The 48,999-nt window shown below is 68.7% G+C and carries 39 protein-coding genes, 1 tRNA gene and 1 other RNA gene; 25 read left to right on the forward strand and 16 right to left on the reverse strand.

Annotation, left to right across the window (positions count from 1 at the left end; translation table 11 throughout):
* The first annotated feature begins 232 nt into the window (after positions 1-232).
* Together DSX2_RS03660 and DSX2_RS03665 are read left to right on the forward strand one after the other, a co-directional pair.
* Positions 233-571 (forward strand): helix-turn-helix transcriptional regulator, encoded by a 339-nt coding sequence (locus DSX2_RS03660; RefSeq protein WP_020879691.1) that lies wholly within the window; start codon positions 233-235, stop codon positions 569-571.
* On the forward strand, positions 561-1,853 hold the full coding sequence (locus tag DSX2_RS03665; RefSeq protein ID WP_020879692.1) for a type II toxin-antitoxin system HipA family toxin: 1,293 nt from the start codon (positions 561-563) through the stop codon (positions 1,851-1,853). Before DSX2_RS03660 ends, DSX2_RS03665 begins: the two co-directional genes overlap by 11 nt.
* 253 nt (positions 1,854-2,106) lie before the next feature.
* Here the strand turns inward: DSX2_RS03665 and DSX2_RS03670 are convergent, their stop codons facing one another.
* Together DSX2_RS03670 and DSX2_RS03675 are read right to left on the reverse strand one after the other, a co-directional pair.
* On the reverse strand, positions 2,107-3,942 hold the full coding sequence (locus tag DSX2_RS03670; RefSeq protein ID WP_020879693.1) for a site-specific integrase: 1,836 nt from the start codon (positions 3,940-3,942) through the stop codon (positions 2,107-2,109).
* Positions 3,943-4,102: 160 nt separating this feature from the next.
* A tRNA-Leu gene (locus DSX2_RS03675) sits at positions 4,103-4,189 on the reverse strand.
* 149 nt (positions 4,190-4,338) lie between these two features.
* Between DSX2_RS03675 and DSX2_RS03680 the strand changes: the two genes are divergently transcribed.
* The 14 genes from DSX2_RS03680 (at position 4,339) to DSX2_RS03735 (ending at position 20,238) form a co-directional block, all read left to right on the forward strand.
* The gene (locus DSX2_RS03680; protein ID WP_020879694.1) at positions 4,339-5,289 is read left to right on the forward strand and encodes a bifunctional riboflavin kinase/FAD synthetase; all 951 of its coding nucleotides are present in this window, start codon (positions 4,339-4,341) and stop codon (positions 5,287-5,289) included.
* Between the two features lie 13 nt (positions 5,290-5,302).
* On the forward strand, positions 5,303-7,120 hold the full coding sequence (locus tag DSX2_RS03685) for a chloride channel protein (RefSeq protein WP_020879695.1): 1,818 nt from the start codon (positions 5,303-5,305) through the stop codon (positions 7,118-7,120).
* A 351-nt stretch (positions 7,121-7,471) separates the two neighbouring features.
* Entirely contained in the window at positions 7,472-9,016 is a 1,545-nt protein-coding gene (locus DSX2_RS03690; protein WP_020879696.1) for a sigma-54-dependent Fis family transcriptional regulator, read from the forward strand.
* Positions 9,017-9,219: 203 nt separating this feature from the next.
* On the forward strand, positions 9,220-10,080 hold the full coding sequence (locus tag DSX2_RS03695) for a substrate-binding domain-containing protein (protein ID WP_020879697.1): 861 nt from the start codon (positions 9,220-9,222) through the stop codon (positions 10,078-10,080).
* Positions 10,073-10,870 carry a 4Fe-4S binding protein gene (locus DSX2_RS03700; protein ID WP_020879698.1) on the forward strand — a complete coding sequence of 266 codons (798 nt, stop codon included), beginning with the start codon at positions 10,073-10,075 and terminating at the stop codon, positions 10,868-10,870. The genes DSX2_RS03695 and DSX2_RS03700 overlap by 8 nt, the downstream gene beginning before the upstream one ends.
* Positions 10,871-11,235: 365 nt before the next feature.
* Complete coding sequence (gene glmU / locus DSX2_RS03705; protein WP_020879699.1) at positions 11,236-12,609, forward strand: bifunctional UDP-N-acetylglucosamine diphosphorylase/glucosamine-1-phosphate N-acetyltransferase GlmU; 1,374 nt, start codon at positions 11,236-11,238, stop codon at positions 12,607-12,609.
* A gap of 51 nt (positions 12,610-12,660) precedes the next feature.
* On the forward strand, positions 12,661-12,837 hold the full coding sequence (locus tag DSX2_RS18510; protein ID WP_172640003.1) for a hypothetical protein: 177 nt from the start codon (positions 12,661-12,663) through the stop codon (positions 12,835-12,837).
* 12 nt (positions 12,838-12,849) lie between these two features.
* Entirely contained in the window at positions 12,850-13,101 is a 252-nt protein-coding gene (locus DSX2_RS03710) for a cell division protein ZapA (protein ID WP_020879701.1), read from the forward strand.
* A gap of 27 nt (positions 13,102-13,128) precedes the next feature.
* A non-coding RNA gene (gene ssrS / locus DSX2_RS17910) (6S RNA) lies at positions 13,129-13,310 on the forward strand.
* A 300-nt stretch (positions 13,311-13,610) separates the two neighbouring features.
* Positions 13,611-15,176 (forward strand): ribonuclease Y, encoded by a 1,566-nt coding sequence (gene rny, locus DSX2_RS03715; protein ID WP_020879702.1) that lies wholly within the window; start codon positions 13,611-13,613, stop codon positions 15,174-15,176.
* A 209-nt stretch (positions 15,177-15,385) separates the two neighbouring features.
* A complete protein-coding gene (locus DSX2_RS03720; protein WP_020879703.1) occupies positions 15,386-16,189 on the forward strand; it encodes an ABC transporter substrate-binding protein in 804 nt (267 codons plus the stop codon).
* A 1-nt stretch (position 16,190) separates the two neighbouring features.
* Entirely contained in the window at positions 16,191-17,870 is a 1,680-nt protein-coding gene (locus tag DSX2_RS17420) for a sensor histidine kinase (protein WP_020879704.1), read from the forward strand.
* A gap of 128 nt (positions 17,871-17,998) precedes the next feature.
* Entirely contained in the window at positions 17,999-19,615 is a 1,617-nt protein-coding gene (locus tag DSX2_RS03730; protein WP_020879705.1) for a glycosyltransferase family 39 protein, read from the forward strand.
* 191 nt (positions 19,616-19,806) lie between these two features.
* Entirely contained in the window at positions 19,807-20,238 is a 432-nt protein-coding gene (locus DSX2_RS03735) for a hypothetical protein (RefSeq protein ID WP_020879706.1), read from the forward strand.
* An 85-nt stretch (positions 20,239-20,323) separates the two neighbouring features.
* On the opposite strand, the gene metK is transcribed toward DSX2_RS03735, so the two are convergent.
* The 6 genes from metK to fliJ form a co-directional block, all read right to left on the reverse strand.
* A complete protein-coding gene (gene metK / locus DSX2_RS03740) occupies positions 20,324-21,493 on the reverse strand; it encodes a methionine adenosyltransferase (RefSeq protein ID WP_020879707.1) in 1,170 nt (389 codons plus the stop codon).
* 61 nt (positions 21,494-21,554) lie between these two features.
* On the reverse strand, positions 21,555-21,905 hold the full coding sequence (gene panD / locus DSX2_RS03745; RefSeq protein ID WP_020879708.1) for an aspartate 1-decarboxylase: 351 nt from the start codon (positions 21,903-21,905) through the stop codon (positions 21,555-21,557).
* Positions 21,906-21,914: 9 nt separating this feature from the next.
* Positions 21,915-22,766, reverse strand: coding sequence for a pantoate--beta-alanine ligase (panC, locus tag DSX2_RS03750; RefSeq protein WP_020879709.1), 852 nt, complete (start codon positions 22,764-22,766; stop codon positions 21,915-21,917).
* 141 nt (positions 22,767-22,907) lie between these two features.
* Complete coding sequence (gene truA, locus DSX2_RS03755) at positions 22,908-23,774, reverse strand: tRNA pseudouridine(38-40) synthase TruA (RefSeq protein WP_020879710.1); 867 nt, start codon at positions 23,772-23,774, stop codon at positions 22,908-22,910.
* Between the two features lie 57 nt (positions 23,775-23,831).
* Entirely contained in the window at positions 23,832-24,434 is a 603-nt protein-coding gene (locus DSX2_RS18680) for a MotE family protein (protein WP_020879711.1), read from the reverse strand.
* Positions 24,435-24,462: 28 nt separating this feature from the next.
* On the reverse strand, positions 24,463-24,906 hold the full coding sequence (gene fliJ, locus DSX2_RS03765) for a flagellar export protein FliJ (RefSeq protein ID WP_020879712.1): 444 nt from the start codon (positions 24,904-24,906) through the stop codon (positions 24,463-24,465).
* 75 nt (positions 24,907-24,981) lie between these two features.
* Here fliJ and DSX2_RS17425 point away from each other — a divergent pair, with 75 nt between their 5' ends.
* The gene (locus DSX2_RS17425) at positions 24,982-27,942 is read left to right on the forward strand and encodes a PAS domain S-box protein (RefSeq protein ID WP_020879713.1); all 2,961 of its coding nucleotides are present in this window, start codon (positions 24,982-24,984) and stop codon (positions 27,940-27,942) included.
* Between the two features lie 30 nt (positions 27,943-27,972).
* On the opposite strand, the gene DSX2_RS03775 is transcribed toward DSX2_RS17425, so the two are convergent.
* From DSX2_RS03775 to DSX2_RS03795, 5 genes are all read right to left on the reverse strand, one after another.
* Positions 27,973-28,710 (reverse strand): adenosylcobinamide-GDP ribazoletransferase, encoded by a 738-nt coding sequence (locus DSX2_RS03775; RefSeq protein ID WP_020879714.1) that lies wholly within the window; start codon positions 28,708-28,710, stop codon positions 27,973-27,975.
* 1 nt (position 28,711) lies between these two features.
* A complete protein-coding gene (locus tag DSX2_RS03780) occupies positions 28,712-29,239 on the reverse strand; it encodes a hypothetical protein (RefSeq protein WP_020879715.1) in 528 nt (175 codons plus the stop codon).
* A complete protein-coding gene (locus DSX2_RS03785; protein ID WP_020879716.1) occupies positions 29,239-30,036 on the reverse strand; it encodes an S-adenosyl-l-methionine hydroxide adenosyltransferase family protein in 798 nt (265 codons plus the stop codon). Before DSX2_RS03785 ends, DSX2_RS03780 begins: the two co-directional genes overlap by 1 nt.
* A gap of 9 nt (positions 30,037-30,045) precedes the next feature.
* Positions 30,046-30,909 carry a YitT family protein gene (locus DSX2_RS03790; RefSeq protein ID WP_020879717.1) on the reverse strand — a complete coding sequence of 288 codons (864 nt, stop codon included), beginning with the start codon at positions 30,907-30,909 and terminating at the stop codon, positions 30,046-30,048.
* Positions 30,910-31,014: 105 nt separating this feature from the next.
* Positions 31,015-32,709: a DUF342 domain-containing protein gene (locus DSX2_RS03795; RefSeq protein ID WP_020879718.1), complete on the reverse strand. Its 1,695-nt coding sequence runs from the start codon at positions 32,707-32,709 to the stop codon at positions 31,015-31,017.
* A 378-nt stretch (positions 32,710-33,087) separates the two neighbouring features.
* On the opposite strand from DSX2_RS03795, the gene DSX2_RS03800 reads away from it, so the two are divergent.
* The 7 genes from DSX2_RS03800 (at position 33,088) to DSX2_RS17430 (ending at position 41,639) form a co-directional block, all read left to right on the forward strand.
* On the forward strand, positions 33,088-34,773 hold the full coding sequence (locus DSX2_RS03800) for a YcaO-like family protein (protein WP_020879719.1): 1,686 nt from the start codon (positions 33,088-33,090) through the stop codon (positions 34,771-34,773).
* Between the two features lie 209 nt (positions 34,774-34,982).
* On the forward strand, positions 34,983-35,729 hold the full coding sequence (locus DSX2_RS03805) for a class I SAM-dependent methyltransferase (protein ID WP_020879720.1): 747 nt from the start codon (positions 34,983-34,985) through the stop codon (positions 35,727-35,729).
* 87 nt (positions 35,730-35,816) lie between these two features.
* Positions 35,817-37,271 (forward strand): FAD-binding protein, encoded by a 1,455-nt coding sequence (locus DSX2_RS03810; RefSeq protein ID WP_020879721.1) that lies wholly within the window; start codon positions 35,817-35,819, stop codon positions 37,269-37,271.
* Positions 37,272-37,287: 16 nt separating this feature from the next.
* Positions 37,288-37,902, forward strand: coding sequence for a winged helix-turn-helix transcriptional regulator (locus tag DSX2_RS03815; RefSeq protein WP_020879722.1), 615 nt, complete (start codon positions 37,288-37,290; stop codon positions 37,900-37,902).
* A gap of 2 nt (positions 37,903-37,904) precedes the next feature.
* The gene (locus DSX2_RS03820) at positions 37,905-39,002 is read left to right on the forward strand and encodes an N-acetylneuraminate synthase family protein (RefSeq protein ID WP_020879723.1); all 1,098 of its coding nucleotides are present in this window, start codon (positions 37,905-37,907) and stop codon (positions 39,000-39,002) included.
* 18 nt (positions 39,003-39,020) lie between these two features.
* Positions 39,021-39,980 (forward strand): glycosyltransferase family 4 protein, encoded by a 960-nt coding sequence (locus tag DSX2_RS03825; protein WP_020879724.1) that lies wholly within the window; start codon positions 39,021-39,023, stop codon positions 39,978-39,980.
* Between the two features lie 168 nt (positions 39,981-40,148).
* On the forward strand, positions 40,149-41,639 hold the full coding sequence (locus tag DSX2_RS17430) for a PAS domain-containing sensor histidine kinase (protein ID WP_020879725.1): 1,491 nt from the start codon (positions 40,149-40,151) through the stop codon (positions 41,637-41,639).
* Between the two features lie 12 nt (positions 41,640-41,651).
* Here DSX2_RS17430 and DSX2_RS03835 read toward each other — a convergent pair whose 3' ends face one another.
* The 3 genes from DSX2_RS03835 to DSX2_RS03845 all read right to left on the reverse strand — a co-directional run bounded on the left by DSX2_RS03835 (position 41,652) and on the right by DSX2_RS03845 (position 45,542).
* Entirely contained in the window at positions 41,652-42,848 is a 1,197-nt protein-coding gene (locus DSX2_RS03835) for a glycosyltransferase family 2 protein (RefSeq protein ID WP_020879726.1), read from the reverse strand.
* Positions 42,841-44,136: a hypothetical protein gene (locus DSX2_RS03840; RefSeq protein ID WP_020879727.1), complete on the reverse strand. Its 1,296-nt coding sequence runs from the start codon at positions 44,134-44,136 to the stop codon at positions 42,841-42,843. The genes DSX2_RS03835 and DSX2_RS03840 overlap by 8 nt, the downstream gene beginning before the upstream one ends.
* A 137-nt stretch (positions 44,137-44,273) precedes the next feature.
* Positions 44,274-45,542, reverse strand: a complete 1,269-nt coding sequence (locus DSX2_RS03845) for a BPL-N domain-containing protein (protein ID WP_020879728.1) — start codon at positions 45,540-45,542, stop codon at positions 44,274-44,276.
* 709 nt (positions 45,543-46,251) lie between these two features.
* Between DSX2_RS03845 and DSX2_RS03850 the strand changes: the two genes are divergently transcribed.
* Positions 46,252-48,897, forward strand: a complete 2,646-nt coding sequence (locus tag DSX2_RS03850; RefSeq protein ID WP_020879729.1) for a valine--tRNA ligase — start codon at positions 46,252-46,254, stop codon at positions 48,895-48,897.
* Positions 48,898-48,999: the final 102 nt, after the last annotated feature.

Genomic DNA, 48,999 nt, shown 5'->3' on the forward strand with positions numbered 1-48,999 from the left:
GGGCCGCGCTTCCTTTGTCTTCGCACCGCCTGCAGGGAGGTACGGTGCACCCGCGCCCAGGCCTGTCGCCCCCTGGCGACTTCTCCACCAACCAAGAATGATCCATAAAACGATCATTATATAGCCAAATGTTCTTTTTATGGAACATCCATGGACACCATGGCTGGTTTCTGCCACCCTCTCCATGGGGCGGGCATGGCTTGCCCGCCAATGGAACACGCAGGAGGGGCAGATGCCCAAGCCAACGACCAGGACATATTCGCGCTACGCCCGCGAGGCGGCGACGCTGCTCGGGCTGATGATCCACAACGCGCGCGTCGAGCGCGGACAGACGATCGCGGAGGTCGCCGAGCGGGCCGGTGTCACGCGCGGTCTCGTCGGCAGGATCGAGAAGGGTGACATGGGCTGCTCCATCGGCCTCGTGTTCGAGGTCGCCGCGATCGTCGGCGTCCGCCTGTTCGATGCGGAGCCGGAGACCCTGACCAGGCATCTCGCGCTCGCGCGCGACAGGCTGGCCCTGCTCCCCAAGGCCGTGCGCCACGGCGCGAAGGCGGTGAAAGATGACTTCTAGCCCTGTCCGCGACGAGGCCTATGTCTGGATCTGGCTGCCCGGGGCGACCGCACCCGTGGTCGCGGGGCGCGTATTCCGCGACAGCCACGATGGCGGCGGGCTGGCCTTCAACTACGGCCGCAGCTACCTGGAGAGGCCGGATGCAATCCCCATCTACGAGCCCGAGCTGCCGCTCGAGCGCGGCGCCATTCTGCCGGGAGCGGGCCTGACCATGGCCGGATGCCTGCGCGACGCGTCGCCCGATGCCTGGGGACGGCGCGTGATCATCAACCGCATCCTGGGTCTGAAGGGGCGGGACGCGGATACCGGGACGCTGGACGAGCTGACGTACCTGCTCGAATCCGGTTCGGACCGCATCGGGGCGCTGGATTTCCAGGCTTCGCCCACCGACTACCTCCCCCGCGCGGCGCAGTCGGCAACCCTGGAGGAGCTGCTCACGGCGGCGGAAAAGGTCGATGCCGGGCTGCCGCTGACCCCGGACCTGGACCAGGCCCTTTTCCACGGCAGCTCCATCGGCGGCGCGCGGCCCAAGGGCATGCTCGAGGACGGAGAGCGGAAGCTGATCGCCAAGTTCTCCTCGGCGAACGACACTTACAACGTGGTGAAGGCGGAATACGTCGCCATGCGCCTCGCAGCGCTGGTCGGGCTCACGGCCGCGCCTGTCGGGCTGGTGCGGGCCGCGGGCAAGGATGTGCTGCTGATCGAGCGTTTCGACCGCGAGAAGACGGATGACGGGTGGCGGCGCAAGGCCATGGTCTCCGCCCTCACGCTCTTCGGCCTGGACGAGATGATGGCGCGCTACGCGAGCTATGCCGACCTGGCGGAAATCATTCGGCAGCGTTTCCAGTCGCCCAGGGACACCCTGCGCGAAATGTTTGGCCGCTTGGTCTTCAACGTGCTCTGCGGCAACACGGACGACCATGCCCGCAACCACGCCGCATTCTGGGACGGCAGGGCCCTGTCCCTCACCCCGGCCTACGACATCTGCCCCCAGAACCGAACGGGCAACGAGGCGAGTCAGGCCATGGAGATCGCGAACGGCAAGCGGCTGAGCACCCTGGCGACCTGTCTGGAGGCGGCGGCCGACTTCCTGCTCGAGACGAGCGCCGCGATGGCGCTCATCGCGCAGCAGATCAAGACGATTCGCAGCAGCTGGGACGCGGTGTGCGACGACGCGGCGCTCAGCCCGGTCGGCCGGGATCTGCTGGGCCGGCGCATCTTCCTCAACCCGTTCATCTTCGAGGGCGCTCCGGACAGCTTGCGCGGCGCCACCGCTGGATAAGCACGGGCCCGGCGCGAGCCGAGGGGGGGGGCGGGCTGCGCCCGCGTCTTCCTAGAGAGGGGGCATTCCGTGCCATAGCCCCCTCTGCCGCCTTCGGCGGCATTCACCCCATTGGCGAGTGCTCGTCACTTCGCTGCGCTGCGTTCCGAGCACGGCGGGGTAGAAAGATTCAGAACAGCTTAATTGAACCAATTGGTTGGATAGGATAAACTAACTAGTTAGTTTACTACCTCAACCTAACTAGTTTGTTTAACTACTCCCTGTTCTCCCTGGCCTTCTTCCCCTTCTTGCCCTCCTTGGCTTCTTTGGTCGTGACCCCGGTCCCGTACTTGGAGCCCTTGAGGTGCGAGAGGTCCAGGCCGTAGTCGATCTTCTCGACGACGTCCCGGAGCAGCACGGCCGGGGGATAGGTCTTGGCGTAGACGCGGTCGGCGGTGCTCTCCTTGGCGTGGCCCGTGACTTCGGAATAGTCTTCCCTAGGGATGCGCTGCTGCTTGAAGAGGTTGATGACCGTGTGCCGGAAGGCGTGCAGGTCGAACTTGTCCGAGGTCAGGCCGACGCTCTTGCGGAAGCGGCCGAACCACTTGCTGGCGTCGTGGCTGTAGCGCTCGCGAATCTTCTTCAGCTCGGGAAACAGGCGCTCGTTCCCGGCGGCAGCCACGGACGCGCGGTAGTCGAGGAAGCCGAGATCCCGCAGCACCGGGTGGATGGGCACGAGCCGGATGGAGCTGCCGTTCTTGACGTGCTTGTCCCTGTTCCCGGCGGCGTCAGGGTTCTCGTTGATGTCCAGGACCCAGACCCCGTCCGCTTCCCGCACGTCGGCGACGTAGAGCTGGCAGAGCTCCTCGAGCCGCGCCCCGGTGAAGGCGCAGAGCAGCGGGATCCAGAACATGTAGGCGTGCTTGAAGCTGTCGCCCGTGTAGCCCTTGGCGCCGAAAAGAAGCGCCAGCCCTTCCGGCGTGTACACATCCCTGGCGGAATCCGGCCGCGCGTGCTTCTGCTTGACCTTCATCCCCTTGGCGTAGTTCTCGGTCATGTGGCCGTGCGTCTTGCACCACTCGCAGAAGCTCGCGACGTTGGTCATGATGTTGTTGAAGGTCGTCTTCGAGATGCGCGCGGCCGGCTCCATCGCCAGGATCTCGGCCACGCTCTTGTCACGGTATGCCTTGGCCTTCTTCCGGTTGGGCGGCAGCCTGAGCAGCGTGCTCTTGAAGGTGCGCATGGCTTCGTAGTCGATGCTGCCCACGGGCACGTCGCCCAGGATGTCGACCAGGTTGGACAGGGTGGACTGGATGTCGAAGCGGGAGCGCTCGGTCCAGGCCCCGGCCGCGACCTGCAGGTCGCCGTATTCGGCGATGACCGTCGAGAGCGGCGGCGTGGGCTTGGGCGCGGGCGTCGCGGGCAGGACGGGAGACGCGGGCGCGGGCCCGAAATCCACCCCGAAGGCAGTGAGGGACTCGTCGGGCTTGGGCGGGTAGACGGTCTTCTCGTAGTTGAAGTCGCCCTGGCTGCGGTGCATGCAGATCGTGTAGTAGTCGATGAAGTGCTTGGCGATCTCATGCGCGAGCATCCGCCGCTTGGCCGGATCCTCCGGGAAGTCGACCCCGACGTCCTCCTCGCAGAAGACCCTGGCCACGCCTTCGAGCCGATCGTAGTCCCGCTTGGCCAGAATCCATTTGAAATACGCGATGCGCTTCTCGGTGTCCCCGGGCAGGTAGTCCAGCTCCCTGGGATAGTCCGGCACGTGGTCCGCGAAGCGCTGCATCTCGTTCTGCTCGAGCGCTTCCCGGAAGATGATGTCGACGAACTTCCTGACGTCCTCCAGATCCTCGTTCACCAAGCGCCCCTCCCTGGTCATGCGTGCGAGCATGCGAAAGATGTCGTGCGCGGCAAGGGCGAGTCGCTTGGCCCGAAGCCGCGCCTCTCCAGCATAGCCCGTGCCCAGGCTGCGCCGCAACTCGCTGCAGCCGAGCAATCCGCGGTGCTCGCGCGGCACGGCGCAGCGAAAGTAGTAGGTGTTTCCCTTGAGCAGGAGATGGCTGGTGCCCCGTGCGGAAGTGCTCGCGGCTCTGGACGTGGTTCTGGACATGGCGCTGGCCCCAAAGGGTTCGAAGGGTTTTTTGACCCAGTCGTTGACCCCATGTTTGACCCTGTCCGCGCGCCGCCGCTTGTCCGGAACCCTTGCCCGCCGTGGGGATGGCGGAAAAAGAAAAAGGGTTCCAGCAGTTAGCTGGAACCCTTTGACTTTCTGGTGCCGAAGGGGAGACTCGAACTCCCACGGCCTTGCGACCACTAGACCCTGAACCTAGCGTGTCTACCAATTCCACCACTTCGGCTTGGGGAAGCGCTTTCTAGCCGATTATTTCGCCGGCGGTCAAGAGGTTTTTCGCAAAATAATTTCATACCGGAGCAAGTTCCCTTGCGCTCGCCTTTTCTTTGCGGTAGCCAAGCCCTGCCGCTGCCGCGGCCGGGACAGCAAAAAACCATGATCGTCGCCACGGATATCGCCGAGCTCGAGGGCACTCTTTCCGCCTCCTGCGTGACCATCGGAAACTTCGACGGGGTCCACAAGGGGCACCAGGAGCTCATCCAGCGCGTGGTGCAGCACGGCCAGAAGCACGCCATGCTCTCCGTGGTCGTGACCTTCGAGCCGCACCCCCTGCGCGTGCTCACCGGCAAGAAGACCCCGCCCTTCATCACCCTGCTCGAACAGAAGCTCGATCTCATCTCCGAGCTCGGCGTGGAATGCTGCCTGGTGCTGCCCTTCTCCCGGGCCCTGGCCGAGCTGCCGCCCGAGGAGTTCGTGCGCCGCTACCTGGTGCAGGGGCTGTGCATGCGCCACCTCTACATCGGCTACGACTACGCCTTCGGCAAGGGGCGCGCGGGCAACTACGACCTGCTGCGGCGCATGGGCGAGGACTGCGGCTTCGGCGTGGAACGGCTCGACCCCGTGATCATCGGCAGCGCCGTGGTCAGCTCCACGCGCATCCGCGACCTGGTCCAGGCCGGGGACGTCTGGGACGTGCCGCCGCTGCTCGGCCGCTTCTTCCAGTTCGCAGGCGAGGTGATCCACGGCGCGGGCCGCGGCTCCCGCCTGCTCGGCTTCCCCACGGCCAACCTGCGGCCCATAGACGAGCTGCTGCCCAAGCGCGGCATCTACGCGGTCTGGGCCGAGATCCTGGGCAGCGACGAGGCGCCTTTCGCCGCCGTGGCCAACGTGGGGCACAACCCCACCTTCGGCGAGCATCCCCTGAGCGTGGAGGTCCACATCATGGACCTCGACCGCGACCTCTACGGCTCCGCCCTGCGCATCCACTTCGTGCAGCGGCTGCGCGACGAGATGAAATTCGACGGTCCCGGCCCCCTGGTCGCCCGTATAAAGGAGGATATCCGCCTGGCACGGCAGATCCTGGCCGCACCAGGCGCGGAGCTCTAGGCTCCAGCACACCATGGCAGCACTCTACTCCGTCACAAGCTTGCGCAAGTTCATGCGCCTGTACCGCAGCCTTCCCGCCGTGCGCTGGCTCGCGCTCGGCGTCGTCGTGGGCTTCTTCGCAGGCCTGGCCGCGGCCGCCTTTTACCTCGGCGTCGAATACCTGAGCCACCTCTTCCTGACCACCTGGGCCGGATTCCACCTGCCCGCTCCGGCCGGGGAAGGCCTCTTCGACTCCGACATCGCGACCACGGTGGAGCGCCACTGGCTCGTGCCCTGCATGCTCACGGGCGTCGGCCTGCTCACGGGCTTCCTCATCCAGCGCTTCATCCCGGACTCGATCAATTCCGGCACGGACGGCACGGACTCCATGATCAAGTCCTTCCACCGCGAGCTCGGCGTGATCAAGCCCATCGTGCCGCTGATCAAGGGGCTGATGGCCATCCTGACCATCGCCTGCGGCGGCTCGGCAGGCCAGGAAGGCCCGATCTCGCAGGTGGGCGCCGGTCTCGGCTCGTGGATCTCGGACAAGCTCGGCCTGACCACGCGCGAGCGGCGCATCCTGCTGCTGGCGGGCGCGGCCGGAGGCCTGGGCGCCATCTTCCGCGCCCCCCTGGGCGGCGCGCTCACGGCCATCGAAGTCATCTACCGCGAGGACTTCGAGGCCGAGGCCATCCTGCCCGCGGTCATCTCGAGCGTGGTGGCCTACTCGGTCTTCGCCATATTCTTCGGCACGACCCCGATCCTCTCCGTGCCCCCCTTCCATTTCCACAGCATCACGGAGCTCTTCTTCTCCGCCCTGCTGGCCGTGGCCTGCGCCGGGGCGGGCTGGCTCTACGTGCGGGCCTTCTACGCCATCAAGTACTCCTTCTTCGCCCGCATCCGCGCCAAGATCGGCATCACCTGGACCTGCGCCCTGGGCGGCCTGCTCATGGGCATCTTCGGCATGCTCTTCCCCCAGGTGCTGGCCGGCGGCTACGGCTGGCTGCAGCAGGCCATCTCGGGCAACCTGCCGCTGCTGCTCATGCTGGCCATCATCTTCGGCAAGATCCTGGCCACCTCGCTGACCATCGGCTCGGGGCTCTCGGGCGGCATGTTCGCTCCCGCGCTCTTCGTGGGCGGCATGACCGGCGGCCTGGTCGGCCACCTCTCCAAGGCCTTCTTCCCCAACGCCGTGCAGAACCCCGGCGCCTTCGTGCTCGTGGGCATGGCGGCCTTCTTCTCGGGCATCGCCAACGCGCCCATCGGCCCCATCGTCATGGTCTGCGAGATCACCCAGGGCTACGGGCTGCTCGCTCCCCTGCTGCTGGCCTCCATGGTCACCCTGGTCATCGGCCGCAAGGTGAGCCTGTACGAGAACCAGGTGGAGAACAAGTTCGAGTCACCGGCGCACACGGGCGACGCCACCATCAACGTCCTCGAGCGGCTGCAGGTGAAGGAGTTCCTGCGCCGCGGCCGGACCACGGTGCTGGACGAGCGCATGACGCTGAAGACCCTGACCCAGGTCATCAGCGACACCAACGAACTGAACTTCCCGGTGCGCGGCGAGGACGACGTCATCACCGGCGTGCTGCCGCTGCAGGACGTGCGCCGCGTGCTCTACGAGGACGCCCTCTTCGAGCTGGTCGTGGTGCGCGACCTGATGCGCAAGCCCGCGACGCTCCTGCCCAACGACGACCTCTACACGGCGCTGCTCAAGTTCGTGGACACGGACTACAGCCAGATCCCGGTGATCAACCCCGAGGACCACACCGAGGTGCTCGGGCTCCTGAACAGGGCGGACGTCTTCCAGGCATACTCGCACGCCATCCGCACCCTGAAGGAAGAACACTAGCCCGGAGCGCGGGCCAAAAGGCCTTCACCGCGACGGGCCGGACTCCGCAAGGGGTCCGGCCCGTCCGTTTTTTTCCCGTCCCGGGCGCGAGGCGACGGCCTACCCCGCGATGCGGGCCGCTTTATGCTTATTTTGTCAAATATACCCTGTAGCGGCAGACGCGAAATATACTATTTTGCAAATTGGTAAAGCTTTCGGAAAGGTAACATTTTCATTTTCCTGTTCCATCCCGCCTCGATGACAAAGAATAAATCCTTATATCACAGATAATTATTCTATAGCCTGGGGGATCGCCCCGTTCCGCGCCCGGCAAGGCACGCTCCTTGCTTTGCCTCGGAATTGGAGAATTTCATGAAATCCCAGGTCGGCGCACTCGAACTCAAAGTCCTCTGCGAAATAGCCCGGATCATCGGACAGGCCCATGATCTCGACCGCACGCTGGAAAGCGTGCTGCGCATCCTGTCCGAGACCCTGTCCATGAAGCGGGCAACCCTGACCCTGCTCGACGAGACGGGCCAGCTCTCCATCCGCGCCTCCTACGGCCTCACGGCCGAAGAGCGGCAGCGCGGCGTCTACCGTCTGGACGAGGGCGTCACCGGCCACATCTTCCAGACCGCCAAGCCCTTCATCGTGCCCGACGTCTCCAAGGAGCCGCTGTTCCTGGACAAGACGCGCTCGCGCTCGCTCGAGCGCGGCCGCATCTCCTTCATCGGCGTGCCCATCCGCATCAAGGGGCAGCCCGCGGGCGTGCTCAACGTGGACCGCCTGTTCGAGGACGAGGTCTCCTTCGAGGAGGACGTCAACTTCCTCTCCGTGGTCTCCACCCTCATCTCCCAGTTCATCCAGCTGAGCCGCCATTTCGAGGAACGCGAGCTGACCCTGAAGAAGGAGATCTCGCTGCTGCGCTCCAAGCTCTCGGCCAGCTACCAGCGCTTCTTCATCGTGGGCAAGAGCCAGCCCATGGAGCGCGTGCGCCAGATGATCGAGAAGGTCTCGCCCACCAAGGCCACGGTCCTGCTGCTCGGCGAGTCCGGCACGGGCAAGACCCTCACCGCGCGCATCATCCACGAGCTCTCCGAGCGCCACGCCCAGCCCTTCATCAAGGTCAACTGCGCGGCCCTGCCCGAGACGCTCCTCGAATCCGAGCTCTTCGGCCACGAGAAGGGCGCCTTCACGGGCGCCACGGCCCCCAAGCCCGGCCGCTTCGAGGAGGCGGACGGCGGCACCATCTTCCTCGACGAGATCGGCGAGCTGACCCTGGCCGTGCAGTCGAAGCTGCTGCGCGTCATCCAGGAGAAGGAGTTCGAGCGGCTCGGCGCCACCAAGACGCGCCGCGTGGACGTGCGCATCATCGCGGCCACGAACAAGGACCTGGCCGAGGAGGTCAGGCGCGGCCAGTTCCGCGAGGACCTCTTCTACCGCCTGAACGTCTTTCCCATCCGCGTGCCCGCCCTGCGCGAGCGGCCCGAGGACATCCCGGCGCTGCTCAACCACTTCCTGGAGACCATGGAGAAGGAATACTCCCGCCGCCTGGTCTTCACGCCCAAGGCGCTGGACTCCCTCATGCGCTACGACTGGCCCGGCAACGTGCGCGAGATGGAGAACCTGGTGGAGCGGCTGTCCATCATGGTCGAGGGCGAGCAGATCGACGTGGAGGACATCCCCTCGCAGTTCTTCATCGGCGCGCGGCCCCCGGCCTCGCCCGAGGAGCACGCGAGCCTCGTGGACATCGAGAAGCGCGAGGTCCTCTCCGCGCTCGAGCGCCATCGCTGGATCCAGTCCCGCGCGGCCAAGGAGCTCGGCATCACGCTGCGCCAGATGGGCTACCGCATCAAGAAGTTCAGCCTGGAAGCCCTGGTCCAGGAGCGCCGCTCCAGGATTCGCGGCGACAAGTAGCCGCGCGCTGTTCCATAGCCTTCTTCTATAGTTTTCAGGACTTCAATCCTATCTTTCTATTTCGGATTTCCCGCACGCCTGGGTATCGTGCGCAAATTAGACACTTTCCAGGCAAAAACCGCCAGGAACGGCAGCGTGCTGCCGTGGGCGGTCCGTCCGCGCGCGGCCGGGTCCCTCCCGGTCAGCCGCACAAGGAGACAACCATGAGCGAGAAGCAAGGCGGGGGCCTCAGCAGGCGCGCCTTCCTCACCGGCGGCGCGGCGGCCGCAGCGGCCCTGGCCGTGCGGGCGGCGGGGGAGCCGGGCGGCCCCTATGCGGGGCAGGGCCTGCAGGTCTGGTCCTGCGGCGGCCTGGCCGAGGGCTTCATGCCCGCCAACGCGGCCTACGAGGCCGAGAGCGGCTGCGCGGTCAGCTACACCGGCGCCTTCGCCGCGGCGCTCGGCAAGTCGCTCCTGGGCGGGGCCACCACCGAGGTCTTCGCCCCGCGCGTGCTCGACCTCGCCCGCAAGCTCAAGTCCGTGGGCAAGATGCTCCACTACCAGCCCCTGTGCTTCACGAGCTACGTGCTGGTCACGCCGAAGGGCAATCCGGCGGGCATCGGGTCGGTCCACGACCTCGCGCGGCCGGGCCTTCGCACCATGCTCTCGCCCGACTCCTCGCCTCCGGGCGGCGCGGCCTCCATGGCGCTGCTCAAGAAGGCCGGGGTCGTTGAGGGCGCCAAGAAGAACGCCATATTCCTCGGCTCCTGCGTGCAGCACGACGTGTCCGAGGTGGCCGCTGGGCGGGCCGACGCCGCCGTCGTCGAGAAGCGCATCACGCGGCTGCCGCGCTACCGGGACGCCTTCGAGATCATTCCCATCCCCGAGGAATATTTCCCGGCCCCGCCCGTGCCCTTCTCCATCGGGGTCATGAAGTTCGCCAAGAACCGCGAGCTGGCCGAGGACTTCGTCCGCTTCATCACCTCGGAGGCGGGCCAGTCCCACTTCGAGGCGGCCGGGTTCGTGCCCGCGCTCTCCGACGAGGGCAGGCGTCTGGCGAAGAAATACGGAGCGTACGATGGCTAGCGCCGCCCGGACCCTGCAATGGAAGCGGCGGATCATCCAGGCCGCCTCGCTCTTCGTCATCGGCGAGTTCTCCTACTTCGGCATCTTCCGCTGCCCCTTCGCCGTGCCCTACGTGAGCTGCCCCAACTGCCCCGTGGTGCAGTGCCCGGGCCGCAAGCTGTGGCTCACGGCCTGGATCGGCATCCTGGCCTCGGCGCTGTTCTTCGGCCGGGCGTTCTGCGGCTACGCCTGCCCCGGCGGCATGGTCGCGGAGCTCTTCGACCGCGTCTCGCCCTTCACCAGGAGCATCGGCCGCCGCGTGTCCAAGGGTTTCGACCGCGTCCTGCGCAACGCCAAGTACGTGGCCGCGGCCGCGGCGCTCTACCTCTTCCTCGGCCTGCACAACCCGCGCTGGGCCGTGCCCATCCGCACCGGCGAGTTCTTCCAGGCCACGGCGCTCACCTTCCACCACGCCTTCACGCCCTGGCTCTTCCGCACCGGGACCGTGCTCGGCGCCCTGGCGCTCGGGCTCCTCGTGCCCTACTTCTGGTGCCGCTACCTCTGCCCCACGGGCGGCATCCTGGACGTCTTCGGCCGCTTCGCCCCGGCCCGCCACCGCATGACCGCGGACTGCACGGACTGCGGCAAGTGCGAAAGATCCTGCGGCATGGCGACGCGGCCCTCCGAGCCCAACTGCACGAACTGCGGCGCCTGCGTCTCCGACTGCCCGGCGAACGCCATCCGCTTCGGCCTCGGCGGCGGCGGCGGAACATCCGCGGACGAGGAGAACGCGCCGGAAAAACAGGCCTAGTGTCGCGTCCATGAAAAAGTCGATACGCCAGGCAGTGGTCGTACGCGACACGTGAACCGGGCGAATGCACGGTTCCGCCGCCAGCGGCAGCCGTTAGGCGAGCGCGCTTGGGCGCGAGTCTTACGGATGCCGACAGCAGCGCCGTCGGCGGCGTAAGCAAGCCGAAAACCACGTTTTCGGCGCAGCGATCTTCCGCAAAATACGGCCTTGCGTATTTTGCGGACGTCACACTAGACACGCGGCGCAAAAACCCCGAAGACGGGCCGGGCCAGGGACGCACCCTGCCCGGCCGGGGGCCGCCCCGTCTTTCCAATTCCGTCATGCCGTGCTACACGGCGGGCACGATACCGCCCACGGGAGCCGACATGAACGAAGCCACCTGCGCGCTGGTCCTTGCCGCCGGCAAGGGAACGCGCATGCACGCACGCGACCTGCCCAAGGTCATGATGCCCATCCTGGGCGAGCCCATGCTCTGGTACGTGCAGCGTGCCCTCACCCCGTCCTTCGCGGAACACGTCTACACCGTGGTCGGCTTCGGCGCGGACCGCGTGGCCGAGGCCTTTCCCGAGTCCACCGAACGCTTCGTGCACCAGGAGGAGCAGCTGGGCACGGGCCATGCGCTCGTGACCGCCTGGCCGCGCCTCAAGGCGGCAGGCTACCGCTACGTGGTCGTGGTCAACGGCGACACGCCGCTCTTGCGCGGCGCCTCCGTGGACCGGCTGGTAGAGGAGGCCACCGCCAGGAAGGCCGCCCTGGCCTTCCTCTCGGTCGAGGCGCCCGAGCCCAATGCCTTCGGCCGCGTGCTGCGCGACGCGGACGGCCGGGTGAGCGCGATCATCGAGGCCAAGGACTACGATCCGGAGAAGCACGGCCCGGCCCCGCGCGAGGTCAACGCGGGCCTCTATTTCCTGGACATGCAGTTCGTCGAGCCGCTGCTCGGCTGGCTCGGCAACACGAACGCGGCGCGTGAATATTACATCACGGACCTCGTGGAGCTGGCCATCGCGGACAACAACCTCGTGCTCGCGGTCAACTGCGGCGAGGACCCCACGCTCATGGGCATCAACACGCCGCTCGAGCTCTCGGACGCCGAGGAGCTCTTGCGCGCCGAGATCGCCCACCAGCACCTGAACCACGGCGTGCGGCTGCACAATCCAGCCGGGTGCCGCATCGGCCCCCGCGTGACCATCAAGCCGGGTGCGCAGATCACGGGCCCGTGCGAACTCATGGGTGAGACGGTGATCGACCAGGACGTGGTCGTGGACGCATTCTGCCACGTCATGGAATCCTGGCTCAGCCAGGGCGCGCAGGTGCGCCACTTCTCCCACCTGGAGAAAGCCGAGGTGGGCCCGGGCTGCGTGGTCGGCCCCTACGCGCGGCTCCGCCCCGGCGCCATCCTCGAGGAGAAGGCCAAGGTCGGCAACTTCGTGGAGATGAAGAAGGCCGTGCTCGGCAAGGGGTCCAAGGCCAGCCACCTGACCTACCTCGGCGACGCCGAGATAGGCGAGGGGGTGAACATCGGCGCGGGCACCATCACCTGCAACTACGACGGCGTGCGCAAGCACAAGACGGTCATCGGGAACGGGGCCTTCATCGGCAGCAACACGGCCCTGGTCGCGCCCGTGACCGTGGGGGCCGGCGCCCTGGTGGGAGCCGGTTCGACCATCACCAAGGACGTTGCGCAAGGCAGCCTCGCCCTGACCAGGGCGGAGCAGCGGCAATTGCCGCGGCGCAAATAAACCGGCCCGATCGGCCTTGATTTACGGCCGGGGGAGTCTTAGAATTTGCATATGGAAATACTTGAGCAGCTTGAGCAGCGCATGACCGCGCTGCTGAACAAGATCAAGGAGTTGGAGGAAGAGAACAGGCTCCTCAAAACGGAGCTTGCGGAGATCCGGCAGAACAGGGATGCCGTGATGTCGCGTATCGACGGCCTGTTGCAGAAGGTCCAGGGAGCTCTCGAGTAACGTGGTAGCCCGATGCCTCAATACACGTTAAGTGTGCTCGGACTGGAGATACGCTTCAAGACGGATGCGGACGAGGCTCGTGTGGATGCAGCCAAGTCCCATCTGGAAGAACTGTTCAACCAGATCAGCCAGAGCGGGAAGAACATCAATAAGGAGATCCTGCTTACGGTATTGGCCTTGAGCTTGGCCGACGACTACCTGCAGACCAAAAGCGAACTGCGGGAGATCGAAGCGAAATTGGGCTCGCTTTTGAAGATAAAATAACCGGGGCGCTGGCGGCGCCTGATGAAGTTTTCCCTGGGTGGTGCGTGATCGTCACCGGAATTGCTGAGCCAACGAGTACACTTTGGGACGCAGCTTTCAGTACGGCCCGTGTGCAAGCCCGCTATGCGGGAAGCCTGACGGCCGAACAGCAGCGCCCGCTCTGAGCCTTCGGTTCAGAATACGAGACGACACGGCTACTCGGGGTCCCATTATACGGCCCCAAGGGCCGTTTTGCAGATAAAGCCGCCTGCCTTCACCCCCGGTCGCAGAAGACGCCCGAGCCATGCCCGAGCCATGCCGCGGCGCGTCGTGCCGCAGGCGGCATGCCGGAGCGGGGCAAGTCCCCGCGCTCCAGCCATGCCGCCCGACACGACCGCAGCAGGCAGTCCTTCCCGGGAAGGCCGCCATGCGCGGCCGCCCTGTCCGCCGCTCTCCGCGCGAACGGCACCTCACGGTGCGCAAGGCCCACACAGGCGGGGCGAACGCCTGAACACATAAAGGAGAGCAGCATGAGCCCTTCCACGATCATCATCATCACACTCGTCATCGGACTCATCGGCGGCGCTGCGGCCGGGTACATCCTGCACCGCATCATCGAGGCCAAGCGCCTCGCCGAGGCCAAGGACCTCGCCCTGCGCATCCTCGAGGAGGCGCGCAAGGAGGCCCAGGTCACCAAGGAAGACGTCATCATCCAGGGGCAGAAGGAACTTCTCAAGGAAAAGAAGGAGCAGGAGCGGGAGGCCAAGGAGCGCGAGAACTCGCTCAAGGCCAAGGAGCAGAAGCTCGCGGCCAAGGAGGAGCGGCTCGAGGGCAAGCTCGAGACCCTGGCGCAGAAGGAAAGCAGCGTCATCGAGCTCGAGAAGCGGCTGACAAAGTCCGAGCGCGAGCTCGAGGACCGCGAGGAGGTCCTGGGCAAGCGCGAGGAAGAGCACGAGCGCAGGCTCGAGGAGATCGCCGGGCTGACCGCCGAGGAGGCCAAGCAGCGCCTGCTCCAGGAGATCGAGTCGCGCACCCGCCACGAATCCGCCAAGATGATCCGCTCCATCGAGATGGAGGCCAAGGAGATCGCGGACAAGAAGGCCAAGGAGGTCATCGCCCTGGCCATCAACCGCTACGCGGGCGACTTCGTGGCCGAGCAGACCGTGACCGCCGTGACGCTTCCCTCCGAGGAGATGAAAGGCCGCATCATCGGCCGCGAGGGGCGCAACATCCGCGCCCTGGAGGCGGCCACCGGCGTGGACCTGATCATCGACGACACGCCCGAGACCGTCATCCTCTCGGCCTATTCCCCCCTGCGCCGCGAGATCGCCAAGCAGTCGCTCGAGCGGCTCATCACCGACGGCCGCATCCATCCTGCGCGCATCGAGGACATCGTGGCCAAGGTCGAGAAGGAGATGGAGGTCAAGCTGCGCCAGATCGGCGAGCAGGCCACCTTCGACGTCGGCGTGCACGGCATCCATCCCGACCTCGTGCGCCTGCTCGGCCAGCTGCAGTACCGCACCAGCTACTCCCAGAACGTGCTCCAGCACTCGCTCGAGGTGGCCTTCCTGTGCGGCGTCATGGCCGCGGAGCTCGGCCTGGACGAGAAGCGCGCCAAGCGCGCGGGCCTGCTGCACGACATCGGCAAGGCCGTGGACCACGAGATCGAGGGTCCGCATGCCGTCATCGGCGCCGACCTGGCCAAGAAGTACACCGAGCACCGCGATATCGTGAACGCCATCGCCGCGCACCACGAGGACCAGCCCGCCGAGACCATCATGGCCATCCTGGTGCAGGCCGCGGACGCCCTCTCCGGCGCCCGGCCCGGCGCGCGCAAGGAGCTCCTGCAGAACTACGTCAAGCGCCTGGAGGACCTGGAGAACATCGCCCGCGACTTCGACGGCGTGACCAAGGCCTACGCCATCCAGGCCGGTCGCGAGATCCGCGTCATGGTCGAGCCGGACCGCGTGCCGGACGAGCGCACCTACCTCCTGTGCAAGGACATCGCGAAAAAGATCGAGGACAACCTGACCTATCCCGGCCAGATCAAGGTCACGGTCATCCGCGAGAAACGGGCCTCCGAGTTCGCCAAGTAGGCGGACGCCGCATACGGGCGCGAGCCCGCGCATCCGCATACGGGGAGCCGCCTGCCGGGCGGCTCCCCGTGCTCCCCCCTCCCCTCCTGCCGATACGTGGTTGAACCCGGCGCTGCCTTGGCGTATTCTGTTGATGTTGTTCCCTGAATTCCGGGAGGAGGAACCCGCGCCCTGCGCAGCGAGCGCTCGCTGTCTCCGCGCGGCCCGATATGAAGGCCACGACTTCCCCGCGGTTCGCCCGCATCACACGCCGAGCAGCCTTCACCGCGTTCGCGTTCGCGCTCGCCGGCCTCGCCTGCTCCCTGGCTTCCGCAGCCGCCCACGGTGAGACGAACGTCCTGCGCGTCCTCTACATGGAGAGGCCGCCCTTCTACCGCACCGAGGGCGAGCGCGCGGGCGGCCTGCTCGTGGACATCACCCGCTCCGTGCTCGAGGAGGCGGGCATCACGCCCGAGTTCGAATCCATGCCCTCCAAGCGCATCCTCGAGGAGCTGCAGCACCCGGGCAAGGCCGTCTGCTCCGTGGGCTGGTTCAAGACGGCGCAGCGAGAGGCCTGGGCCAAGTTCAGCCTGCCCATCTACCGCAACCGCCCCCTGGTCGCCCTGGTGCGGCGAAGCGACCTCCCGCTCTTCCAGGACCGGCACTCCCTGGCCTCCCTGTTCGCCGACAAGAAGCTGATCCTCGGCCGTCTCGAAGGATTCTCCTTCGGCGAAAGTGTGGACGCTCTCCTGGACGAAGGCTCGCCTGCGGTCTACAGCCTCGCGGGCACGCAGCGCCAGCTCGTGCGCATGCTGGCCGCGGGGCGCATCGACTACATGCTCGTCTCCCCGGAGGAGGTCGCGACCCTGCTCGCGGACGCCGGGCTCGCGCCCTCCCGCTTCAGCGTGCTGGGACTGCGCGACGCGCCTTCCGGCAACCTCCGCTACCTGATGTGCTCCAAGGCCGTGCCCGACGCCGAGCTGCGGCGCATCAACGACGTGCTGGCCAGGCGGGCCATGCCGCGGGAGCCTTGAGGTGGCGGCACGCAGCTTCCTCGGCCGCTCCCTGTCGCGCGACCTGAGCCTGAGCCTGGCCCTGGTGGTTTCCCTCGTGGCCGCGGCCGCGCTGGTCCTGCTCTTCGCCAGCACCCAGAAGCAGGCCGAGGAGGAGAACGAGGCCCGCGCGGACTCCTACCTGACCTTCCTGCAGGAGACGCTGCGCATCCCCATGTGGGAGCTGAACGACCAGGCCATCGACGAGATCGGCCGGACCTTCGCGCACAACGAGTTCGTCGAGGGCATCACCATCCGGGACGCGGACGGCCGCGTGCTGTTCAGCGCAGCGCACGGCAAGGGCCACGGCGTGATCAGGAGGGCCGAGATCACCCACGACGGCACGACCATCGGCCGCGTGATCCTCGAGCTGAACATCGACGCGCAGAAGGCGGCGCGCCGCACCCTGCTCCTGAACTTCGCAGGCGCATCGCTGCTGGCCGTGCTGGTGCTCGTGGGGGTCACGGGCATCCTCCTGCGCGTGCTGCTGCGACGCCCCTTCCACACCCTGGACGGGCTCATCAGCGAGTACGCCGCGGGCCGCTACGACGCCCTGCCCCCGGCCATCCCCTACGAGGAGTTCCACCCCATCACCGCGCTGCTCGTGCAGATGGGCCAGACCATCCAGAGCCAGATGGAGCGGCTGAGCGAGGCCGAGCAGGCCTACCGTTCCATCTTCGAGAACGCGAGCGAGGGCCTGGCGCGCCTGACGCCGGGAGGCCGCTTCCTGAGCATCAACCCGGCCGGCGCCGACATCCTCGGCTTCGACTGCCCGGAGGCGCTCCTGGCGCGCGAGAACCTCCACAGCACGGACTTCTACGCCGACCTCTCGGCCCAAAAGATGCTCCAGGACGCGCTGCGCACGAACGGCGAGGCCCATGGCGTGGTGGCCATCACCACGGCCCGGGGCGAGAGCCGCTGGATCGAGGTCCACGCCCGGGCCATGCCGGGCGCGGGCGGCGGCCACGAGATCACCGAGACCGTGATCATCGACGTCACGGAACGCCACCATGCCGAGATGCGGCTCGCGAAATCCCTGTCGGAGAAGGACATCCTGCTCAAGGAGATCCACCACCGGGTCAAGAACAACCTGCAGATCGTCTCGAGCCTGCTCTACCTGCAGTCGCAGGGCATCGACGACAAGGCGCTGCGCGACCTCTTCCTGGAGAGCCAGGGGCGCATCGCCTCCATGGCCCTGGTGCACGAGGAGATGTACCAGACGCACAACCTCTCCGGCGTGGACCTCGGGGAATACGCCAAGAAGCTCGTGGTGCGCCTGCTCTCCACCTACGGCAAGAGCGGCGTGGAGCTCACGGCCGAGGTGGCCCGCGTCCCGGTCTCCCTGGAGACGGCCATCCCCTGCGCGCTCATCCTGAACGAGCTGGTGACCAACGCCTGCAAGCACGCCTTCAGCGGCGTGAACGCGGGCTCCCTGCACCTGTGCGTCGCCGCCTCCGAAGAGACGGTCTCCCTGCAGGTCCGGGACAACGGCCCCGGCCTGCCGCAGGACTTCCACCCCGAGGACGCGTCCACCCTGGGCATGCTTCTCATCTCCCGCCTCACGGAGCAGATCAGGGGGCGCCTCGAGACCGGGAACGCGCCCGACGGCGGCGCCTGCTTCACCATCGCCTTCCCGCTCGAGCAGAAAGAGAAGACGGCCTGAACCCGGTGCAAGGGCGCGGCGCGCAGCGCATTCCCCCTTGGCAGCCGCTTCCGGCTCGGGTAATCTCCGCTGCCCGATAGGCTCGGCGAAACGTTACAACCGGCATCCGGTCATCAAGGAGTCGACGCATGGCGGTCCATGGGGGTTGGGGGTTGCAACGCAACGCCGAGAAGGAGCAGAGCGCGGCCTGGGATGCCGCCTCGTGGGTGCTGCTCCTGCTCATCCTCGTCCTGGTCGCATTGACGTTCAGGGATTACGGCATCTCCTGGGACGAGCAGGGCCAGAACACCTACGGCAAGCTCCTCCTCGACTACTACCTCTCCGGCTTCAAGGACGTCCGCGCCTTCTCCTTCGCCAACCTCTACTACTACGGCGGCTCCTTCGACATCGTGGCCGCCGTCCTGAACCGCTTCCTGCCCTTCGGGGAATACGAGACGCGCCACCTGCTGGGCGGGCTCGTGGGGGTGCTCGGCTTCCTCGGCGTCTGGAAGCTCGGCCGCGAGCTCGGCGGACCGCGCACCGGCTTCATCGCCCTCATCCTGCTGGCGACCACGGCCCGCTTCTACGGCCACACCTTCACCAACCCGAAGGACATCCCCTTCGCGGTGGCCCTGATCTGGACGCTCCTCTACCTCATCCGCAGCGTGAACGAGGTTCCGGACATACGCCTCTCCACGGCGCTGAAGCTCGGCCTGGCCTTCGGCCTGGCGCTCGGCACCCGGGTAGGCGCGGTGATCATCGCGCCGAGCTTCCTGTTGCCCTTCTTCCTGCGCATGGTCGGCAGGCTGCTGGACGGCGTGTGGCCCGCGGAGGCCTGCTGGGAGGCCATCGCCTCCCTCCTGCGCCTGATCCCGGCCGCGATCACGGCCTATCTGGTCATGATCGCCTGCTGGCCCTGGGCGGCCCAGAATCTCGCGAACCCCATCGTGGCCATGAAGATGTTCTCGCACTTCCCCTTCACGGGGAAGGTGCCCTTCGAGGGAGAGCTCATCCCGGCCATGAACCTGCCTTCGGACTACCTGCCCGATCTGCTCTTCCTCGGCCTGCCCCCGACGCTCCTGGGAGGCCTGGCCGTGGCGCTCCTGGTCGGCGGCGCGGCCCTGCTGATCAAGCGCGAGGCGCTGCTCGAGCCGAGAAGCCTCGGCATCCTGGCCGTGCTCCTGGCCGCGGCCGTGCCCATCGTCTACTTCGTGGTGGAGACCCCGCCGGCCTACAACGGCTTCCGCCACTTCCTCTTCGTCATCCCGCCCCTGGCCGTGCTCGCGGCGCTCGGGCTGAACCTGCTCCTGGAACTGCCGAGCCCCATGTCCACGCTCACCGCGCTGCTCCTGGCCGCGGGCATCGCCTGGCAGGTCTCGGTCATGGTCCGCCTGCACCCCGAGGAATACGTCTACTTCAACATCTTCGCGGGCGGTCCGGCCGGGGCCCAGGGCCGCTACGAGGTCGAGTACTGGGGCACCTCGCTGCGCGAGACGACCAAGGACATGGTCGACCTGCTGCAGCGCACCGAGGGCGTTCCGGCCACCCCGCTCAAGGTCTACGTCTGCGCCGACACGACCTCGGCCGCCTACTACTTCCCTCCCTGGCTCGTGCCCGTGCGCGACAAGAACGAGGCCGACCTGCAGGTGGCGCTCAACCAGTTCTACTGCTCCTCCCCTCCGGGCAGCCACCGCCTCGTGGAGACCAGGCGCATGGGCGCGCTGCTCTCCTACGCGGACGATCTGCGCGGCGCGAGACGCAACTAGCGACCGAGAGACGCGAAGAGGGCGGGCCTACACACGAAGGCCCGCCCTCTTCGCGTTCGGAGCCGCGTCCCCCCGTCCCGCCTCCTCGTCCCGGCGAAGCGTCTTGACCCCTTTTCACGGCGTGGTATTGCTGTCCCATGGGAGAAGGTTCCCTCTCCCCTGGCGCCGAACACACAGCAGGAGTGACAGCCATGCTTGGAGTCGAAAAACGCGTCGAGGCGATGTACGGACAGGAAGTGGGTTCCCTGGCGGAAGAGGGGAACTCGTGCGGCACTGGCTCCACCTGCCGCGGGGCCAGATGGCTGGCCGGGCTGGCCGTGGTCGTGGCCGTCATCGGACTGGCCGTGATCTCGGCCCGCAATGCCGACAGGCTGGGCACGCTCGAGACCAGGATCGCGGCCGTGGAACAGCGCGTGCCCGCGGTGGAGCAGCGCGTAGGCGGGCTCGAGGCCGTGGCCGGAGGCCTCCGCGCCCAGGCCCTGGCCGCGGCGGTGCAGGAGATGCGGAACAAGGCCTCCATGGCCGAGAGCCAGGCCGTGACCCAGGAGCAGAAGGACATCCTGAACCAGGTCCAGACGCTGCTGCAAAAGCTCGATACCGGAGCCAAGGCCCCGGCCCAATAGCCTTTCCGGAATGTCCGCAAGCGCTCGGGCGCAAAAAAAGGGGGACCCTCGCGGGTCCCCCTTTGCGTGTCTTTTGTCGTTGCGGCTAGATCTTGCAGGCCGTGCGCAGGTCGGCCGCGGCGTCGGTCTTCTCCCAGGTGAACTCCGGGAGCTCGCGGCCGAAGTGGCCGTAGTTGGTGGTCTTGGAGTAGATGGGGCGGCGCAGGTCGAGGCGCTGCGAGATGAAGTACGGGCGCAGGTCGAAGACCTCGCGCACGGCCTTGGTCAGGGTCTCGTCGCAGACCTGGCCGGTGCCGTAGGAGGTGGCCAGCACGGAGACGGGCTCGGCCACGCCGATGCAGTACGCGATCTGGACCTCGCACTTCTCGGCCAGGCCCGCGGCCACGATGTTCTTGGCCACGTAGCGGGCCATGTAGGCGCCGGAGCGGTCCACCTTGGAGGGATCCTTGCCGGAGAACGCGCCGCCGCCGTGGGCGCCCGCGCCGCCGTAGGTGTCCTGGATGATCTTGCGGCCGGTCAGGCCGCAGTCGCCCATGGGGCCGCCGATGACGAAGCGGCCGGTGGTGTTGATGAAGATCTTGGTGTCCTTGTCCAGCAGCTCCTCGGGCAGGGTCTTCATGATGACCTCGCCGCGGATGGCGTCGCACAGGTCCTGGTAGCCCACGGTCGGGGTGTGCTGGGCCGAGACGACCACGTTATCGATGCGCGCGATCTTGCCGTCCACGTACTCGATGGCCACCTGGGTCTTGCCGTCGGGGCGCAGGAAGTCGAGGATGCCCTCCTTGCGCACGTAGGTCAGGCGGCGGGAGAGCTTGTGCGCCCAGTAGATCGGGGCGGGCATGAGCGTATCGGTCTCGTTGGTGGCGAAGCCGAACATCATGCCCTGGTCGCCCGCGCCCTGCTCCTCGGGCTTCTGGCGGTTCACGCCCTGGGCGATGTCCGGGGACTGCTTGTCCACCGAGGACATGACCGCGCAGGTCTCCCAGTCGAAGCCCATGTCCGAGCTGTTGTAGCCGATCTCCTTGATCGTGGAGCGCACGATCTCGGGGAAGTGGGCGTAGGCGGAGGTGGTGATCTCGCCCGCGATGAAGGCCATGCCCGTGGTCACCAGGGTCTCGCAGGCCACCCGGCACTCGGGGTCCTGGGCCATGATGGCGTCGAGCACGCCGTCGGAGATGGCGTCTGCGACCTTGTCGGGATGGCCCTCGGTCACGGACTCGGACGTGAAGAGGTACTTGCCCTGGCACTGGATCATGAAGGATGCCTCCTTGGCGTGAGTATGGCCGGTTCGGGGCCGCTGGCGGTGGGCGCCACGGTCATTTCGTCCCGACGACGGCGTTGTCCTGGCCCAGGAGCACGACGCGGGGCTTGTGGCCCGCGATCTCGCCCTCGTCAAGCCAGACGAAGCTGCAGATGATGATCTTGTCCCCGGGGGCGGCGAGCCTGGCCGCCGCGCCGTTGAGGCAGATCTGCCCGGGCTCGCCCGGGATGGCGTAGGTGGTCAGACGGGCCCCGTTGTTCACGTCGTACACGTCCACCTGCTCGTTCGGCAAGATGTCCGCGGCGCGCAGAAGCTCGGGGTCGATGGAAATGCTTCCCTCGTACTCGATGTCACAGCCGGTGAGGGTCGCGCGATGAAGCTTGGAGCGGAGAAAACAGCGTTTCATGTCTCGTGTTCAACCATTGAGCAGAATATTGTCGATGAGCCTGGCCTTGCCGAGATAGACGGCCACGGCGAGCACGGCCCCCTCCTCGCCGATGCGGGCGAGCGGGGTCATGGTCTCGGGGTGGACGATCTCCACGTAGTCCGCGCGGCCGAGGGGGATGTGCTCGGCGTAGTGCGCGCGCACGCGCCCGGCGATCGTCGCCGCGTCGCGTTCTCCGGCATGCACCAGGTCCCGGGCCAGACGCAGCCCCTCGAAGATTCGGGGTGCCTGCGCCCGTTCAACCGGAGTCAGATAGACATTTCTCGAACTCATGGCAAGGCCGTCGGCCTCGCGCACGATCGCATGTCCCGCGATCTCGACCGGAATGAAGAGGGCCCGGACCAGGGCCCGGATCACGGCCAGCTGCTGGCGGTCCTTCTCGCCGAACACGGCGAGCGCGGGCATGGCCAGCATGAGCAGCTTCGTGACCACCGTGGCCACGCCGCGGAAATGCACGGGCCTTGTCACGCCGCAAAGGCCGGCGGCCACCTCGGGCACCTCCACCCAGACGTCCGAGCTCCCGGGATACATGCTTGCCGGCTCCGGGCAGAAGAGGACGTCCGCGCCATGCTCCTCGGCCAGGGCCGCGTCGCGCTCGAGGTCGCGCGGATAGGCTTCCAGGTCCTCGCCCGGCCCGAACTGCGAAGGGTTGACGAACAGGGAGACGACCAGCCTGTCGCTTTTTGCGCGGGCCTCGTCCATGAGGCTCGCGTGCCCCTTGTGGAGATAGCCCATGGTCGGCACGAGGCCGACGCGGATGCCTTCGGCCCGCCACTGCCAGCAGATCTCCTGCAGCCTGGACGGGTCCTTGATGATTTCCATATATGCTTCGCCTCCTGCGGTCAGCCACTGCATAGTGAATGGACCGGGCAGTGTAAAGCGCGCGCGGGCAATGGTGCGGACGATACTGTGCCGATGCGGTGACGATGTTGCGGCGGATGCGGCGAGGGGCGTTCCCGCGCCTCAGCATTTCCGCGCCCCGTCCTCCCCGCCGTCCGCATCTTCGGTCGTATCTTCGGCGGCATGCTCGGCCGCATGCCTGTCCTTGCGCCTGTCGCGGCCCAGGCCGTCCTCGCCGTAGTCCACCCGCTCGAGCGTCAGCCCCGTGGGCGGGGCCGTCTCGGGCGCGCAGGTGCGGTCGCGCGCCTCGAGTATCCCCCGGACGTCCGCGAGGGAGAGCCTGCCCTTGGCCGCGAGCACGAGGCAGCCGGTGAGGTTGCGCACCATCTGCTTGAGGAAGCCGTCCGCCGTGAAGCGCAGGACGATCTCGCCGGGAAGCCCGGGCAGGAGCGGCGGGCACTCGCTGACCTCGATGCGCGAGAGGCGGCGCACGGTGCAGGCCACGGGCGTGCCCCGGTTCATGAAGCTCGCGAAGTCGTGGCGGCCTTCGAGCAGGGCGGCCGCCTCGCGCAGCCGGGCGACGTCGAGCGGCCCGCACTTCCAGACGAAGGGCAGGCGCTGCGGCAGGCAGAAGGAGCGCTCGGGCCAGAGCGCGTAGGTGTAGCTCTTGCCCAGGGCGCAGAACTGGGCGTCGAAGGAGTCGGGCACCACGCGCGCGTCGAGCACGTTCACGGTCCGGGGCAGCTGGGAGTTGAGGGCCAGGCGCCAGTCCACGTGGAGCCTGCTCCCGGGCACGTCGGCGTGGGCGGTCTGCCCCAGGGCGTGCACCCCGGCGTCGGTGCGGCCCGCGCCCTTGCAGCGTATCCGCTCGTCGCACACGCGGGAGAGCGCGGCCTCGAGCGCGTCCTGCACGGTATGCCCGCCGGGCTGGCTCTGCCAGCCCATGAATGCGGTGCCCACGTAGGCCAGGGTCAGTTTGAGACGCGGCATGGGCGAAGCCATAAACGAAACGGGGCCGGGGGAAAACCCCCGGCCCCGCCGGGCGGCTCAGTTGCTGAAGGGCATCTGCATCTTGGTCAGGGCCTCGGAGAGCTTGGCGGCCTGGTCGGGCGGCACGTAGTTCAGTATCTCGCCCGCCTGGCGGCCGCGCATGCCCGCCAGTATCTTGACGGCGGTCTTCTCGTCGAGCTTGCCCAGGGCCTGGGCCGCGTTCTGGGCCTTCATGTTGGAGTAGACGTCCACGAGGTGGTGGAACTTCTCGTCCTTCACCGCCTTGGCCTCCTCCAGCATGCTCTTGATCCGGCTCTCGATCTGGGAAAGCTTCTCGAGCTTGGCGTTGACGTCCTGCTCCATGATGCGCAGGGACTGCTCGCGGCGGTTCAGCTCCTCCTGCTTCTTCATGAGCACGTCCCAGTCCGGGGGCGTCTGGGCCTTGTCGGCCGCCTTGGCGCCCTGGGCCGGGGCGGCCTGGGGCTGCGCCGCGGGCTGGGCCGGGGCCGCCTGCTGCGCGGCCGGGGGCGTCTGGGCCTGGGCCGGGGAGGCGGCCTGGGCCTCCTTCACGCCGGCCACGCCCGCGCCGAGCTCCGGAATGGGCAGGGGAAAGAGGTTGACCCCCGTGAGCATGGCCCCGATGACCACGAGCTTGATCACGGCCAGGGCGAGAAGGCCCTTGAGGAGCCTAGATATTCTGGTGCCCGAAGAGGATCGTGCTGACCTCGTCGTAGCTTTTCTGCTCGAGGGCCTGGGCTTCCTTGGCATGTCGCACCGCCTGCTGTTCCTTGAGTTTGTCCAGGAGCTTGCGTTCCTTGGCCCGGGTGACCAGCTCGGCCCGGGCCCGCTCCACTTCGCTCTCGAAATTCCTGATTCGGCCCTGCACGCGCTCCATGTCAAGCTTCAGACGCTCGCGGAAGCGGCGCCAGAGCCAGAGGTCCGCGGCGGAGAGGGACTTCACGGCCGCAAAGGCCTTCTCCTTCTCCTCGCGCTCGCGCAGCAGGGAGTCGAGCGCCCGCCGCTCGGCGTCCAGGCGTTCCTTGGCCTTGGCCAGGGCCATCTTGGCCTGGTCCTCGGCCTGGCGCCTGAATTCCAGCACCTTTTCGAGCTTGAAGCGGAAGGGTTTGCTCATCGTCTCCGACTCTCGTCTGGCCCGTGAAATAGCAACAAGCGTGCCGCCCCGGACGCTTCGTCCGCATTGATTCCCATGGCGGTCCGGGTATATGTTTTCTCCAACACCATGTCCCCGCACAAGACGCCCGCCCTGAACGCCGACCATGCGGCCGATGCCCTGGCCCTGCTCAGACGGTCCCTCGGCGCCCCGACCCCGGCGGCGCTCGCGGCCCTCGACAGGCTCGAGGCGGCGCTCGCTCGGCCGCACCTCCCTCCCCCCGTCCCCCTCCATCGGGACGGGCCGTCCGCTCCCCGCGAGGAAGCGACGCATTTCAGGCTCCTGGCCGAGAACAGCGAGGACGTCCTGATCATCTTCGATCCCGAGATGCGCATCACCTACTGCAACCAGGCGGTGCAGAAGTCCCTCGGCTTCACGACCGAGGAGATGTGCGCCATGCGCCTGGAGGACTTCATGACCCCGCAGGCCCAGGTGGTGACCCGCAGCGCCTTCGACAGGCGCATGGCGCTCGAGGCCTCGGGCATGCCGTTGCGCGGGGCGCAGCGCGACGAGATGCTCCTGCGCCGCAAGGACGGACGCGAGATCTGGTTCGAGTGCGTGACGAGCCCCCTGCGCGACGGCGAGGACAGCCTGACGGGCGTGCTGATCGTGGCCCGCAACATCTCCATGCGCAAGGCCGCGGAAAACGCCCTCAAGCGCTCCGAGGCGCGGCTGCGCATGGCGCTCGAGGCCACCTCGGACGGCGTCTGGGACATGCTCTTCTCCATCCGGGAGGACGGCTTCGAGGTGCTCAGGGCCTTCCACAGCGAGAACATCCCGCGCAACCTGGGCTACCTGCCCGAGGAATTCAACGCCCCCACGGCCCACCTGCACCTCATCCATCCCGACGACCTGCCCCGCGTGGGGGCCGCGCTCGGCGCCCACCTGCTCGGCCGCAGCGAGCGCTTCATGGCCGAGTTCCGCATGCGCCGCAAGGACGGCATCTGGGTCTGGATCCTGTCGCGGGGCCGGGTCGTGGAGCGCAACCCCGAGGAGGGCACGGCCAGGATCGTGGGCACGCACACCGACGTGCAGGGCAGGAAGCTGGCCGAGGCCGCGCTGCGCCGCGAGGAGGAGAAATACCGCCTGCTCGTGGAGAACCAGACCGACCTCGTGGTCAAGCTCGATCCCGTGGGCCGCTTCCTCTACGTCAGCCCCTCGTTCTGCCGCATGTTCGGCAAGGGGGAGCAGGAGCTGCTCTCCGAAAACTTCTTCGCCCTGATCCACGCCGAGGACCGCCCGGCCGCGCAGAAGGCCGTGGAGGCCCTGGGAGCTCCCCCGCACAGCGCGCTCCGCGAGCACCGCGCCATGACGCGCCACGGCCTGCGCTGGCTCTCCTGGACGGCCACGGCCGTGCTCGACGAGGCGGGCCGCGTCTCGGGCATCATCGCCGTGGGCCGCGACGTGAGCGAGCGCAAGGAGATGGAACAGGCCCTGGTCCAGGCCAAGGAGGACGCCGAGGCCGCGAGCCGGGCCAAGAGCGACTTTCTGGCCAACATGAGCCACGAGATCAGGAACCCGCTGAACGCCGTGCTGGGCCTGGCCGACCTCATGCTGCTCGGCGAGCTCCCGGAGGAGCAGCGCGAGCGCGCCGTCCTGCTCAAGAACTCGGCCGCCTCCCTGCTCGGGGTGATCACGGACATCCTCGAATATTCCAAGATAGAGGCGGGCAGCGTGGAGGTGGAGCGCTATCCCTTCAAGCTCCCCGCCCTGCTGCGCGGGCTGGCCGCGGAGCAGCGTATGCTGGCCACGGAAAAGGGCGTGGCCCTCAAGCTGAGCCTCGATCCCCGCCTGCCCGAGCGCATCCTGGGCGACGAACTGAAGATCCGCCAGATCCTGCTGAACCTCCTGTCCAACGCCATGAAGTTCACGCCCGAGGGCTCGGTGGAGATCATCGCCCGGGTGCAGGAGCGCCGCGACGCGCGCGTGACCCTGCTCTTCGCCGTGTCCGACACCGGCATCGGCGTGCCCGAGGACAAGCAGGAGATCATCTTCGAGAGCTTCCGCCAGGCCGAGAGCGGCCTGCGCAAGCGCCACGGCGGCACGGGCCTCGGCCTGGCCATCTGCAAGCGGCTGGCCGAGATCATGGGCGGCTCCATCTGGCTGCAGAGCGAGCCCGGACAGGGCTCCATCTTCTGCTTCACCGTGGAGGTGGAGCTGGCCCCCCGCGAAGAGCCCCGCGACATGTCCGCGCCCGGCGCCCGGGCCGAGTCCACCGCGCCGCTTCGCGTGCTCCTGGTGGAGGACGACTGGATCAACCGGCGCTTCACCACCCAGCTCCTGGAACGCCAGGGGCACAGCGTGCGCGAGGCCGAGAACGGCAGCCAAGCGCTGCAGATCCTCTCCGAACACCCCGTGGACCTGGTGATCATGGACATGCAGATGCCCGTCATGGACGGCATCTCGGCCACGCGGGCCATCCGCGCGGCCAAGGGCTGTCCGCCCGAGCGCGCCGACGTGCCCATCATCGGGCTCACGGCATACGCCACCAGCGAGGACCGCGACTGCTTCCTGGCCGCGGGCGTGGACATCTGCCTGACCAAGCCGCTGCGCGCCCAGCGCCTCTTGCGGATCATGGACGAGGTCGTGGCGCAGAAGAGGGGGCAGACGGGAGCGGTGTCGGGCACGTCCCCGGCGCCGGTCGCGGAAAGCCCGGACGGGCTGCTCAACGAGCGCATGCTGACCGACCACCTCGAACTCGGGACGGAGAGCTTCCTCGACCTGCTGCGCCACTTCGAGGACGACGCGGCGCGACGGCTGGCGCGGCTCATGGAGGCCTCGGACCAGGGCGCCCTGTCCGACGCCGCCGAGCTCGCCCACTCCTTGGCCGGATCCGCCGGGGTCATCGGCGGCGCGGGGCTGCGTCGGCACTGCCTGGAGCTGGAGAAGGAGCTTCGCGCGGGCGGGCCCAGGGCGCGGCTCATGGCCGAGCAGGTCTGGCCGCTGGCGCAGCGCACCATGCTCGCCATCCGCGAGCGCATAGACGCCCAGGGCTGAGCCGAGCTCCCGTCTCCCCGGGGAAAGAATTCAGTTGAGCAGGCACCAGGCGAGCCAGGCCGAGAGCTCGCCCCAGATCACCGCGCTGCCGAGGAAGTCGCCGTTCAGGCCGCCCTGCCGTCCGGCCAGGCGGCGCAGCATGGCCGCGCCGAGCGCCGCCAGGCCGAAGGCCGCGCCGAGCACGGCGGGCGGGCACAGCCAGAGCCCGAGCACCAGGGTCTGGCCCGCGGCGAAGAGCAGCGGCCCCGTCCCCGCGCCCGAGAGCACCAGCCCCCCGAGCCCGGGACGCTTGAGCCCGCGGCCCACGTGAGCCAGCCCCACGGCCAGGAAGCGGCCGAGCACGAAGCCGAAGAGCGCGGGCCCCAGGGCACGCGCGCCCAGCAGCCCGGCCAGGGCCGCGGCCTGCGCGAGCATGGCCAGCACGCAGCCCATGACCGCGAAGGCCCCGCAGCGGCTGTCCTTCATTATCTCCCAGAAACGTTCGCCCCGCGCGCCCGAGCCCCAGGCGTCGGCCACGTCCGAGAGGCCGTCCCAGTGCAGCCCCCGCGTGACCCAGATGGAGAGGGCCACGGTGCACACGGCCAGAAGCGCCGGGTGCAGGGCGAAGAGGCCGAGCCGGGCGGGCAGCAGCGCCGCCGCGCCCACCACCAGACCGGCCAGGGGATAGACCTTGAGGCTTGCGGCCAGGGCCTCGGCCGTCTCCGCCCGGGCGGGCGCGAGGCGGCTCAGGAAGGCCAGGGCCACGCGCAGGTCGCGTGCGAGTCCCATGCTACTCCTCCCCTCCCCGGGCCTTCGCGCCCGAGCGTCTTCCGCCTCCCTTGCCGCCGCCCCCCTTGCCGCCCCTGCCGCGCGCGGAGCCGGATTTGGCGCCCGATTTCGCACCGGACCGGCGGCCGCGCGCCGGGCGGGCGGGCGCGAGCCCGGCGCCGCCGAACAGGGGGCCGAGGACCAGGGCCAGGGGCACCAGGGGCCAGAGCCTGCCGGAGAGGATGTTCCAGTCGGCCATGAGCTGGTCCCAGGGCATGCCGAGCATGCGGCCGAGCACGATCTCCGTGGCCACGGTGGCCACGGCCCAGCAGAGCCCGAGGGCCAGCCGCCCGCCGAGGTCGGAGGGGCCGCTGCGGCGCACGAAGGCGCGCGCGAGGAAGAAGAGGAGCACGGCCAGAAGCACGCTGTGGACCTGGCGCGCCGCGTCCGCGCCCAAAAAGCGCGCGGTCAGCACCTGGCGCACCATGCCGTTGCTCACGGCCAGGGTGAGCATCAGGACCCAGAAGAGGGCCGCCTTGAGGGCGAGCATCAGGCGTCTTCCCCTGCGAGGCGGACCATGCCCCCGATGGACAGCCCGAGACGCGCGGCGGCCGAGCCGCGGTTCACGGCCAGCTCCAGGTAGCCCTGGCTGCCCGCGATGAGCCCGACCCCGCCCTCGGGCAGACGGCCGTAAGTCTCGCAGGAGGTCAGGGGGACGGTGCGCGGCTGGGTCATGGCCAGGGAGGCGAGCGCGGCGAGCCGACTGCCCCACTCGGCCGCGGGCAGGTTGAGCACGCAGTTGCCGAAGCGGTCCACGTGCAGCACGTGCGCCACCACGCCGTTTTTCACGGCCTTGGGCGCGGTCCACTCGCCGCGCAGGAGGCTCTTCGGCTCCAGGCTCGCGCCGAGCGAGGCCGGGTCGTCGCCGCGCGCGATCCTCGCCGCGGCAGGGGCGAAGACGTCGCGTCCATGGAAGGTGGCCGAGACGCTGGCCGGGGGCGAGGCCAGCTCGTAGGCCCTCGCCGCTCCGCCCGCCTCGGCCAGGACCAGGGCGGCCAGGCCGTTGTCCGGCCCCACGAACCAGCGCTCCCCGATCTGAGCGGCCATGCTGCGCCGCCGCGTGCCCACGCCGGGATCGACCACGCCGAGGAAGACCGTGCCGGGCGCGAAATGGCGCCAGCTCGCGGCCAGGAAGAAGCTGCCCTGCACGATGTTGAAGGGCTTCACCTCGTGGGAGAGGTCCACGAGCACGGCCTCGGGCGCCTCGCGCAGGAGCGCCCCCTTGAGCTGTCCCACGTAGGGGTCGGCCAGCCCGAAATCCGTGAGCAGGACGATGAGCCGGGCCACGCGTCCCTCCTAGTACTTCTTGCGGGCGGAAAAGCCCTCGCCCAGCACGTTCAGCGTGCTGTCGATGATCGTGAAGGCCTGGGGGTCCGTGGTGAAGACCAGCTCCTCCAGGCGCTTGACCTGGATGCCGTTGACCACGGTCATGATCACCTCGCGGTCCTTGCCGGTGTAGGCGCCGCGCCCGTGCAGGAAGGTGCAGCCGCGGCGCATCTCGTGCAGGATCTTCTGGGCGATCTCCTCGGGCTTGTCCGAGATGATGAGGACCATGCGCCGCTTGTTGAACATGCCCAGGAAGTATTCCATGACCCAGGCCGAGAGGAAGACCATGGCCAGGGAATAGAGCACCTGGTCCACGTCGTAGAGGGCGAGGCCGAGGCCGAAGACCAGGAGGTTGAAGGCGAAGCCGACCTGGCCGGGCCTGAAGTCGTAGCGCTTGGCCAGGATGATGGCGAAGACGTCCGTGCCGCCGAGCGAGCCCAGCGAGCGCAGGGCGATGCCGCCGCCCGCGCCCATGATCGAGCCCGCCGCGAGCACCGCGAGCCCCGGGCTGTGCACCGGAAAGGTCCAGGGCACGAGGTCCACCAGGGCGGAGAGGCAGACCATGCCGAAGAGGCTGTAGAGGAAGAAGCGGCGGCTGACCAGGAGCCAGGCCATGAGGAAGATGGGCACGTTGATCAGGAAGTACCAGGTGCCCGCGGGCAGCCCGCCGACCCAGTAGCTGAGCAGCAGGGAGAGGCCCGCCACGCCGCCGGTGAACAGCTTGTGCGGGATGACGATGGCCTTGAAGGCCCAGGCCCACAGGGTTGCGCCGAAGACCAGCAGGAGGAGGTTCCACCAGACCGAATAGGTGAATGCGAAGACCTGTTTTTTCATGACCCCCTCCCCTTACCGCACATGAGGGGCCGAGCCAAGCATTGCAGGGCCGGGCGGGCGCGGGCCGGGCGGACAGGGTGAGGAGGCGGTCGAAAGGCCCGCCGCTCAGACGACCTCGAAGGCGCCCGACTCCGGATCGAAGGAGATGGTCGGGGAGCGCAGCGTCTCGTGGACCTCGAAGGTGCTGCCGAGCACGACCACGGTGGTCCCGGGGTGCGCCGTGCCCAGCACCTTGAGCCGCGAGCGGGCGCATTCGAGCAGGCACAGCCGCTCCTCCTCCAGGAGGCACTCGATCTCGCGCAGCCTGGCCTGGCCCGCGATCCTGATGCGCAGCAACCGGGCCACCTGGCGGCGCTTGTCCAGCGGCGTGCGCTGCAGGATGGCCGTGGGGTCGTCCGTGCCGAGCCCCGCCTCGATCCTGGCGAGGACGTCCTTCAGCTTGGTGCGCGTGGCCAGCAGGTCCTTGCGCGCGGTGCTCGGCTCCTGCGGCCCCATGCGGAAGACGGTGCGCGCGCCGTATTCCGAGCCCGTCTCCCGGGCCTCCACGCCGCGCATGGCGCGGATGATCCCGCCCTGGATCACGCCCTTGCCCTGCACGCAGATCACCCTGCCGCCCGCCGTGATGTCGCAGTTGATGATGTCCTGCACGGCCACCACATCCTCGCCCGCGCGGATACGGGCGTTCTCCATGAACTGCGCGCTCACCGAGCCCGCGGCCTCGACCACGCCCTTCTCTCCGCCGAAGATGCCGCTGCCCACGCGCACGCCCGCGCCGGTGCGGACCACCGCGTCGGCCTGCACCGCCCCCTTGATGTTCACGTCGCCGGGGATCTCGATGGTGAAGCCGTCCATGATCGAGCCCGCGACGTTGATGCAGCCCTTTTCCAGGCGCACGTCGCCGGTGGAGAAGTCCACGTCGCCCGCGACGTCGATGACGTCGAGCACGGAGAGGGTCTCGCCCTTCCACGAGAGCACGCCGCCGCGCGTGGCGAAGAAGTCCTGGCCGCCGCCTCCCTTTTCCGCTCCGCCCGCTCCTCTGGCGGCCACGCGCACGCCCTCGCCCGGCGTCACGCTGACCGCGTGCACCTCGCCCACGGGCAGCTCGCGGCCGAAGACGTCCACGCCCGGAGTGCCCGGCACCGGCGGCACGAGCCTGCCCAGGAGCTGGCCCTCGCGCACCTTGCAAAAGACGCTGCGCGCCCGGTGGTCGACGCTCCCGGCGTCGTCCGCGTCGGGCGCGACCGCGCCGTCCTCGTCGAGATAAAGGTCGAAGCGGCCGTCGCTGCCCCGCTGGGGCCTGCGGCCCTTGGCCAGGACCACGTCGCGCACCGGGGCGTTCTCCCCGCGCGCCCGGGCCAGGGCCGACATCAGGGCCGCGCGGTCCACGGGAGCGGTCACGCCCATGCCGGTCACCACGGCGGCCAGCCGCTCCACGGTCACCTCGTGGCCCGAGAAGTCCTTGTGCCTGACCGTGGCCCGGAGCAGGGTCTTTTCCTCGCAGACCTTGAGCTGCGGGCGGATGGAGAGGATGCCCTCGCGGAACTCGACCATGCCGAAGCCCTTGGAGAAGACCTCCCCGGACTCGGGGTCGATGCGGAAGAACTGGGGGGCGACGGGCAGGGGCGGCAGGTCGTCCTGGCCGCCCGGGTCGGCACCTGGTTCGGGGCCGGACTCCGGCACGGGCCGGGCGACGCACATGCCCTTGAACACGGGCGCGGACATGTCGCCGGGGATCTCGTAGCCCGCCTGGGCGAGAATTTCCGACGGGGAATGGGGGGCGTTGGGGGACCCGGTGCTCATGCGGCCGTCCTCCGGGGCCGCGGCCGTCCGGCCGTACCCCTGGCTTCGCCTCCGGCCTCCCGGGGGAAAGGCGGCCTGGCTGCGCACTCCTCGAACAAGAACCTGAACGCCTGATCGGAATGCCTCTGCAGAGTGCGGCATAACCGTCCTTCTCGTCAAGGGCTTCTTCTGTGTTTCCGCATTGTTCGACGCTACCTGCCGCCGTGGATCCGGCCGGCGGGACGCGGGCGGGCGCGGGCCGCGGCCCTTGAAGGGAATTCAGAACCAGGGTAGGCCGAAATCCGGCGGACACGCCGCCGCGACACCGATCCACAAGGAGGGCGAGCCCCGGACGGCGCGAGGAGACCCCTCGCCCGCATCCGGCAACGCACGAAATCCATGCGCTATTCCCTGAAACGCGAATCCACCGCCGCGGGCGTCGGCTACTTCGAGGCCCTTCCCTCGGGCATCGCCTCCCCGGGCCAGGCCATCGGCTACCTCAAGCAGCACGAGAACGACGAGTTCATGCGGCGCTATCTCCTGAAGATGCTCGCCAAGATGGGCGCGGAGGAGTTCTACGCCCTGTGCGGGCGGGCCGTGCGCGAGGACCCGCCGCCGCTGCAGGCCCTGCTCTACGAGGCCTGCCTCATGCACCCGGAATACGCCCAGTTCCAGGGAATGTTCGCCGGGCTGGACCTCGCGGCCCTGGCCGGGCTCTCCCCCCTGCCGGTCATCGCCGCCTCGCTTCGGCCCGACCGGGACGCGCACCATCCGTGGATGCGCCTCGTGGCGGACAACATCATGCGGGGCGAGCCCCTGCCCGCGACCATCGCCCGGGGGCTGCCCGCGCCCGTGGAGCCCGCCGCGAAGAGCACGGCGCCCGGCGTGGCCGAGATCTTCGCGGAGCGCTTCGGCGGCGCGGCACCCGCGCCCGCGGCCCTGCCCGCCCCGGGCGAGGTCTTCGCCGACGCCCTGAAGCGCCTGGGGCGGCTCGGTGTCTTCGCGGACGTGGAGCAGCGCCACACGGCCTCGCTCTCGCCCATCGCCCTCATGCGGCGCTGGAGCATGGAGGTCCGGGTGCGCTGCGGCTCCCTGGACTACGCGCTCTCCGGCACGCAGATCAGCTACGGCAAGGGGCTCTCCCTCGATGTGGCGCGCGCCTCGCTGTACATGGAGATCGCCGAGCGCGTGAGCAGCTTCGCGAGCTTCGGAGCCGAAGGCGTGCTCGGCCGCACGCGGGAGTATCCGTTGCAGATCGGAGGGGCCGGGGAGCTGCGCGCCGAGGGCTTCGACATCCTGGACCCGGCGGCCCTCCCCCTGGACGCGCCCTACGCGGGCCAGATGCTCTACTGGATGGAGGGCCACGGAAGCGACGGCCGCCCGGTCCTCGTCCCGCCGCAGCTCGTCTTCCTCTTCTGCAACCTCGACGAGCCGAAGCTCTTCGCCGGCCTCGACTCCACTGGCCTGGCCTCGGGCACGAGCCTGGCCCAGGCCAAGGCCGCGGCCCTGTGCGAGGTGCTCGAGCGCGACGCCGAGGCGCTGGGACTGCACGATCCCGCCGCCTGCTTCCGCCTCGCCCCGGACGACCCGGGCGATCCGGCCGTGGCCGAGCTTCTGGCCCGGCACGAGGCCGCGGGCGTGCACGTCGTCTTCCAGGACATCACCACCGAGTTCGGCGTGCCCTGCTACAAGGCCTTCGTGGTCACGGCGGAGGGCGAGACGGTCAAGGGCACTGCCTGCGCGCTCTCCGGCCGCAAGGCCGCGCTCTCGGCCATGCTCGAGACCATGCACCCCTTCCCGGACGGCCCGGCCACCAGGCCCTGGCCCGAGGGGCTGCCCGTGCGCCGCCTGGACGAGCTGCCCGACTTCGCCACGGGAGACCCGCAGGCGGACCTCTCGCTCCTCGAGGCGGCGCTCGCGGCCCACGGCCATTCTCCGGTCTACGCGGACCTGACGCGCGCGGACCTCGAAATCCCGGTGGCCAAGTGCTTCGTCCCGGGGCTCGAGCTGGCCGTGGACTTCGGCTCCAGCCGCCGCGTGAGCCCGCGGCTCATGGCCCGCGTGAACAGGCTCATCGGCGGCTGAGGCCGCGGCCCGCGGCCCGGGCTCCAGCCTGGCGAACGGCCTGACGCGCAGCCTTTCGTACAGCCTCTGGGGGGTGGTCATCGCGGGGCAAGCGGAGTAGAATGACGAATTATGGCATTTCCCCCCGCGCGTGAGGCCGTGCAGGCGGACGGGAAAGGCCGCTGAACCGCGCGGAAGACGGGGCGTGCCGCACGTCCCACGGATCGCTCATGGTGTACGACGAGACGGCGGTGCGCCGCTACGAATCCTGGTTCAGGACGCCCCAGGGCAGGGTGGCCTTCGAGCGCGAGAAGGCGCTCCTGGCCTCCATGCTCTCGCCCTGGCCGCGCCGGGGCCAGCGCCTGCTCGAGGTCGGATGCGGCCCCGGCCTCTTCCTCGAGAACTTCTGGGACATGGGCTTCGACGTGGACGGCCTGGATCCCTCCCCGGCCATGCTGGCCGCGTCGCGCAGACTCCTGGGCAGGCGGGCCGAGCTGCGCCTGGGGCATGCCGAGCACCTGCCCTACGACGACAAGGAATACGACTTCGTGGCCCTCATCACGAGCCTGGAGTTCTGCGACGACCCGGCCCAGGCCCTGCGCGAGGCCGTGCGCGTGGCCTGCAAGGGCGTCGTGGTCGCCTTCCTGAACAAGCTCTCCCTCTACTATCTGCTCCACGGCATGCCCTGGCCCTCCTGCCGCACGGGCGAGCTGCGACGGGTCCGCTGGTTCACCTGGCGCGAGATCACACGGCTGCTGACCGAGGCCGCGGGCCGCCGTCCGCACGCCTCGCGCTCGGTCCTTCCCGGCCCTCCGGCCACCTGGCGCGAGAGCCTGCCCTGGACGCTCGTCAACCGCCCGGCCTATCCGCCCTGCATCGGCGCCTTCGGCGCCGTCCGCTTCGACCTGACGGGCGAGCGCGGCATGACCCCGCTCATGGCCTTCCGCACCGAGCCCTCGGCCAGCGGCGGCGTCTAGCCTCTTCCTTGGCACCCCCCTTGCTACGCCCCTGCCCGGGCCGGCAGGAACGCCGCCCGAGAGGCCAGCGAACGCAGGGAGGCGTGCATGGACAAGACCGACGGCATCGATTTTTGCCAAAATGTTGACGTCCTCGTGCTCGGTGCGGGGCTGGCGGGGCTTCGCGCCGCCTGGGCCGCGGCCGAGGAGGATCCCGCCGCCCGCGTCGTCGTGGCCTCGGCCTCCCCCGCGCCTTCCGGCTCCTCCTTCGCCAACCAAAACGACCGCCTCGGCATGCAGGTCTGCTTCACGCAGCACGACCGCGACGACTTCGCGGCCGAGGCCCTGGCCATGGGCCGCCCGGGCCGGGTGGAGCCGGAACTGGTGCGCGCCCTGGCCGAGGACTCCCTTCCCCGCTACCAGGACCTGCGCGCCCTCGGCCTGTCCTTCGTGCTCGACGCGTCGGGCGAACCCGTGCGCCACTCGGGCTGCTTCAGCCCCTCCTCGCGCCGCGCCGTGGTCTTCACCTCCCTGGGCACGGCCTACCACGTCTTCCGGCGCAAGGCCGAGGCGCTGGGGGTGCGCTTCCTGGACGGCCTGCTCGCGCGAGGTCTGGTCACCGACCCCGGAGACGGCGGCCGCGTGCGCGGCGCGCTGCTCGCGGACCAGGCGGGGCGCATGCATCCCGTCGCCGCCCAGGCCACGGTCATGGCGCTCGGCGGGCCCGCGCCGCTGTTCGAGCGCAGCCAGGCCGGGCCGCGCACCCCGGGCTGGTCCTACGCCCTCCTCGCCCGCGCGGGCGCACGGCTGATCAACGCGAATTTCCTGCAGTACATGTGGGCCGAGCTGCCCACGCGCATCTTCTGGGACCTGGCGGGAGCGGCGCGAAACGGCCTGCGCCTGCGCGCGCCGCACGGCGGGGTGGTGGACCTGCCCGCAGGGCTCGGCGAGCTCGCCCTGGCCCGCGGTGCCCACTGCCCCTTCGGCCACGGCCTGCCGGACGCCGCGCTGGACGCCTTCGTCCTGGCCCAGGCGGACGGGGACGGCAGCGTCGAAGCGCTGACGCGAAACGGCTCGGCCGTGCGCGTGGCCCCCGCGGCCCACGCGGGCAACGGCGGCGCGATCGTGGACGCGCACGGCCGCACGACCGTTCCCGGCCTCTATGCCTGCGGCGAGTGCGCCTCGGGCATGCACGGCGCCAACCGCATCGGCGGGGCCATGGTCACGGCCACCCAGGTCTTCGGAGCCCGCGCCGGGCGCCACGCCGCGGGCCATCTAAAGAGATTGTCCGAAACGTCCGATAGATCATTTACCGAGTTAGCGGTTTCCTCCTGCCCGGCCTCCGGCCAGGAGGACCCCGAGGAGCGCGGACAGGTCTTTGAATATTTGGCACGGACCCTGCAAAAGAATCTCGCAATGCAGAAATCGCCGTGTGCAGGCGAGGTTGCGGACGACCTCGCGAAGCGGTGCGCGGCAGCGAGCGACTGGCAGGCCAGGCTTGCCCTGGAAACTGGATTGACGCTATTGAACGGGTCTCCGAAGCACTTTTCACTCAATGAATGATGCAGCAGGCAACGCAGTGATCGCCATCCGGAAACGCTTCTTCAAGCCGGGAAAAGAGTCCCGGGCCCTCTCCATCCTCGAGGGTGTGCATGCCTGCAGCCGCGTCAGCCAGAGCGAGCTCGGCCACAAGGCCGGACTCAGCGGGGCCATGGTCAACAAGTACGTCAGGGAACTGCAGGATGCGGGCGTGCTGACCCTGACCCCGGTCAACGGCAAGGCCTACGCCTACGGCCTGACGCCGGACGGCGAACAGACGCGCCGCAATCTGCTCGGACAGTTCTGCGCCGAGATCGTGCAGATCTACTCCGCGCTCAAGGAAAGCGTGCGGGCCAAGATAGAGCCGCTGCGCGAGGAGGGGCTCCTCTCCCTGGCCCTGTTCGGCGCCTCGGAGACCTGCGAGGTCGTCCTCGCCGCCCTGGAGGGCACCCCCTTCCGCGTGGTCGCCATCGCGGACAACGACCCGGCCAAGCACGGCCAGTCGTTCCGCGGACACGTCGTGGTTCCGCCCCAGCTCCTGGAGAAGATTCCGTGCCAGGCCGTGATCATCACCTCCTTCGGCCGGCAGGACGAAATATACGAGCAGCTCACGGCCCTGGCCGTCACGAAGAACCTTCAAATAGTCAGGTTGTAGCCATGAAGAACCGCATCGTCAGCGAAGTCGCCCTCTCTTCCGGCGCCATCATCGGACACGGCCGCCCCTGCTTCGTCGTCGCCGAGGTCGGCAACAACCACCAGGGCAAGCTCGAGATCGCCAAGGAAATGGTCTACGCCGCGGCCGAATGCGGCGCGGACGCTGTCAAGTTCCAAAAGCGCCACACCCCCTCCCTGCTCACGCAAGAAGGCATGGCCGCCCCCTATACCGGTCCCAACAGCTTCGGCCCGACCTACGGCGCGCACCGCGACGCGCTCGAGCTCGACATCGAGGAGATGGCCCAGATCAAGGACCTCTCCGAGCGCCTCGGCCTCGTCTTCTTCGCCTCGGCCTGGGACATGGTCTCCCTTCGCCAGATGTTCGGCCTGGGCGTCGAGCTCATCAAGGTCGCCTCGGCCGACCTGACCTGCCTGCCCCTGCTGCGCGAGATCGGCCGCTCCGGCGTGCCGGTCATCGCCTCCACGGGCATGAGCAACTGGGACGAGATCGAGACCGCCGTGGCCGAGCTGCGCGCCTTCCACGACGACATCATCCTGCTGCACTGCAACAGCTCCTACCCCTGCCCCGAGGACGAGATCGCCCTGCCCGTGATGCACGAGCTGAAGCGCCGCTTCGGCCTGCCCGTGGGCTACTCCGGCCACGAGGAGGGGCTGGCCCCGTCGCTGGCCGCCGCGGCCCAGGGCGCCTGCCTGGTGGAGCGCCACTTCACCCTGAACAAGATGCTGCCCGGCACGGACCACAAGGCCTCGCTCGAGCCCTCGCAGCTGAAGAGCCTGGTGGGCATGATCCGCGACGTGGAGCGCGCCATGCGCGAGACCGAGAAGAAGGTCTTCCCCAAGGAGGAGTCCTCGGCCAAGAAGCTGCGCAAGAGCATCGTGGCCGCGCGCCTCATCCCGGCGGGCAAGATCATCACCGCCGAGGACCTGACCGTGAAGAGCCCGGGCACCGGCATCTCGCCGCTCGAGTGGGACGCGGTCATCGGCCAGAAGGCCGTGCGCGAGATCAAGGAGGACCGCCTCCTGGACTGGGACATGGTCGGCCACCTGCACTGCGTGGAAAAGGCCCTGAAGACCGCCTAGACCACGGGGACGGGCGCCATGCGCATCCTGATGATGGCCGTGAACGATCCTGCGGGCACGGCCATCGCCTTTTGCAACGCAGTCAACCGCTTCACGCCGCACGTCTGCCGCCTGGTGACGCTCGAGACGCGCTACAACCACGGCTGGGAGCAGGACCTGCACCTCCCGGCCCTGGCGCCCGGCGACCTCTGCGAGGTCGAGGCGCTGCTGCGCGAGAGCGACGTCTTCCACTTCCACATGACCGCGGACGAGGACCTGGCCCTGGGCCCCTTCCTGCCGCGCGACTTCATGGCCGGGAAGCTCGTCGTCCACCACCACCACGGCCACCCGGACTTCCGCGGCAATCCCGAGAAGTACCGCGCCAAGTACCGCGAGCGCGGCCGCACGAAGATCCTCGTCTCCACCCCGGACCTTCGGCGCCTGTGCCCCGAGGCCACCTGGCTGCCGAACCTCGTGCCCACGGCCGACCCGCTGCTCTCCCCCATGCCCGGCAAGCCCGAGGCGCCCCGGGACGAGCCCATGCTCGTCGGCCACTCGCCCACGAAGAAAGAGCTCAAGAACACGGACGACCTGCTCGCCGGCATGGCCGAGCTCTCGGCCGCGGGCGAGCCCGTGCGCCTGGACCTCATCGACGACGCGCCCAACCGCGAGTGCCTGCGCCGCAAGCGCCGCTGCCACGTGGTCTTCGACCACCTGCAGGGCTACTACGGCGTCTCCTCGCTCGAGGCGCTCTCCCAGGGCGTGCCGACCATCGCCGGCATCGACGCCTGGAGCCGCGAGCACATCGCCCGCTTCACGGGCACGGACGACCTGCCCTGGGTGGTCTGCACCCCGTCCACCCTGACCGCCACCCTGCGCAGCCTGGCGCACGAGCCCGAACGCCGCGCGGCCATCGGCCGCGCCTCGCGCGAGTTCATGGTCGAGCGCTGGAACGAGGCCCTGGTGGCCAAGCGCCTCGTCCGCTTCTACGAGTCCTAGTCCCAACGGCCCTTCCGACCCTCCTGGGGCCGCTCATGCCCGCGCCGTCCCCTGCCTCTCCGGCGCGCCCTCATCCATTTCCTCTATCTCATCTATCTCATCTATCGGGCTTGCCTTGGGTATGGGGATTGCCCTATTAGGAGGCTGTACAGTTTCCTCCGTACCCCCATGGTCTGCCGAACCGAACGGAGCTGGCATACGCAATCGTCCACGCGCATTCCGCGGCCGCTGATACTCCTCGCGGCAGCCGTCTTCCTGGCCGGGCTGACGGTGCTGGACTATTACCTCGGCTTCTTCCTGCGCCTCTCCCTGCTCTATCTCCTGCCCATCGTCGTGGTCACCTGGACCTGCGGCTTCCTTCCGGGCCTCGCCTTCTGCATCCTGGCCTGCATCGGCAACGCGGTGAACGAGCTGCCCGGCATCCTGCTCGGCGCCTCCCTGGCCGCGGACGTGATCAACGACCTCCTGGCCTCGTCGGTCTTCTTCCTGGCCCTGTACGTGACGCGGTGGCGCCACAGGATCATGGAGAACCGGCAGGAGGGATTTGAACAGCTGCGCAGGCTCAAGAACTCCCTGCAGGAGAGCGAGGGACGGCTGCGCCAGGCCCAGGCCCTGGCCCGGCTCGGCAGCTGGGAGTGGGAGGAGGACGGGGAGGCCATGCAGTGGTCGGCGGAGTTCGAGCATCTGCTCGGCTACGCCCCCGGGGCCGTGGAGCCGAGCCGGGCGGCCCTGCTCGAGCGCATGGACGAGCCGGAGCGGAAGAACTTCGAGGCGCTGCTCGAGGAGGCCAGGACCACGGGAGGTCTGGCGCGGGGCGACGTCACCGTGCGCACCGGAGACGGAAAGGAGGCCATCCTGGCCTGTCACGTCAAGTACATGGCCTCCTACGTGGGAGGCAAGTTCCTGGGCGTGGCCCAGGACGTCACCGAGCGCCGCAGGCTCGAGCAGCTGCGCGAACAGGTCGAGCGCATCGTGCAGCACGACCTGAAGAGCCCGCTGGTCGGCATCATCGGCATTCCCGATCTCCTGGCGCGGGAGAGCAACCTGACCCCGCAGCAGGTCGAGATGCTGCGGGCGATATCGGAGGCGGGGCGGACCATGCTGCGCATGATCAACCTCTCCCTGGCCGTCTACCGCATGGAGCGCGGCGAGTTCGTGCTCGAGCCCAGGCCCTTCGACCTGCTGGGGCTGCTGCGCCGCGTGCTCGCGGACCTCGCTTCGCTCGCCAAGGCCTGCGGCGTGACCACTCGCCTGGCCTGTGAGTCGAAAGAGCCGGGAAAGACGGACGGAATCGCGCAGGAGCTGCCCGCGTCCGGCGACGAGACGCTGTGCTACTCCATGCTCGCCAATCTGGTGCGCAATGCCGTGGAGGCCGGACCCAAGGGCACGGAGGTCAGTGTCGACGTGCATTGCGAGGGGGACGGGGCTGTCATCGCGATCCACAACCCGGCAGTCGTTCCGCCGGACGTCCGCGACCGCTTCTTCACCAAGTACGTCACGTCGGGCAAGAAGGAGGGCACGGGGCTCGGCACCTACTCCGCCCGCCTCGCCGCCCGCGCCCACGGCGGAGACATCACCATGCAGACCTCCGAGGAGACCGGCACCACGGTGACCGTGCGGCTTCCCCTGTGCCGGATTCCCGGAGCGCCGGGCGCCTGAACGGATACGGGGCTATTCGCCCCCGGCCCGGCTCTGCCGCCGCCTGGTGTCCTCTCCCACCTCCATGACGGCGCCCACGAAGGCGGAGAGAAAGGTCTGCACGGCGCCTGCCATGAAGGTCACCGCGGCGATCATGGTCCTCTCGACGACCGGATCGCCTAGGTCCCCGAAGCCGACGCGCCCCCAGGCCACGAAGGACCATATCCCGCAGCCCGCCCCGAGCACGAAGAGCCCGAGGGCCGCGAGGGCCATGCGCTCCAGGGTGATGCCCTCGAGCAGCGCGGCATGGCTGCGGGAGCGCGGCAGAAGCCCGCTGCGCGTGGCGTAGCGGCGCACGAGCAGCCCGAAGGTCAGGCTCTGCAGGCCGACGAGGAGGCAGAGGCAGCCGAGCAGGAAGGTCTTGTTGCTGAAGGTGACGGCGCCCATGTGCACGGGGCCGCCCGCGAGGGCCGCCGTGGCCAGGAATCCCAGGGCCAGCAGGGCCATGCCCGGGTAGACGAAGAGCCAGCGCGGGGCATGGATGAGCAGAAAGCACAGGTGCCGCCAGCCGTCGCGCCAGGTGCGCAGATGAGGCGGACGGCTCCTGCCGTCGGGAGAGAGCTTCGTCGGCACCTCGGCGATGCGCAGCCCTTCGAGCGAGGCGCGCACGACCATCTCGCTCGCGTACTCCATGCCCGGGGTATGCAGATCGAGGGCCCGCACCGCGTCGCGGTCGAAGCCCCGCAGGCCGCAGTGGAAGTCGCCGCACGTGGTCTTGAAGAACAGCCTGCCGATGAAGCTCAAGACCGGATTGCCCAGGTAGCGGTGCAGGAAGGGCATGGCGCCCGGGGCTATCCCCCCCTTGAAGCGGTTGCCCATGACGATCTGCGCGCCGCCGCGCAGGGCCTCGACGAACGCGCCGAGGTCCGAGAAATCGTAGCTGTCGTCCGCGTCGCCCATGATCACGAAACGGCCCCGGGCCTCCCGGACACCCTTTTGCAGGGCCGCGCCGTAGCCCTTGAGCCGCGCGTGCACGACCCTGGCCCCGAGCCCCTGCGCGATCTCCTGGGAACCGTCGCTGCTGCCGTTGTCCGCGACCAGGACTTCGCCCGAGATGCCGCTTTGCCCGAGAAAGGCCATGGCCTTGCCGACGCAGGCGCCCAGGGTCTCCGCCTCGTTGAGGCAGGGCATGAGGATGGTCAATTCGAGTTCAGGGGCGGAATCAGTCATGGCAGGCGTCCTCGGCCGGATCGAAGGTTGCGGTGGCGGCCGTGGCCGAGGGCCGACGCACCGTCACGGTTTTCGCGGGCATCGCCAGCAGCAGGAAGAGCAGCGCGGCCAGCGGCGTCCAGAGAATGATGCTGACGAACGAGGAGTGATGGATTCCCGACTGTCCCGGCAGGATCATTATCCAGACGAAGGGCATGATCGCGGGCAGAAGCACGACCAAAAGCCCCCTGGGCACCCTGAGGCGCCGCCGGTACATGCGCCAGGCGAGCCAGGCGTAGACCGGGACCCAGAGCAGCCACATCGTCTTGCCGAAGTCCCGGGCCGTGGCCGAGCCGAAGGCGGAGAAGCTATGCAGGAAGTAGTGCTCCACCGTGGCTCCGAAGAGATCGAGGGGCGGCAGGAAGGCCCACGCGAGCCCCCATTTGGCCACCCAGGTGAAGAGCAGGCCGATGCTCCAGGCCACCGAGCAGAGCAGCCCGTCCGCCAGTATCCGGGGCGTTTCCTCGCCGTCGTGCCACAGGGCGAGGCAGAGGCAGAGCAGCGGAAAGCTGAGGCTCAGGCTTCCCATGTTCAGAAACGAGAGGAAGGCGTCCAGGGAGCCGAGGATGCCGAAGCCGAGGATCGGCGGAGCGCTCTTTCGGCGCAGCAGCAGCGCGATGGCCGCGAGCTGGATGATCCAGAAGAGCGCCGCGTGGGAGACCAGCGTGAAAACGTTGATCGTTCCGGCGGTCAGGAACGAGGCCACGAGGGCCACGGCGTAGGCCTCGCCCAGGCGCAGGCGCGCCGCGGCGTAGAGTCCGATGAAGAGCACCGCCGTCGTGAGCGCCGTGAGCAGCCGGACGTCGGCATACGACATCAGCGCGATCAGGGGGCGGAGAAAGACCTGGTAGCCGTGCCAGTAGCGGGGGTAGGGCACGCCCCCGAAGTCGCCGCTCTGCAGGGAGGCGCGGAGGTGCTCGCACGCTCCGCCGAACTTCATGGTGAGGATGTCCTGGAACGTCGGCCTGAGCTGCGCCGACATGTCCAGGGCGATGCATTCGGTGAACATGTCCATGCCCCGGAACTGCAGCAGCCGCGGGTACTCCTCATCGAAATACCCATGCGCGTCCGCCTGCTCGAGATGCTGCATCACGGCGTCCCCGGACGGCAGCGCCGCGAGCCACAGGAGCCCGGCATAGCAGGGCAGGAGCAGGACGATCACGGCCAGCAGCAGGACGAAGCGACGCAGCAGCGCCTGGCTCCACAAGAGACGAGCCGTCTTCCGAAGTATTGGAGCAAGGCGTGACATGGAACCCTCGGGATTATGGAGAAGACGATTGCGAGCAGACGTTGGCAGGGCTCATACGCAGATACAGGGCGAGCGTCAAATCCAGGATCGGCGGGCTCTTCGAGCCGACAGCCCTCCCTGCCCGGACCGCTCTCCCCTCAGGCGGTCAGCAGCAGGCGGGCCAGTTCCTCGAGCGGGGCCTGGAGCTGGGCGTGCAGGCCCCCGCCGGTCTGGGGCGGGCCGAAGAGGGATTCGCGCCGCTCCTTGAGCCCGGTCACCGCGGGCGCGCCAGGGGAGTGGGAGAGGGTCATGTCCAGCCGCTCGGCCAGCAGGAAGCCGGTCACGGCGCGCTGGTAGAGGTCGAGGTCGCGCGTGAAGGCCGGCGCGGCCTGGGTCCAGAAGGCCCTGGCCGCGTCGTCCGGCTCCCGGCCCCGGCAGGTCAGGATAAGGGTGCGCAGGGCGTTCAGCTGCAGCCCGGGCAGACCGCGCCGCCAGCCCACGAGCCAGGAGGCCCGGTCGAAAAGCAGGAAATGCTCCCGGCCGAGCGCCACCAGCTCCTCGAGCACGCGCGCCGCGCGGGCGAGGAGCGGGTCGTCCCAGGCCGCGGCCCCGTCCTGCGGCCGCCAGGCGGGCACCCTGCCCACGCCGAGCCCACGCCCCAGGAACCGCCCCAGGATGTGGGCCAGCCAGGCGTTGGCCGCGGACGCGTCCGGCGTCTCCAGATGGGCGTAGGAGAGCACGTAGCTCCCCTGCCCGGCCGTCCCGCGCACCAGGCACGGCTGGCCCTGCATGAAGCTCGGCCAGAGCGAGAAGCCGTACTCCGCCTCCCAGTCGTCGAAGACCGAGACCGGCAGGCTGTCCAGCCGCAGGTCCGCCACCCAGAGCTCCGAGCCCGGCCCGCCGTAGCGCGCCAGCACCGTGACCCCCTCGCAGTCCTCGGCCGCGAAGCGGCCCGGCCACCAGACCGGGAATTCCGGCTCGGCGGATACGTCCCTCCCCTGCTCCGCGCCCTGTCCCGCAGCAGGGATGAAGGGGTCGGGATCGCCGGGCAGGACGCGCATGAAGCCCGAGACCAGATGCTGCATGCGGTCGGTGAAGGGCTTGCGCCGCCAGGGACAGAGCCCGAGCGTGGCCTCCCCGTCGCTCGTCAGGCCGAGCCCCGCGCCGCCGCAAAAGCCGAGATACCCGCCGCCCCGCTCCACGAAGGCGCGCACCGCGGCCCGGCCCTCGCGCCCGAGCGCCCGCGCCTTGGCCCGCGCATTGCCCCCGGGCACCACGAGAAGCTTCGCCCGATCGCGCGAAAGCACGCCTCCCGCCACCTCGGCCGCCGTGACCAGCCGGGGGGCGAGCCCCCACCCGGCCAGGGCGCGCTGCACCAAAAGGCCCCACAGATGGGCGTCGTCCCACAGAACCATGATCTCGGCCATGCACCCCTTGTAGCGGCCCGAGCCCGGCGCGGCAATGCCTCCGGCGGGCAGGGAGGGCGCTGCCCTCCCTGCACCCACCCGCCAGGAAGGGGGCTGCGCGCCCCCTTCCTGGACCTTCCCCGCGCCAGGCTGAGCCTGGACCCGCTTCGCGCCGGGCACGCCAGACAATGAACACACACCCCCTGGGCGTGAGAAGTCGTGCGGAAGACGAACTCTGCCCTGCGCATACGTTATGACTCCCACACCAGGCAGGCCGCTCAAAAGGGGCCGGATGCAAGGCGCAAGGAAAGTCCAAGCCGAAGCGTATTCCACATACGCGAGGGTTTGGACTTTCCGCAGCAACGCCGCAGACGGCCCCTTCCTGGACCTTCCCCGCGCCAGGCTGAGCCTGGACCCGCTTCGCGCCCGGCACGCCGAGACAACGAATACACGCCCCCTGGGCGTGAAAGGTCGTGCAGAAGACGAACTCTGCCCTGCGCATACGTTATGACTCCCGCACCAGGCAGGCCGCTCAAAAGGGGCCGGATGCAAGGAGCAAGAAACGGTCAAGCCCGAAGCGTATTCCACATACGCGAGGGTTTGACCGTTTCGCGGCGACGCCGCAGACGGCCCCTTTTCAGCGGCCTGCCCCTTCCTTGCAGGCGGATTGCGCGTGGTGTACAAGCGTGGCCTCTTGCGACCACCGCATTTTCAAGGAGTTCCGTACCGCATGGCCGATACCAGCCTACCCAAGGGCTACGAGCCCAAGGACGTCGAAGCCCGCTGGGGCAAGCACTGGGAAGAGGACACGACCTTCACGCCCGACCCCGAGGGTCCGGGCGAGCCCTTCTCCATCGTCATCCCGCCCCCCAACGTCACCGGCGCCCTGCACATGGGCCACGCCCTGAACCAGACCGTGCAGGACATCGTCTGCCGCCACATGCGCCAGCTCGGCCGCAAGGTCCTCTGGGTGCCGGGCACCGACCACGCGGGCATCGCCACGCAGAACGTGGTCGAGCGCAAGCTGAAGGCCGAGGGCAAGACCCGCCACGACCTGGGCCGCGAGAAGTTCCTCGAAGAGGTCTGGAAGTGGAAGGAGGAGTACGGCGGCCGCATCACCAACCAGCTGCGCCGCCTGGGCAGCTCCGTGGACTGGACGCGCGAGCGCTTCACCATGGACGAGGGGCTGTCGCGCGCCGTGCGCGAGGTCTTCGTCTCCCTCTACGAGCAGGGCCTCATCTACCGCGGCGAGTACATCATCAACTGGTGCCCCCGCTGCCACACCGCCCTGGCCGACGACGAGGTCGAATACAGCCCGCACACGGGCACGCTCTACCATATCCGCTATCCCCTGGCCGACGGCTCGGGCGAGGTGGTCATCGCCACCGTGCGGCCCGAGACCATGCTCGGCGACACCGCCGTGGCCGTGCACCCGGACGACGAGCGCTACCAGGCGCTCATCGGCAAGGAGGTCATCCTGCCCCTGGTCGGCCGCCGTCTGCCCGTCATCGCCGACTCCTACGTGGAGCGCGAGTTCGGCACCGGCTGCCTCAAGGTCACCCCGGCCCACGACATGAACGACTGGGACCTGGGCAAGAAGCACGACCTGCCCGTGATCAAGGTCATCGACGACATGGGCAACATGACCGCCGAGGCGGGCGAGAAGTACCAGGGCCTCTCGGTCCTGGCCTGCCGCGAGCGCATCGTCGAGGACCTCACGGCCGGCGGCTTCCTCCTCAAGGCCGAGGAGTACGAGCACAAGATCAGCCAGTGCTACCGCTGCGCCACGACCATCGAGCCGCACGTCTCCAAGCAGTGGTTCGTCTCGGTCAAGCCCCTCGCCGCCAAGGCCCGCGAGGCCGTGGAGTCCGGCCGCACGAAGATTCATCCCGTGACCTGGGAGAAGACCTACTTCAACTGGCTGGACAACATCCGCGACTGGTGCATCTCGCGCCAGCTCTGGTGGGGCCACCGCATCCCGGTCTGGTACTGCGACGCCTGCGGCCGCACCATCTGCTCGCGCGAGGACCCCACGCACTGCGAGTGCGGCGCGGAGCTTCGCCGCGACGAGGACGTGCTGGACACCTGGTTCTCCTCCGCGCTGTGGCCCTTCTCCACCATGGGCTGGCCGGACAAGACCCCGGAGCTCGCGGCCTTCTACCCGACCTCCCTGCTCGTCACCGCCTTCGACATCCTCTTCTTCTGGGTCGCCCGGATGATGATGATGGGCCTGCACTTCATGGACGACGTCCCCTTCCGCGACGTGTACATCCACGCCCTCGTCCGCGACGAGGAGGGCAAGAAGATGTCCAAGTCCACGGGCAACGTCATCGACCCCATCGAGATGATCGACAAGTACGGCTGCGACGCCCTGCGCTTCACCCTGGCCGCCTTCGCCGCCATGGGCCGCGACATCCGCCTCTCCGAGGCGCGCATCGAGGGCTACCGCCACTTCGTCAACAAGCTCTGGAACGCCGCCCGCTTCGCCCTCATGAACCTGGACGGCGAGCCCGCCGAGGCCTCGCCCGAGGCCGCGAAGGGCCTGCACCACCGCTGGATCCTCTCGCGCCTCGAAGGCCTCAAGGTCGACGTCGCCAAGTCGCTGGCCGAGTACCGCTTCAACGACGCGGCCCAGGGCCTCTATGCCTTCGTCTGGCAGGAGTTCTGCGACTGGTACCTGGAGATGCTGAAGCTGGACATGCAGGACGACGCCGCGCGCGAGCCCGCCCGCCGCGTGCTCCTCACCGTGCTCTCCGAGACCCTCGTCCTCCTGCACCCCATCATGCCCTTCGTCACCCAGGAGATCTGGACCTACCTGCCCGGCAAGGAGCAGAGCGACATCGCCACGGCGCCCTACCCGGCCGCCCGGCCCGCCTGCGCCTCGCCCGAGGCCGAGGCCTCCATGAAGCTCCTGCAGGAGGTCATCGTGGGCCTGCGCAACATCCGCGGCGAACTGAACATCGCCCCGTCCCTCGAACTCGCCGCCGTCCTGCGCACCACGAACGGCACGGCCAAGGCCGTGCTCGAGGAGGGCGCCGCCCAGATCAAGCGCCTGGCGCGCATCGGCGAACTCTTAATCGGCCCGGACGCGACCGCACCCAAGGCCTCGGCCGCCGCCGTGGCCCCGGGCGTCGAGATCCGCGTGCCCCTCGAAGGCGCCGTCAACTTCGGCGACGAGCTGGCCCGCCTCGACAAGGAGCTCGGCAAGATCGAAAAGGACTACGCCGTGGTCCAGAAGAAGCTCAACAACGAAGGCTTCCTCGCCAACGCCCCGGCCGACGTCGTGGCCAAGGAACGCGACAAGCTCGCCGTCATGGACGAGAAGCGCGACAAGCTCCAGAAGCTCAAGGACCGCCTGAAAAGCGTCATGAGCTAGACGGAGGCCGAAGGAGGCGGATGATGCCTCCGGCGGCCAGAGGGGGGCTGCGCGCCCCCCTCTGGACTCCCCCGCGCCAGGCTGAGCCTGGACCCCTTTCGC

The organism is Desulfovibrio sp. X2 (assembly GCF_000422205.1).
Classification (GTDB): domain Bacteria; phylum Desulfobacterota; class Desulfovibrionia; order Desulfovibrionales; family Desulfovibrionaceae; genus Alkalidesulfovibrio.

Excerpts from the sequence above, each read along its gene's own strand:
- DSX2_RS03720 (WP_020879703.1), top strand. The coding sequence starts at position 15,386 with ATGAAGGCCACGACTTCCCCGCGGTTCGCCCGCATCACACGCCGAGCA.
- DSX2_RS03730 (WP_020879705.1), top strand. The coding sequence starts at position 17,999 with ATGGCGGTCCATGGGGGTTGGGGGTTGCAACGCAACGCCGAGAAGGAG.
- DSX2_RS03695 (WP_020879697.1), top strand. The coding sequence starts at position 9,220 with ATGAGCGAGAAGCAAGGCGGGGGCCTCAGCAGGCGCGCCTTCCTCACC.
- DSX2_RS03735 (WP_020879706.1), top strand. The coding sequence starts at position 19,807 with ATGCTTGGAGTCGAAAAACGCGTCGAGGCGATGTACGGACAGGAAGTG.
- DSX2_RS03805 (WP_020879720.1), top strand. The coding sequence starts at position 34,983 with ATGGTGTACGACGAGACGGCGGTGCGCCGCTACGAATCCTGGTTCAGG.
- DSX2_RS17430 (WP_020879725.1), top strand. The coding sequence starts at position 40,149 with ATGGTCTGCCGAACCGAACGGAGCTGGCATACGCAATCGTCCACGCGC.
- glmU (WP_020879699.1), top strand. The coding sequence starts at position 11,236 with ATGAACGAAGCCACCTGCGCGCTGGTCCTTGCCGCCGGCAAGGGAACG.
- DSX2_RS03665 (WP_020879692.1), top strand. The coding sequence starts at position 561 with ATGACTTCTAGCCCTGTCCGCGACGAGGCCTATGTCTGGATCTGGCTG.
- DSX2_RS03795 (WP_020879718.1), bottom strand. The coding sequence starts at position 32,709 with ATGAGCACCGGGTCCCCCAACGCCCCCCATTCCCCGTCGGAAATTCTC.
- DSX2_RS03710 (WP_020879701.1), top strand. The coding sequence starts at position 12,850 with ATGCCTCAATACACGTTAAGTGTGCTCGGACTGGAGATACGCTTCAAG.
- DSX2_RS03670 (WP_020879693.1), bottom strand. The coding sequence starts at position 3,942 with ATGTCCAGAACCACGTCCAGAGCCGCGAGCACTTCCGCACGGGGCACC.
- DSX2_RS03700 (WP_020879698.1), top strand. The coding sequence starts at position 10,073 with ATGGCTAGCGCCGCCCGGACCCTGCAATGGAAGCGGCGGATCATCCAG.
- DSX2_RS03780 (WP_020879715.1), bottom strand. The coding sequence starts at position 29,239 with ATGCTCGCCCTCAAGGCGGCCCTCTTCTGGGTCCTGATGCTCACCCTG.
- DSX2_RS03825 (WP_020879724.1), top strand. The coding sequence starts at position 39,021 with ATGCGCATCCTGATGATGGCCGTGAACGATCCTGCGGGCACGGCCATC.
- DSX2_RS03790 (WP_020879717.1), bottom strand. The coding sequence starts at position 30,909 with ATGAAAAAACAGGTCTTCGCATTCACCTATTCGGTCTGGTGGAACCTC.
- DSX2_RS03680 (WP_020879694.1), top strand. The coding sequence starts at position 4,339 with ATGATCGTCGCCACGGATATCGCCGAGCTCGAGGGCACTCTTTCCGCC.
- DSX2_RS18510 (WP_172640003.1), top strand. The coding sequence starts at position 12,661 with ATGGAAATACTTGAGCAGCTTGAGCAGCGCATGACCGCGCTGCTGAAC.
- DSX2_RS03660 (WP_020879691.1), top strand. The coding sequence starts at position 233 with ATGCCCAAGCCAACGACCAGGACATATTCGCGCTACGCCCGCGAGGCG.
- truA (WP_020879710.1), bottom strand. The coding sequence starts at position 23,774 with ATGCCGCGTCTCAAACTGACCCTGGCCTACGTGGGCACCGCATTCATG.
- DSX2_RS17425 (WP_020879713.1), top strand. The coding sequence starts at position 24,982 with ATGGCGGTCCGGGTATATGTTTTCTCCAACACCATGTCCCCGCACAAG.
- DSX2_RS03820 (WP_020879723.1), top strand. The coding sequence starts at position 37,905 with ATGAAGAACCGCATCGTCAGCGAAGTCGCCCTCTCTTCCGGCGCCATC.
- rny (WP_020879702.1), top strand. The coding sequence starts at position 13,611 with ATGAGCCCTTCCACGATCATCATCATCACACTCGTCATCGGACTCATC.
- DSX2_RS03845 (WP_020879728.1), bottom strand. The coding sequence starts at position 45,542 with ATGGCCGAGATCATGGTTCTGTGGGACGACGCCCATCTGTGGGGCCTT.
- DSX2_RS03835 (WP_020879726.1), bottom strand. The coding sequence starts at position 42,848 with ATGACTGATTCCGCCCCTGAACTCGAATTGACCATCCTCATGCCCTGC.
- DSX2_RS03690 (WP_020879696.1), top strand. The coding sequence starts at position 7,472 with ATGAAATCCCAGGTCGGCGCACTCGAACTCAAAGTCCTCTGCGAAATA.
- panC (WP_020879709.1), bottom strand. The coding sequence starts at position 22,766 with ATGGAAATCATCAAGGACCCGTCCAGGCTGCAGGAGATCTGCTGGCAG.
- DSX2_RS03840 (WP_020879727.1), bottom strand. The coding sequence starts at position 44,136 with ATGTCACGCCTTGCTCCAATACTTCGGAAGACGGCTCGTCTCTTGTGG.
- DSX2_RS03775 (WP_020879714.1), bottom strand. The coding sequence starts at position 28,710 with ATGGGACTCGCACGCGACCTGCGCGTGGCCCTGGCCTTCCTGAGCCGC.
- panD (WP_020879708.1), bottom strand. The coding sequence starts at position 21,905 with ATGAAACGCTGTTTTCTCCGCTCCAAGCTTCATCGCGCGACCCTCACC.
- DSX2_RS03800 (WP_020879719.1), top strand. The coding sequence starts at position 33,088 with ATGCGCTATTCCCTGAAACGCGAATCCACCGCCGCGGGCGTCGGCTAC.
- DSX2_RS03685 (WP_020879695.1), top strand. The coding sequence starts at position 5,303 with ATGGCAGCACTCTACTCCGTCACAAGCTTGCGCAAGTTCATGCGCCTG.
- DSX2_RS03850 (WP_020879729.1), top strand. The coding sequence starts at position 46,252 with ATGGCCGATACCAGCCTACCCAAGGGCTACGAGCCCAAGGACGTCGAA.
- metK (WP_020879707.1), bottom strand. The coding sequence starts at position 21,493 with ATGATCCAGTGCCAGGGCAAGTACCTCTTCACGTCCGAGTCCGTGACC.
- DSX2_RS03810 (WP_020879721.1), top strand. The coding sequence starts at position 35,817 with ATGGACAAGACCGACGGCATCGATTTTTGCCAAAATGTTGACGTCCTC.
- fliJ (WP_020879712.1), bottom strand. The coding sequence starts at position 24,906 with ATGAGCAAACCCTTCCGCTTCAAGCTCGAAAAGGTGCTGGAATTCAGG.